The sequence below is a fragment of the Paenibacillus sp. FSL k6-2145 genome (genome assembly GCF_037976585.1).
In the GTDB taxonomy this organism is placed as follows: Bacteria; Bacillota; Bacilli; order Paenibacillales; family Paenibacillaceae; genus Paenibacillus.
The window spans coordinates 1,902,932-1,960,602 of record NZ_CP150267.1 but is presented as its reverse complement, the minus strand read 5'-3'; the positions used below and the strand labels follow the sequence as shown (position 1 = coordinate 1,960,602).

Sequence of the window (57,671 nt, the reverse complement as noted above, 5' to 3'; positions counted from 1 at the left end):
TCTTTTGCGTTAGTTTTGAATACTCTACATACAAGCATTGCACCGTACATTTATCGTATACCTCTTCATTATACTCTATATGCAGGCAGGCTAACGGAGTAAATGCTTTAAGTGTGTAAATTGTTTTCATGATTTCTGATTTGAGGGAGCAACGTTTGTTGCTATTCGTATGTGTATCATAACGTTCCACGTGAAACGAAATGTATCGGCGTAGTTTGCTTGGTGTTAGTGAATGACCATTTTTACAGCCTTGGTTTGGGGAGGGTAAGATTGAGCAATAATTCCATTGACCCACACTTCTGCACTTCGACCAACCATTGTTTCATCCAAAGAGACGGCGACAATCTCTCCTCCAACGATGAGTTCGGCGTCCTTGCTGAGCGAGACCCAAATCGGTCCTGAATCAACACCGCCATCTTCTTTATTGTCGATGAGTACCTGACCTCTTTCTTCCTCAAAATCCGTAATAATTCCTCGTATATGTGGCTTCTCTTTCCCTTGTTCCTCGGATTGCTCTGCGCATCCGAGCCTTAGCAGAAGCAAGATCACTGGTAATAAGGATAACCTTCGTACAATGGACATTGGGGTGCTCACCTCGCATCCTTTTTAATCAATCTATAACTATGGACGTTACCTGAGAGGATGAAGTTCCTGTACATCAATAAAAAACGAAAATCAGTCGATTCAGTCTGGTGCTAGAAATTGGAATATGTTAGCATATAGTTAACTTACTGAACGGAGGGATACGTGTGGTAAATTTTTTTCGATTGAGATAGTAGCGGAACGTTTGCTTGCGCTTGCTGTTTCACTGCCTGTGTGCAGATCATCGGGAGAAGTTTGCCTGTTTACACGTATGCCGTTATTTGTAGTGGACACTCTTGCATAAGAGTGGTTCTTTGATGTACCACTATGGGGATGCGCAAAAATAGGTATAGCCCTATTCCGAGATCGAAAGCACAGGCATGAATGTCTGTGTTTTTATTTTTCCAAGGAAAAGGGGAGGTTTGGATATGACAAAGTCAAATGAACAAGTGGATTTCACACAGGATATATGGTTGCTGGCTGAACAAAATGGGCTTCAAATCCGCAAGGAATCAATGGAAATCAATGAGTCCGGGATGGACTTCCGTGTAGCCTTCGCCACTGATATAAGTGGACAAAAGTGGGTTCTGCGTCAGCCGCGGCGTGAAGACGTATGGGGGCGTGCCGAGAATGAACGTAGAGTACTGGACGTTGTCCGGGGGAGTGTTCCGGCACAGGTACCGGACTGGCGAATCTGCACGCCCGAACTTATCGCTTATCCACTATTGGATGGCGACCCGATTGCAGTGGTAGATCCTGCTGGCGCAGGATATGCGTGGCGTTTCCCGCAGGAGACCTTGTCTGACGAGTTCCTGGATTCACTAGCTGCTACACTTGCCGCATTGCACAACATTGATCCTGAGGAGGCGGCCAGGGGCGGAGTTCGGATCAAGACGCCTATGGAAGCTCGCAAAGAGTTTGCGGCAAATATAGAGGAGATTAAAAAGAATTTTACGGTACCGGACCAACTGGCGGAACGCTGGACGGTGTGGCTGTCTGTGGGTAGCTATTGGCCGAAGCACTCGACGTTTAATCACGGGGATCTGCACCCACCGCATATCATTGTCGATGATACACAGCGGGTAACCGGACTCATCGACTGGACGGAAGCGGAGATCGCTGATCCGGGTAAGGATTTTGTAATCCTTTATGGACTTTTCCAAGATGATGGACTACGCGATCTGCTGAAGCGATACGAGAAGGCAGGGGGAAGGACATGGCCTCAGATGTTTGAACATATTCGGGAACAATGGGCTGCTTACCCGGCACTGGTTGCCAAATTTGCTCTAACCACAGGGGAAGAGTCGACGATGGAAATGGCGAGAGGCATGCTGGCAAACTGGGATGTAAAGAGAGGTTGAGCATCGAAGGTATATCATTCGTTCACTCGCTACGGCACATACTATATTGTCGATGATGACTACGTACTTGCTGCCTATGAGGGTGAATCGGATAAATTACGTGACTTTACGGAACAAACGAATGGAATACAGCTGGATTCTTTTATAGATAAAATCAAGAACCTGCCACAAGGCTAAATGACTTTTTCCCATAGAGCAGTTACAGCGATAATCCTAACGGTTTGTTAACCTAGCAAAAGGCGATCCTCACCATGATATTCATGGGAGAATCGCCCTTTTTTCTTTTTCGTTAAGCGTGGTGCGTAACGATTGTATCTATTTCAAGATACTCACATATTTCCCGTATACAAATGCTACACGTCCATCCAACTTCACTTTTACCCAACCATACTTGTCTGTACTAATTACCTCAAGCAGGGTACCTTTCGGTACGGCAGCAACGACCTTGGCTTTGGATGAAGCGCCAGCGCGTACGTTCAGGTAAGCCGCAGTAACCTTGGCTTGTTTGCCTTTGATGACGGTATCCGGTTTACCAGTGCTTGGTGTTGATGGTTTAACAGGTTTCGACGTGCCTGGAGTCGGTGTTGGTTTTGGTACTGTTGGTGTCGTAGGCTCCTCAGGAGTAGTTTCTCCCTCGCCATTGCCTGCTGCTTTGCGAGCTTTGTTCAGCTGTTGATAGAACGCTCCCTTGGTTTTCACGCCTGCGAATTGTGCCGCACTCACATCTGCTTTGGCAGATAGCGTATCAATCTCTTCCTGAGTCACCGTATCCAAAATGTTAATGGAGGCAATGTTGGTGTACTTGCCATCTTCTGTTGTTGGCACAGACATGATGCCATCGTTAATTAACTCCACCACATCTGCACGCTCCGGTGCAGTCAGGTCTACGCCAGTGATTTTCCAGTTGTGTTGAATCTTCGGTTCGTAGACACCTTTCATGACATCTTTCAGATAGGCGATTGACAGGTTGCGAATTGTGCCTTGAATCTCACCAAATGCCGAAGCATCCTTGGAGGACCAGAGCTGCTTGAACTTGCGCCCTTCCATGGCTCCGCCTTTGGCAATCAGAGCTTCCATTCGATAGGCGTTCATGCCAAGTTTCAACGTATCGTCTTCTTTTACTGTCGTACCGTTGCTGTACTTGAGATTTGTAATCCGACTGCCGTATGGTTTGGTCAGGTCAATCTCATACGTTACGCCGCCGAAGAAATCATCGGTGCTGTATTTGGAAGCACGTCGTTTCGGATCAAAACTGATGGTCACATCACCCGGGCGTGTGGAGTTGAAGTACCCCGCAGACCACTCCATGTAATCCTTCAGATCACGTCCGGTCACTTCATACACGGTTACTTCACCGAAGGTGTATTGGTAGTTGAACGCAATATCCTTTTTCTTGATCGGGCCTACATCCAGCTTGGCCTTGTCGTTATCAATCTGGTGCGCGACCACATCGGCATCGCTGTAGTGCAACATCACTTCGGTGAAAAAGTCAGACAAAGGTGTTTCCTGGATCTGCACCGCAGGGATACCCTTAATCTCATCAGCAGGTACCAGGTTCGTTCCTTTCAGTTCAGCCACTTCAATATTGGCATCGGCACGAGCGAACTCGTGGAATGGGTGCAAAGTCTCTTCCAGCGCAGGATCGGAGACTTCATATGTTCCGTCGGCTGCTTTTACAGCGAGAGCTTGAGCTTCCTTGCTTTTCAGCACAACTTTGTCGCCGTCTTTTTCAAATGTCAGATCGATTCGTGAAATATGTGAGCCATATTTATTCGGTTCGGAGATCAATACGCCGTTAACCGTTTGGGATTCAATCAAGGTATGCATGTGTCCGGCAAAAATGGCAGCCAGCTCCGGGTTGGCGTTGGCGATATCCGTCACTCCGGTGCCCGGATTTCCGTTCTCGTTATCCAATCCCATATGCATGAGTCCAACCATGACATCAACTTTGCCTTTCAACTCAGCAATGGCCTTCTTGGTTTCTTCCACAGGATCTTTGACGATGATACCGTCCAGGTGATCCGTCCCTTTTTCAAACTCGGTAATCATAGGTGTGTTCATTCCAATGACACCCACTTTGATTCCGTCTTTCTCGATAATCGTATAGGCAGGCATGTAGCGGTCGCCGTTTTCTTTGAAAATGTTACCCACGAGAGGCTGTCCATTGAATTGGGAAGAGATCTTCTCCAGTACGTCCAGTCCAAAGTTAAACTCATGGTTACCCATGACCCATGCGTCATATTTCATCTCGTTCATTGCAACCATCATGGGAGATTGAGGTTGATCATTGAACAACTCAGCCGAGTTATCCTGAATCATGTCTCCTGCGTCCAGCAGGATTGTATTGGGATTCTCCGCACGGACTTTTTTCACAATCGTGTAGAGCTGTGTCATGCTACCAGTTGGATTTGGACCGTCCAGAGCATAGTCCCACGGCATGAATCGACCATGTATATCCGATGTACCCAGCAACGTGATCTTGGTTTCCTTGTCTGCCTCAGCAGCCTGAACCGGAGTGGAAGCAAAAGGGGCGAACAAAATGGAGGCACATAAGAGGAATGATAGGGGCCATCCGGCGAAACGTTTTGTTGAAATTTTGCGCATGTTGTAATCTCCCTTGTTATCTAGTGTATGTAAAGATATGTATCATTTTATACTAGATAAACATGTGGTGAATGTAAACTCCAATGTAAGAGTTATGTTGGATTTAAGAGAGTGAATCTATAAATAACTTCAGAAAAAGCACTAAATTCTATTTTTTTACAATAAAATACTATAATTTGACAGGTGTTAAAAACCAAAATTATCCAGTAAAATGATGTTTGTAAGCGCTTAACAAAAAAATAAATCTAAGGAGGAAAATCATTGATTAAGTCTAAGTGGTTTAAAACAGTCGGCTCACTGGCATTGGTAGGGATTCTCGCTGCTTCTGTTGCGGTTGGTAGTGTGAGTGCTGGTTTGGCGAAAGGTAGCAAATTTCTGGGCAATATTATTGCCAACCAGGTTCCTTCGAATTTTAGCCCATATTGGAATCAGGTAACTCCGGAGAACTCTACCAAGTGGGATGCTGTTGAAGGCACACGCAACGTAATGAATTGGGGCCAGGCGGACATGGCCTACAACTATGCTAACAACAACGGATTCCCGTTCAAATTCCATACGCTCGTATGGGGAAATCAACAGCCAAATTGGATTAACAGTCTCTCAGCTGCAGATCAGAAGGCTGAAGTGACACAATGGATTAAAGCCGCAGGACAGCGGTATTCGAAGTCTGCCTTTGTTGATGTGGTAAATGAACCTCTGCATGCGAAACCATCCTATCGCAATGCCATTGGTGGAGATGGGGCAACGGGTTGGGACTGGGTCATCTGGTCATTCCAACAGGCGAGACAAGCCTTCCCTAACTCCAAATTGTTAATTAATGAATATGGTATTATCGGTGATCCCGCTAAAGCGGACCAATACATCCAGATTATCAACCTTTTGAAAAACAGAGGTCTAGTTGATGGTATTGGAATCCAAGGGCATTACTTCAATATGGACAACGTTTCTGTGAGCACGATGAACACGGTATTGAACAAGCTTGCAGCGACAGGGTTGCCAATTTATGTATCCGAGCTGGATATGACAGGTGACGACAATACACAATTGCAACGTTATCAGCAGAAATTCCCTGTGCTGTGGAAACACTCTGCTGTTAAAGGTGTGACGCTGTGGGGTTACAACCAAAATCAAACTTGGCAGGCAGGCTCCCACTTGGTCAATAGCAACGGTACAGAACGTCCGGCTATGCAATGGCTGAGAAATTACCTGGCGAACAATCCTTAAGCTTGCGTTTTGACAAGTCTGAGCATCTCTTGCAAATCCGGTAATCATATAACACCAAATAGCGCCTGTTCTACATGTTAAGCATGGGAATATGGCGCTATTTGTGTTAATGCTTTGTCTCAACAGTGTTCGGCAATTCATGGTGCAGGGAAGCATTTAATTTTAATCCAAACCAATACAAAAGCGATCAGTGCAAAGATCATTCCGCTCCAGATCAGTTGATGTATTCCCAGATTTGCGATGAACCAGCCGCCGATGGCAGTACCCAGGGTAATACCAAGGTTAGAAAAGGATACATACAAACTGTTGCCGAATTCAGGCGCATCCTGCGCTTCAGCGGTTAACCAGGTTTGGCTAACAATCAATCCTCCTGAATGCACGGATGCCCAGAGGATGACTACAATAACCATCCATATGAAGTGAGGACCGGCCCAATAGACGAGTGCGTAAGCTGCTACATACAGCAGGGGGAACATGAGGACAGTTCGGACCACGCTCTTACGCAGAAACTGTCCAAACCCCAAATTTCCGATAATCATGACGACACCAAAGACGGTCAGCATGACACTGATCCATGATCCGCTCATTTGAGTGACTTGCCCAAGATACTCGGCGAAATAGCTGTATACAGAGAACATGGCGGCGAATATAAAAATGACTGCGGCAACATTCAGCCATAACCCGGGTTTGCGCAGAATATCAAGCTGCTTACCATAGGACATCTTTTCCTTCACGGGCATTGAGGGTAACCAGATCCAAATTCCGATAAAGGCGACCACACTGACCATCGCTCCAAACAGAAAGGCGACTTCGAGAGATAGGCGTTCAGCAAGATACGATGTCAGCGGCACGCCAAAGGCAAAGCCCGCGGTAACTCCGGTGAATACTTTGGCGACGGCCTGGCTGCTTTTCTCTGCCGGAACGAGTTGGGCACTGGTGACCAGGGCTACGGAAAAGAAGACGGGATGGAATAACGCGGGAATGATACGGAAGATAAGCATGGTATCAAATGTTGTGGCGTAGGCATAGACGATGTTCGAAATGGCAAACATCAGCACAGCGGTTAAAAGGATGATTTTGCGATTAATTCCGGACGCCAGCAAGGTGAGAAAGGGACCCGCAATGGCTACGACCAGCGCAAATATACTGACCAGCCATCCTGCCTGTGCAGCCGAGATACCGAATTTATGCGCAACCTGAGGCAGTACCCCCACAATTCCCATTTCTGTTGTAATGATCCCGAATACACCGAGTGCCAGAATCAGGATAAGGAGCGGGTTGACCTGTTGTGATTTCATGTAAAGCGTACCTCCAATTAATTTAAATATACAGAAAAGTAGATATAATATTCTAAAATGGGACTGCCTTTCCTCCTATAATATGATGGACATGAGAGTAAGTTCTCTGGATTACATTATATCTAGATTTATAGATTTGTAAATATAAAAGGTGAAACGTCATATCTTTAAGTCGTCTTCGGCTTGTGTTCTACAGGAGTAATCATGGTGACAGTAGGCATGGTCTGGTCCATGAAAAATAGCGCCGGCTCAAGGAATTCCTGAGCCCAACGCTATTGATGTCCGCGTTTTTAACGATGTGTTGGATTAGTTATTTCGGTTGAATAACCATGCTGTTGAAGGAATCAGCCTCCAGCTCAATATGAAGGGTCTGCCCTTCCTCGATGGTTAGATACAGGTCCCGACGGTCCTGGAATGGATTGTTGATGACAATGACTAGACTGTTATCCGGGTTGCGGAAAGCAACGGATTTCCCGCTCCACGCGCCTGACAGACCGACTCTTCGAGCACCAGGAACAATATGATGAGCGAAGTGTTTCATCACATAATACTCCGGGTTCCGAGTAACCTCCTTATTGTCCGGATCTATCGTAATCATGGAGTTCTGCTCCCAGCCCCATGTGCTGCGGCCTTTGGGTTCTAGAACCATGTTCCAGTAGATATACGCGTTCACTCCGTTGCTGAAGTAATGCTGGTAGAGATTATATACATATTTGGCATAGTTCCATGAGTTGTTGCCATCGCCGCATTCGTTCTCGGTCTGCATATAACGTAGCTCCGGATAACTTGCCGAGGTACGTTGAATGGCATTTTTACCAGCCCATTGATACCCAACACCTTTGATATAGGAATAGGCCTTTGGATCACTCAGGACAAGCCCGGCGTACTCATCGAAGTCATTTGTTTTTTTCTTGATTAATTCTTCCCATGGATCAGGGGCGTTGATCGTCCCCAGCCAGATTTCGGTATCCAGACCGTGTTTGTCAAAAGCCGGGCCCAGATAATCAGCGATAAACTCACGAAGCTGCTCACCTGTCCACATGCAAGAAGGGAATTTCTGATCTGCAATCACTTCGTTCTGTACATGCACCTGATGGATGGTAATGCCTGCTTCACGGTAGGCCTGTACAAATTTTACGAAATACAGGGCGTAGGCTTCCAGAATAGCTTTCTCCCAACGAAGCGTGCCATAGTTATAGGCTTTCGGCGATTTCATCCACGTTGGCGGACTCCATGGGGAGGCGAAGAATTGCAGGTTCGGGTTATAACTTAGAGCTTCCTTAATGTAAGGAATCAGATATTTGAAATCACGTTCGATTGAAAAATGTTCCATGGCCACGTCTCCGTCCACCTCGTTGTGGCTGTACCACTGCTCTGCATAGTCACTTGCGCCGATCGGCAGGCGACAGATGTTAAACGTGTGCTCACCCTCCGGATGGAAGAGAGAATGAAATACCTCATGGCGCTGCTCCTCATTCAAGTGGGATAGAGCAATATAACCAAGCTCGTTGAAACATCCGCCAAACCCTTCTACAAGCTGGTGTTGCTCACCCGTCAGTTTTAAGTTAGCGCTTTCATTAGTCAGCACAAAAGATAGCTCTCTCCACGGGTTGTCTTGGGTTGTGGAATAACCAGTGAGCATGAATGTCATGTGAATTTCCTCCTCGATTGAACCTCAGTTGTCATATATATATTACGTTCAGTATAACAACTCCCACGGCAAAAGAAGATAGGCTAAACCGTGTGAAATTTACCCTAATCCAAGATAAAGCATTACGAGTTCGTATCCGCACAGACAGATCGTATGCTGCAATTTGCTTGTGATCGGCGATGTCCATATACCATTATCCAATGTCATTACGCAACTGTCATAACACAACAAAAATCCCCGCTGATTGTTCAGACGGGGACTTTCGCTATGTTTTTCTTAAGGCTGTGCACTCTCACCAAGCTGTTTATTTTCAAAAATCAGAATCGTTTTGCTGCTTCCGATGTAACCAACAGAGGTATTAAATTGCTCTGAAATGAATCGTACCGGTACAAAAGCTTTACCATTTTTCATCAGAAGAGGAGCATCATTGATCGCAAGCGTATCATTCACGACAACTTGTTTGTTACCCACGCTCCAACGGATGGTCTTGTCATTCTGTGTGATCACAGCTTCGCGCGTACCGCTGTTCCAGTTCACACGGGCATTTAACTGCTCCGAGACAAAACGCAGAGGCACATAGGTCCGGCCTTCATCGATAAAAGGTGCAGCATCCAGTGCATAAGCGTGATCTCCTACATAGGCAGTGGTGGACCCTTCAATCAGACGCTGGAAGCTGCCCTGCGGCGTTCGTTTCTGCTCCCGCACATTCATCCGGTTCAGAAGCTGCATCGTCTGACTGCCACTTGCGACATCCAGATAGTTGTTCTGCACCGTAAGCCCCGCAGGCTCAACCTCTGAGACAGAGGTCTGAATACCAGAGGATAACGAGGTGGAGGCCGAGATATCCTGTATAACATTTGTCGCTGACTGATCACGGGTAAACGTAAAACCTGCGATCGGTGTCAGATCCCACACCCGGTTGTTGGATAATTTTAATACGTCCAGGCTGGAAAGCTGCCGTAAAGGTTCCAGATCATAGATCTGATTGGACTCTGCATTCAGCTCCGTCAGCCCAGTCAGTCCCTCAAGCCCCTTGAGGTGCTGTACTTGGTTACCAGAGATATCAAGTGTCCGAAGACGTGTCATGTGCTCCAGTGGTGTCAGATCCGTAATTTGGTTGCCTGCCACATTCAGATTCCGCAGTGTATTAGGCAATTCAGCCAGTACGTCCAGCGTCTGAATCTGGTTGTTTGCTACATTGAGTTGTTGGAGCCGTGTTTTACCCATGAGCGGTGTCAGATCGTTAATCGTATTGTTCGAGATCTCAAGCCACTTCAGTGCATCCGCATCTGAGAGGGCCGCAAGACTGGCAATCTGGTTACCGCTGGCGTGGAACGTATGTAATCGGTTGAACCCACGTACAACCTCTATGGAAGAAATGGAATTGTTGCTGATGTACAGCCGTCCCAAGTCTTTTAATTCAGTAAGTTCGTCTATGGATGTAATGTAATTGTTGCGAACATCGATCTCGCGAAGCTGGGTTAGGTGCTCCAGCGGTGTGAGATCCTCAATCTCATTCCCATATAATCGGAGGTGTGTCAGGTTGGTTGCATATTCGAGACCGGTCAGGCTGTGAATACCTGCATTGCTTAGATCTACCACCTCAAGCTGCTCCAGATCCGTTGAAGTTAATGGTACATCCAGAGGTTTGTTCAGGATTAGCTTCAGTCCGTCCTCCAAAGCGGGATCTTCAATGATTCCCTCGCCCAAGTCTTTGTTGGTGTAAGCCATGGCTTGCCCCGATGCCCCGAGACTCAGGATGAATACTAGAAATAGTAGCGTCATTCTTCTCATTGCATGCATTCCCTCCGATTCCGATGATATTAAAATATAAAATACTCCGAACAGTAGTAATCGTAGGGTTGTTCTGTCAATCGGAGTGCTATGTGTAAATCAATCTGTTTAATTTTTGCAGGTTCGGCTAAAAGCACATCTATAGTTATTAACCCGTCAACCGGAAAAAGGAACAAGAAATTTCGTAAGGGGTATTCCTATACTTCTATTCTATATGAAACAAACCCTGATCTGCACTCTTCAGAGACATGTTTATCAAAAAAAATAAAACATCTCCCGCCGACCCTATTCAATCCACCCTTGAAACGGGTAAAGATGAAGTAAAGATGCCATTTTGGAGGGGAAGATGTGAGTATGCGCCAAGCCATGATCATTAGTAATCCATCGTCAGGTAAGGAAGAGGCCGAGCAGTATGTGTCCCAAGTCAGAGAAATTCTGGAGTCACAGCAGTATGAGGTGGTTGTTAATGAGACGGCCGGGGAAGGTGATGCCACCAACTACTGCCTTAGCGCCTGCAAAGACGGCTGTGATCTGGTCATCTCCATCGGAGGCGACGGTACACTACATGAGACGATTAACGGCATGATGGATCAGGATCATCGTCCCCGATTAGGCGTTATACCGCTAGGTACGGTGAATGATTTTGCACGTGCGCTGAATATTTCGCTTGACCCGGAAGAAGCCATTCGGCAGTTACGTTCGAATCAGACCCATATCGTGGATTTGGGGAAAATCAATGATCGCCTGTTTGCCAACGTTGTGGCTGCAGGTTCTTTGGCAGAATCTCTGTTCTCCGTATCCTCGGAAGAGAAGTCGAAGTTGGGTTCATTCGCATATCTCAAAGAAGGCTTGAAAGACCTGGTGAATACACCAGCCAATCATCTAACCATCGAATATGACGGACAGATCTGGGAGGGGGAATCGCCACTTTTTTTGGCGGCGCTGACCAACTCCGTCGGAGGATTTGAGAAGTTGTCCCCGGATGCTGAGGTGGACGATGGTCTGATACATTGTTTTGTTATTCGCAACATCAGTGTGTTCAACAGCCTCACACTAGGTACTTCCCTGTTTTTTGGCAATCTGAAAGACCATAAGGACGTGGACTATTTTACAGCGAAAGAAGTTTATGTTCGCTCAGACGAAGCCATTCGCACCAATGTAGATGGGGAAGAAGGTCCTGCCCTGCCGATTCATATCCGTGTCCTGCCAAGGCACATTGAGGTTATCATACCGGAAGAAGTATAGTATATTCTTTTGGATCTATAGGCTGGAATGAAGAACCTATCATTTCTCCATATGAAAGTAGGATAAATCTATTGAAACCGATTGCAGATATATGTCACAATCAAAGGTAAGATACACGATAATATTCGAATATGGAGGGAAAACATCTTGAGAACCATTAAATTGGGCAGCAGTGCACTAGAAGTACCTGTAGTCGCGGTGGGCTGCATGCGGATTAATTCACTAGACGGTAAGGAAGCCGAACATTTTGTTCGTTCTGCAATGGAGGTTGGCGCAAATTTCTTTGACCATGCCGACATTTATGGTACAGGAACATGTGAGGAGATCTTCGCCGAAGCGGTACAGATGAATCCCCAAGTTCGTGAAAATATGATTCTTCAATCCAAATGCGGTATTCGCAAAGGCATGTTTGATTTCTCCAAAGAACACATCCTGAACTCAGTCGATGGCATCCTGCAACGTCTGAAAACGGAATATCTTGACGTTCTGCTGTTGCACCGTCCTGATGCATTGGTTGAGCCGGAGGAAGTGGCTGAAGCCTTTGATCAACTGGAGCGCGAAGGTAAAGTGCGTCACTTCGGGGTATCGAACCAGAATCCGAACCAGATCGAATTATTGAAAAAATACGTGAAACAGCCACTGGTAGCCAACCAGTTGCAGATGAGTATTACCAATACGACGATGATTGACAGTGGCATCAACGTGAACATGGAGAACGATGCCGCGGTTAATCGTGACGGTAGCATTCTTGATTACTGTCGTCTGCATGATATCACCATTCAGCCGTGGTCCCCGTTCCAGTACGGATTCTTTGAAGGTGTATTCCTGGGTAGTGACAAGTTCCCGGAATTGAATGCAAAGATTGACGAGATTGCTGCGAAGTATGACGTGAGCAATACAACGATTGCAATCGCATGGTTGCTTCGTCACCCTGCGCAGATGCAACCTGTGACAGGCACGATGAATATCGAACGTCTGCAAGACTGTGTAAAAGCAGGAGATGTTCATCTTACGCGTCCAGAGTGGTATGAAATTTACCGTGCGGCAGGCAATATACTGCCTTAAATCCAAGTTATAGTGAGCATGATGACTGCTGAGTCAGTTGAGAACACGAGCCCGTAGATGGCTCGTGTTTTTTGTCTATTTTCAGGTTTGATGTCAGGCGCGTTTCCGATATAAAATAAGGATAGAGATTTGTGGCTTAATTAAAGGATTAAAATGTAATTAATACAAATTAGTTGAAATTATTATATTGACCGATACTTTTTAATTACATATAATTACTTTTGCATACCGATAATCCCGTTTATGTTTTTTATTTTGGAGGGTGGTGTTCGTTTGGAGTCGACAACCACGATACGCGATCACTTGGAAAGTTATCTGAAGCGTGAACAGATGTCCATTAGTCATTTTTCGGAAACGTCAGGGATTAATTCGGGTACGCTCAGCAATATTTTGAATAAAAATCGGCCTATTGCCATGCAGCAGTTGGATCGCATCACTTCCGCCATGAGACTGGAAGAAGGTTACTTCTATGAGTTATACATAGACGAGTGTTTTGTACACGCGACCCCGGACTGGCGAAGACTGGGACCCTTCCTTCATCGCTGTGCCGAGTTGGACAAGTTGGACTGTATTGAAGAGGTTATTCGTCTGATGATGGATAATCTATCCTATATTCCTTTGTTATTTGATGTGGCTGAAGAATTCTACCAAGCAGGTAAATTCAAACCGGCCATTCTTCTATATGAAAACATTGCTGAAAGCGAGAAAATGCAACATTCCGAGCGGCTGGCACTCTGTCAGTATCGACTGTTCCGGTTGGGACTGACCAATGATCAGCAGCGGAATCTGATTATCGCAGCCCGGTTCGAATATTATGTGGATCGGCTGGATGAGCGCTATCAATTGGATGCGCTTAACGAACTAATTAATGCATTTGCATCACTTCACAGATGGAGCAAAGTTCAGGAACTATCTGAAAAGTTGAAGGTGAAAGCAGCCATCCATTATGAGATGAATGGCCGAAGGAAACAAGAAGAGACCAAACGACCTATCGTTTTTTATATTATGTATGCGTATTTAGCCTGCGGAAGTGCCCACTTCCACTTGAATAACTATGAAATGGCATTGAAGTATGTTGCATTATACTCCGATTACAGTTGGGTGAAAGAGCCTGAACCTGAAGAAAAAGTGGTTATTCATCAGTTTCAGGAATGGGCTGAGGGTAATCGTTATATATATCAATTAATGGCTGGGCAGTTTGAAGTATTACCTGACTACCTCGCGTATATCTCAACGAAGGAAAATGAGATATTTCCAGCGCTTTGTGATATTGTAACGGCTGCTAACCGTTATGATATGAACATAGATCATGTACTCAATCAATATGAGCCATACTTCACTTATCATGAACAGAGAAATCGGATAGGGAAAGTAAGCAAGCAGGTAACCGATGATCGCTACGTTCGTCTTTTAGCTGGATTAGGCACGTATTGTCTTAAAAAAGACAGGTTTGCGGAGGGATTAGATTTTGTACTGAACAGCTTGAGATTTTCTATTGAAATTAGCGATGGACGAGGTATGCTTAGAGGTGTCGGACTGTTTGAGCAATACAGGGAATATGCGTCTGACACAGCTATACAGCAGTACAAAATCTTGATTGGTGAGGTGCAGAAACTCAATGAAGAGAAAGCTGGCTTTGCTGATAGTTACATGTAGTATAGTGGTGAGCATTGTAGCTCCTGTTACTGGACCTGTCCCGACTGTGGAGAATCCAGACCCTTCAATTTACCGAACAAATGATCACGGTTTAGGGACATAAGCCTGAACCAATGGACGCTTCTGAATTCATTTCAGGAGCGTTCTTTTTTTTGTGTATCAAAGTGGAAGAATAAGTATGTCGTATCTCACATGCGCTTATGATTGGCATAATACACTAAAATATGACAAAAAGGAGGGATACTATGGATCGCCTGGATTTGATATCACGGATCGAAGATGCCAGACAGTTGTTATATCGCATGCATATGGAATACGGCAGTCTGCTTCATCCGGAAGTGATCCAGCAATCCGTAGTCCTGGACGGTCTTATTAATCAATACAACAGAGCCAAGGTAGGAAAGGCAATGAGTTAAGTTCGCCTATTTACATTTGCGTTTTTGTATACTATAGTTAGTTACATGAGTAACTAACCGACTAACTGACTAATGAATACGTATGAAAGTTGGAAGCACATGAAATCGACTTTGGATGAATCTCAGCCTATTTTTCATCAGATTGCCACGATGATTATGGACGATATTGTGGAGGGCAGATTGAAGGTGGAAGAACAGGTTCCCTCAACCAATGAACTGTCACGCTTCTACAATATCAATCCGGCTACAGCCCGCAAAGGACTGCAGGAACTCGTGGACAAGGGGATTATATACAAACAGCGAGGTGTTGGAATGTTTGTTGCAAAGGGAGCAAGAGAAGCATTGCTCGTTGAACGGAAGCAAGATTTTTATGAAGAATACATCAAGCCTTTACTTGAAGAAGCCAGACGGATTCACATGAATGAAGACATGATCATTGATCTGATTCGCGGCAAGAAGGATAAGGAGAGTGAGTTATGATTCATATGGAGCAGGTCAACTACAGCTACCAGAAGACGCCCGTTCTGAACCAGGTTACGCTACATGAGAGTGAGCCAATCATTAGTGCAATCTGGGGAAGAAATGGAGCGGGTAAAACAACCATGATGAGTTTACTGGCAGGGCATAACCGCCCCGACAGTGGAACCGTTCAGATCATGGGTCAAGACCCCTATAATAATCTGGCTGCCAAAGAGCATCTGTGCTACATCCAGGAGAATCATCCCCTGGGGAAAAACTGGACGGTTAGTGACATGGTTCAAATGGGGCAATATTTTCATCCGCAGTGGAATCAGGATTTGGCGGAGCGTTTAATGGATGTGTTCGAACTACCGGCGAAGAAAAAGATCATTAAATTTTCGAAAGGCATGAAGACTGCCACCCAGATTATATTAGGTCTTGCCAGTAATGCAAAGATAACCATTCTGGATGAACCCACCAATGGGCTCGATGCTGAGAAGCGTAAATTCTTCTATAATGCGTTACTGGAAAGTTATGAAGATAACCCGCGTCTGATTCTGATATCCAGCCATCATATTGAGGAGATTCAGCCTTTATGTGAGTCCCTTATCGTTTTGCAAGCCGGAGAGGTGTTGTTAAATCAACCGATGGAAGAGATGCGCGAAAAAGGAGTTCTTCTAACAGGGAGAATTGATGATATCAACCAAGTCACAGCAGATGTTAAAGTTATCGAATCTTCCCAGATGGGATCGACTGTAAAAGTGATGATTGATGAGCCCTACTCGAAAATGTGGAAGGATATCGCTCATTCGCAGGGTCTTTCCATTGAGAAAGCGACATTACAAGATTATTTGGTTAACAGGACCCGTAATCAAGAGGGGGTTAAACCATGAACGCAGTAAAAGGTACGAATCGACTGATTCGCGATGATATGCGTTTGTATCTGGGTATATTTTCATCCATCGCTCTAATGCTCACCGTTGTATATCTGGCCATTGGCTTCATATTTGATGTCTCGTATACCACGCAACTGTTTGGTCCCATGTACGGAGGGATATGTACGTTTGCAATCGGGGGAATTATTACACTGTTTCCTGTTGCGATTGGTATGGGTAGTACACGAATTCAATTCATGAAATCCTTCTATATGAACTCGGTATGGATGGTTGCAGGCACCATGGTCATTCTGCATGTGGCGTATTTCCTCATACACCTGCTTCAGGAAAAAGGAATTGTTGACGTAACCCTTTATCAACCAGGCATGTTGTATTCAAGCGAATATCATTTCTTATCCTACCTGTGGATCGATCTGATGTGCGGTTTTCTCGTACTGGGAATCTCTGTCTTCCCAACGGTTTGTTGGATGCGATTGGGGATGCGCGACTTTTTCATTATGTTCTTTGGGGTTGGCTTGGTCATTACGCTGATCATTACATTGGGCAATCTTGGTGAGTTTATGTTGTGGATTGCTAGGATTGATCGCATGACATTGTTCACCGTTCTGGGGTGTATTGGTGGTGCGCTACTTCTATCTACGTACCCGATGATGAAGAATGCGCCGCTTACCATGAAATCCAAAAAAGACTGACAGGAAACAGTTATAAAGGAATCTATATAAGTTGAACTAATCATTTACACGATAACGGAGAGGACAGAAAAAACCTGAAAAAGCGAAGCGTGCGCCTTTATCACCGGATTTTCCCATGAGAAAGGGGATCGAAAAAATCTGGGGATAACAGCGATTGGAAGGTTGTTCTGTCATCGTAGTGTCAGTGTAAATAATCTTTAGTTCAACTTATATAGGCAAGGAATCTAAGCGAAACTTCCTGTAATCTGAAAAACACGAGTGCGAACACGCCTCGTGTTTTTTGTATCATCCTAAATCACTGAATATACCTATTCGGCAATCTTTGTACGCAATTCAAAATGAAGGTGTATCCCTTAAGCCTGAGCTTGCGGTTTGAATCCTTCGTCCTTGAGGTACTCGCCGGCTTCACTACGCGTTTCAAAAGCCATATCCAGATTAACACCGGAATACACATACCACATGTCATCTTCGTATTTTAAAGTCAGCGTATGTCCATCTTCATCAACCCATGTTCCGCCACCCGTAGAGGTTGTAGACAAGGCAGGAGCAACAGCTTTTACTTGTTCTGGCTCTTCGAATTCAACTGCGTTGGGATTGTGAGACATCGCTTGGATCGTTTCATCTAACAATGTGCGCAGATCTGCTTCGGAGTAATCACGAATATTGACGAATCCTTTAGCATCGGTCTCATAGTCAGGCAGCAGCCCTGCATAGATATAACCGTTACCGTTAGGGTGAATATGGAGAGCAACAATTTTTTTATCATACGCACTATCCTCGTAGTGGAAATTAACACGACCGAGAGAAACATCTTTGCGTTGCAGTTGGGGATACGATTGTAGCACTTCAAGCTTTTGTTCCACGTTAAGCATAATTGCCTCCTAGTTAGTGTTCAATAGGGGTGATTATAACATAGGTAATCACTTATGACGATTCGGAACTATTCATCAAAATGCTTCGTCCTAGTTCTTTCAGGTGTTCCATAACTTGCAGATAGGGATATGGCCCATAGCTTACACGTGCTACACCCAGTGCGGCAAGCTGTTTTGGTGAAGGCTCAGGAGACGTAACCATAATGTTAATTGGCAGCGATGAACGCTCACACAATTCCTGAATCAGTTGGTGATCCTGCAAACCGGGTACAAACAGACCACTGGCTCCTGCATCTGCATATTGGCTCGAACGTATAAGTGCTTCCTCTAGGAGGGAGTGGTTATGGTGTTCAGGTGCATGTTGCAGAAAAATATCTGTGCGGGCGTTAATGAACAACGGGATGCCTGCCTGCTCCGCAGCTTCCCGGGCGGCGGACAGTCTCGTGCACTGCTCCTCCACAGAGTACAATCCCAAGCCAGTGGGAAGTTGGTCTTCAATGTTGACTCCTACAGCACCATGATCGATGACTTGCAGGATATTTTGCTTCACTTCTGACACCAACCTCCCATACCCTCCCTCTATATCGATCGTTACAGGTAGATCCACGCTCGCTGTAATCCGTGCCAGATTGGCAAGTACCAGATGGAATGGCATGGCTTCCCCATCTTGCTCACCATGGGCCGCAGCAACGGACCAGCTTCCGGTTGCGATGGCCGTTGCTCCAGCGGATTGAATGGCTTGCGCACTTCCGGCATCCCACACATTAACGAGAACAAGTGGTTTTCCTTTCACATGGTATTGTTGGAACAACGCTGCTTTTTCTTCTAAGGTACTCATATTATGTTGACTCTCCTTTGTTATATCATGCATTCCTTTGGACATTTGATGCGTACTTCATTACTTTATTCTGTTTTTCAGCTACCCTGTTTTTGTTTCTCGTGAGTCAAAAGCCAGTTTTTGCGAGTTAATCCCCCGCCATATCCACCCAGTTCGCCACTGGCATTAATTACACGGTGACATGGAATCACAATCGCAAGCTGATTGGCCCCATTCGCCTGTGCCACAGCTCGGCAAGCAGTCGGTTTTCCCAGTGCATTTGCAATCTCCTGATATGACCTCGTTTCACCAGCCGGAATGGCCAGCAACTCGTCCCACACACGCTTTTGGAATGGTGTTCCTAAACAGAACAACGGTGTGTCGAATGCTGTCCGAATACCTTGAAAGTACTCGTTTAGTTCACGCTCAATGGACTGGATGGGAGCTGTAGTGCCGGGTACAATCGCTGATTTGGTTCGTTTGCGCAGACGCTCAACTTCGCGTTCCAGACCTCTGCGGTCCACAAATTCCAGTAAATATAGCGACTCCTCATCTGCAATGGCCATCATCGGGCCGAGGCGGGTGTCAATCCAGGACGCTTTTAGGATATGTCCTTCATCGACTTGTGTAGGGGCAGCACCCATGATCCGTGAAAAGGCATCGCGGAAGCCGCTGCTTGATTCATATCCGGTAGATAATTGGCTATCAATCACGGTGCGGCCGGAGCGAATATTTTTCAGGGCAAGTCCCATGCGGCGAGCGCGAGCATATTCGACAAAGGTCATGCCGAACCGCTTCTTGAACTGTCGGCGAGCAGTAGATTCGTCGATGGAGAGGGCCTTGAAATCCTGTCCTTTCCAGCGTTTCTCCGGATTTTTCTCCACAGCTTCCACTAATATGCGAACGACATCGGATACTTGGTTAGGGTGAGAAAGTGGACGACAGCGCTGGCAAGGGCGATAAGAGGCCAGAAGTGCTTGCTGTGCCGTCTCATAGAATTCGCAGTTTTCGAATTTTGGCTTTCGCGCAGGGCATGTGGGACGACAGAACACACCTGTGGTTCGGACTCCAACATAGAATAAACCCTCGTATTCCGAATCCTTGGCCACAAGCGCCTCGTAATATTGTTCCTTCAGATCAGCAGAAATCATGGGGGCACGTCCTTACTCATTAGAATCTTTATCTATACCTATTATAGAAAAACGTTGCAACAAGCATCGCCGAAAATCAGGCATGAATATTGGATAGATTAAATCGGATATCACATTGAAATTCGGTTGTTCAGAATTTGTTTAGAGTGAACTGGTAGTATAGACCTATCAGTGTAGGGTTACTTAGGCAAAGATACCTATATAGTGAAAAATATAATTATTGATCATTCATTGTTATAGGAAAAATACATAGGTAAACATGAAATTAAAGATTAGCGGAATGAAAGTCTGGAGGTCGACTAGAATGAGATATTCTACGTACAAAAGTATTTATGAATCCGTTTATACCAAAACTTCCGAGTCTCGCACCATGTATGTTAAAGATCAATTCATACGGCGTGTGAAGACGCCAACCTGGCTAATGAAAATCGTCACTATAACTCTAATTATAATCATAGGGTGTAGTGCTGTATTCACTGCATTTGCCGGAGATGAGCAATTGTTGTCGGGGGACCAGATCGTTGTATCTCAGGGAGATACACTGTGGGGCATTTCATTGGTACATAAACCTCAGCAGATGGACACTCGTGTGTATGTAGAAGCTATCAAGAAAGTGAACAAAATTGAGCATAACGCCATTCAGGTTGGACAAGTGTTGGTCTTGCCTGGGTTTGATCGATAAAATAATACGTGTATGAAGTCATGAACAGAGCTCTTTCTTTATTCATTGAGATGCAGTCACATACTGAATTTATTAATCATTTACATATAATGGAGCTTCATGAGGGACGATATGGTGTAGTGATTAATAAGTGGTGTGCTATATAAGTTGAACTAAAGAATATTTACACTGACACTACGATGACAGAATAACCTTCCAATCGCTGTTATCCCCTGATTTTTTGATTCCCTTTTCTTAAAGGGAAAATCCGGGGATAAAGGCGAAGCGTATGCTTCCGATGCAGCTTTCTTCCAGAAAGCTTTTAGCTTCGCTTTTTCAGGTTTTTTCTGTCCTCTCCGTTATCGTGTAAATGATTAGTTCAACTGATATAGATATATGTGCTGTAAATGGATGAAGGGAGAACTAGATGATGAAAATAAATATAAAGAAATCTGCACTTTGCATGTCTGTGCTCTGTATTTCGCTATTAGTTAGTGCCTGTGGCGCCAAGAATAATAATGAATCGGTTCAGGAGCACGCCTATCCGCAATCGAAGCAACCCGTAGAGGAAGCTGGAGAAAACTCTGTTCCGAATGCGGATGCGAAGAATAACAATGACAAAGGCATTGCCAGTGGTGATGAGGGTAATCCTACGGCTCAATCGGAATCCACTGAACCGTCTGAGCAGATTGATATCGTCATTGACCAGTCGGAGAAACCGAGTGAGGGTAACAGTTTTGATTTTGGAATTAAACAGGTTCCGAAGGGGTATACATTAACGGAGATGCGATGGACGTCTAACACGGTGACGATTGTGAATTCACTACAGGAAGCCATTGAACATGGTGGAAATGGAGAAGATGGCTTTTACTTTAGCGGCAATGGACAATTCTCCGGCTTTATCTATTCGGATGAGATGAAGGGCGAGCGGGGCAAAGCGACATTTGTCTTCACGAATGATGAGGGGAACGAAATCATGTCCGAAAAAGAAATTACGTTGAAGTAGCAGGCACATCATGAAGGCTCAGTCTGGAGCCTGTTGAACAGGAAAAGCAGCCACTTGGGCTGCTTTTTTTGACATACATGATCTAAAGATCGCTAATCTATCTGTTCTGTTGCTACATAAAGTCAAAGAAATAACGGACCACGTGGAACATAACCGGCGAGGTATAGGTCAGGCTGTCGACCCGGCTCAGGTAGCTTTTTTTGAGCGAATCGAACTTGTTGTCATCTCCAATTAACAGATCGCGCTTCAGTACAGACACCGTCAGACTGCCGAAGAATCCGGCCAGACTGATCAACACCCCGATGAACAGCGAGAATTTCCAATCAAATGGCGTCAGGTAGGGATGGATGAAATAAGACGTTGCTGTCGTCACAATGAACGCACACGCGAACCCTTCCCAGGTGACAAAAGGATTGGCGGTAGGCACCACTTTTCGTTTGCCCAGATAAAGAGAGACCAGATAATGCACCACATCATTAAGCTGTGTTAACACGACCAAGAACAGCACCAGCTTGGAGCCGTACTCCGGTGTGGCGAAAGGGAAATAGGCCAGGTGGCTCAGTCCAAACACCATCAGCATTAGTCCCCATTGTGTGGAGCTGACACTGCGCAGGAACCCGACCGTACCTTTGTTAATTAGGCGTGGCAAGGGCAGCACCAGGAACACATATAGTGGAATAAACACGATAAACATGCCATACCATCCAATGTAGATCCAGTAGAACTGAACCGGAATCGCCAGATACGCCCACAGGAACAGCCTGCGGTCGGCTTTACGTGTACTGCGAATCATGGAGAAGTATTCTTTGAGTGAGAAGAATGCAAGCACCATGAGGGAGATCAGGGACACGATGGGGTTAAAAAGGGTAGCGAGGCAGAATATCACAAACATACCCCACCAGGTTTTGATTTTTTGGCCGATGCCTGAATAGTCTTTGCTTGGCTGAAGCTTCGCAATAATTTTGTACACGATATGTATCACAAGTAAAGCTGTGAAGATTAACGTTAGTGTAAAGAGTGAACTGCTCACGTACCGATCACCTGCTTATTCAAAGTAAGATTCCATTATAGGGTACCTATGTTATTATGAAGGAATAGTGCCAACTTGATAAGGGGAAATTTTGTTATGACAGATGAACGCTCCATCTATATCCTACTTACGAATACAGGAACGCTGTTTACCAAGGTTATTCAGAGTTATACCCGAGCGCCATATAATCACGCATCGATCTCATTTGACCGGGAGTTAACCGAGCTATACAGCTTCGGCCGCAAGCATCCGAGCAATCCGCTGAATGGCGGGTTTGTGAAGGAAGATATACAGACAGGTACATACAGCAAGTATCCCAATACCACATGTGTCATATACAAGCTTCAGGTGACCGATCGTGAAGTGGAAAAGATGAAACGTGTGCTGCACATCTTCATCCGCAGCCGTCAGAAATATATGTACAATCTGCTCGGCGTGATTGGCATTACGCTCAAGGAACCGGTGGAGTTCAGCAACTCCTACTTTTGCTCCCAATTTGTAGCCGAGATTCTACAGCGTTCGGGAATCAAATTGTGGAATAAGCTGCCGGCGCTGGTGACACCGGATGATTTTCGCCAGAGTGAACGATTGCAACTGGTTTATGAAGGAAAGCTACGCGAGTATACGCTGGGGAATGCAGAGCAAGAGTAGGGTAGTGCGTATGCTGATGCTTGCCAAGCAAATCCAATCATGAAATAGCCTGCTGCCACGGATGACGAGGCAACAGGCTGTTTGTGTACTTCATATAGATGATGCAGAGGATCGGTCAAAATCAACCTCTTCCAGGAATTCAATCACTTCACCATTGGGGCTGTGGACAAGCGCATTTCTAACCCGAAGTGCAGGTTCGCCAAGCGATATCCAATCCGGTTCAACGTAGGCCTTGGCTCCATGAGCGAGCGCTCGCTGATAGATATCTTCTACATCGTGCACGTAAAAGGCGAAATGTAACAGTGCGCCGTGCCGGACCGCTTCAGGAGAGGTGGCAGGTTCACCCTCGGCGGGAATGACAGCTTTTGGGTCAAATACCTCAATGCAGGTGCGCTGATCCGGAGAGATCAGCATACATGCCTCGGTAATGTGGAAGGAAGGCAAACTCCAGGAGTGACCGACCTTAAATCCCAATACTTTTGTATAAAACGCCAGAGTATCTTTATAATTTCGGGCCTGAATTGCCACATGTGCAAGTCCAATAACACTCAAATTACATCGCTCCTTCTTCAGATTGTAGTTTAAATTATAGGGCTGATATCGCATTGGAACCATACAATATCAAAGGATATAATGAGATGAAATCTAACTATTTTTAGCTAATTTATCAGGATAACCTTATTAAATAAGGTCATGACTCGGAGGTCTTACAAATGGAACACATGATAGATGAGATCGATCAGCAGATTATGCGTTTGCTGCAACATCATGCACGTATCCCCGTTGCACAGATAAGCAAAGAAATTAACATGTCCCAACCTTCGGTTAAGGAAAGAATCCTGAAACTGGAGGAAAGAGGTGTGATAACGGGATATTCAACCATCTATAATCTGGCCCGGTTAAACCGTGGAACCACGACGTTTATTTTGCTCAAAACAGAGCATTGCGACGAGTTGGTCCAGTTCTGTGAACAGGCCATCGAAGTCACGGACGTTTATCGGATTAGCGGTGAGTATAACTATCTGATCAAGGTACAGACGGCGTCCATTGAAGAACTTGCCGAGTTCCAGGATTCACTGGTGAAGATGGGACCCTCGAAATCCCATATCAGCATGAAAAATATTATGGAAAACCGTGTTCTCCTTTACTAAGGAACACAGGACGTCTTATTTGGCCTCTTGGCCCTCTTTTGAAAATGTAAGGAACATTAGACACGTTATTTCCCGCAATCCCTTGATAAAAACGCTGCAAACGGCTATTTATTCAGATATAACGTGTCTCAGGTTCCTTACATTTCTGAGGACGCTTCTAACCGCTCAATAAGACGTCTCAGATTCTTTAGCGCTCGGTTTCACCCTTTGCTCCAATAGTGAGTGAGAGGAAGGATTTGAATCCCGTTCGCTTGGGTTTCAGCTTTGAAAACGTACTCTAGGGTGATGATGAGGATAGTCTGTCCTTCGTGTTGTGCAAATGCACAATGAATTTCGTCCTTTCATCAATATTTATTCTCGCCTCCAGCAACTATAATGAAAGCGTGTTCAACAAGTGCATGGGGGGCAATTGACAATGGAACCATTAACAATTAGCTGGATTGGCGCGCTGGCAGGACTGGCTATTGCCATCATTTTAATTTTGAGGAAGCTGAATCCGGTCTATTCTTTATTTCTGGGTGCAATTGTAGGCGCTTTAATTGGCGGCGCTAACCTGGAAGAGACCGTAAATATACTGGTAGATGGCACACAAAGTGTCATGGGAACCGTACTCCGTGTACTGGCAGCCGGGGTGCTTGCGGGTGTGATGATGGAATCGGGAGCAGCAGAGACGATAGCGCAGGCGATTGTACGGAAATTTGGCGGCAGCAAAGCTATTCTTGCCTTGGCGCTGGCTACGATGATCATTACCGCAGTTGGTGTATTTATCCCCGTAGCCGTGCTGATTGTTGCACCGATTGCATTGTCTGTAGGTAATAAAATGGGTATATCCAAATTGGCATTGCTGCTGGCCTTATCCGGTGGAGGCAAGGCGGGAAACATTATCTCCCCGAATCCCAATACCATTGCAGCAGCGCGAGGATTCGATCTGGATCTGAGCAACGTTATGCTGGCAGGCGTAATTCCAGCCATCTGCGGTTTGATTGTAACTGTTCTTGTAGCTTCAATGCTCAAGAACAAAGGGGTTATGGTTTCTGATCAGGAAGCCGAACAGGGCAATGTAGATACATCGAAGTATCCACCACTTGGCAAAGCCATTGTTGCCCCTTTGGTTGCGATCATCCTATTGATGATTAATCCCATCGGTTCTATTGCGGGCATTGAAGCATTGTCTACTTTTAAAGTGGATGCGATGTACATTCTGCCGATTGCAGGCATCATCGGTATGCTGGCGATGGGGCAAGGCAGAAATATTGTGAAGTATACAACCGCGGGATTAAACAAAATGACCGCAACTGTGCTCATTCTGGTAGGTGCAGGCGGAATAGCAGGGCTCATCTCTGCTTCAGATCTGTCAGGTCAGGTGGTGGGTCTGATTGAAGCCTCTGGAATATCCGGTACCTTCCTCGCACCAATCGCGGGTATTTTGATGGCGGCAGCGACGGCCTCGACGTCAACAGGTGTTATTCTAGCAACGGGCTCCTTCGGTGATGCCATCCTGAACATGGGTACGGCACCGCTTGCAGCGGCAGTTATGGTGCACACGGGTGCGACTGTCATTGATTCCCTGCCACAGGGCAATTACTTCCACGTGTCGGCTGATAGCATGAAGATGACGATTCGTCAGCGGATGGGCGTGATTCCATATGAGGCAATTGTGGGTGGCACGATGGCTATCGTAGCGACGTTACTGTACGGATTTATCCTTTAATCTAACGGATGGAGTGAGAGAGATGAGAGAAACTGTAGGGACTAGAGAGAAGACATTTGTTCTGGCACCGGATTCGTTTAAAGAAAGCATGACAGCGAAAGAAGTATGTATCGCGATGGAAAAAGGATTGCGTAAAATATATCCGACCGCAGGATATATTCATGTACCCATGGCGGATGGTGGGGAAGGCACGGTGCAGTCCCTTGTGGATGCTTCCGGCGGTTCCCTTCACCAGCAAGAGGTAAGCGGACCATTGGGTCAGACAGTGACTGCCCAGTATGGCATTCTGGGTGACGGAACAACGGCGGCCATCGAGATGGCATCGGCCAGTGGCATACATCTGGTAAGCAAGGCAGCTCGAGATCCGCTACGGACGACAACCTACGGAACAGGAGAGTTGATTCGAGCGTGTCTGGACCTTGGCATACGCAAAATCATCATCGGAATTGGTGGCAGTGCAACTAACGATGGTGGTGCCGGCATGGCTGAAGCGCTTGGCGCGAAATTTCTGGATGAACAGGGTCAGCCGCTTGCGCGGGGTGGCGGGGCTTTGGATCAACTGGCTCAGATTGATGTATCCGGTCTGGATGTGCGTTTGCAGGAAGTGGAGTTCATTGTCGCCTGTGATGTGACCAATCCGCTCTGTGGGGAGCATGGCGCATCAAGGGTGTTTGGGCCACAAAAAGGGGCTACCCCAGAGATGGTTGAGCAACTGGATGCGAACCTGTCCCATTATGCAGATGTGGTGAAACAGCAGTTGCACAAAGATATCCGTGATATGCCAGGTGCCGGAGCGGCTGGCGGGCTGGGTGCGGGACTCTTGATTTTTACACAGGCAGTGTTACGTAAAGGGATTGAAATTGTCATTGAATATACTGAGTTGCGTGAAAAATTGATTGCTGCGGATGTGGTATTTACGGGGGAGGGCGGTATTGACTTCCAAACGAAATTTGGCAAGACCCCCTATGGTGTTGCTCAGGCAGCCAAGGAAGCGGGTAAACCTGTAATTGCCCTTGCAGGTTGTGTGGGCGAAGGGATCGAGACCCTTTACGCGGAAGGCATTGACGCCATATTTGGTATTGTGCCTGGGGCAGCAGATCTGGAGCGATTATTGCGAGAAGGCCCTGAGAATGTGGAGCGTACAACTGAGAATATTGCCAGGGTGCTGAAACTGGGTCTACTATCTTAGATCAGTGACGATCGGGATCGTACGAGGTCATATAGGTTTCATACTGGTATGCGATTGAAAAAGACGGGATGCGGATATGCCTGAAATCAGGTGATCTGTGTCTCGTCTTTTGCTATTCTCGAAGCTGTTCTGACGCTATTGGTAGAACGCGAGTAGTCCATGTGTAAGTTCAATGAGTTCCAGCAAATTACGGGGGTCTTTGCCCGTAAGAGTCTGTATGCGTTTGAGCCGATATTGAAGGGTATTGCGGTGAATATTGAGATGGTCTGCTGTCGTGGTCATACTGCCGTTATGTTGGATAAAACTGCGGAGCGTATCCAGCAGGTCAGCTGTATCCTCAAGTTTGCTGACGATATTGGCATGAGCTGTTAGATCAGCTGCACTGAATCGTACCAGAAAGGGTACATCCTCATACCGAATGATCGGTGAGTCTGGCTGAAGCGCCAGCAGAATGTTCATCACAGACCGGGCCTGTTCATAACCGGTGGCGATATTCGCTTCTTTTTGGCTGACGGCGATGAATGCTGTGGGTGTGATCTGTCTCAAACGCTGGATTATCCGATCAACGTCTACTTCATTCTGGATCAGAATAATCTGATCATCACCATCACCTTCAATAGAGAATGAAGGGACTTGGAGCAATATGCGGTTAACCTCCGTCTCAGCGGCCAAGGAGTTTTTGGGGAGACGGACATATAGAAGAATGGTTGGCAATTGCAGATCAATACGGTATTGCAGGGCTTCCTTTTTGACCTTTTGTGAGTATGAACCCGGCTGATTGAGCAGTCGTTCGATAAAGGCTTTTTTACGTGAAGCTTCATGAGCCATACTTTCCATTTGATTACGCTGTTCGATCAAGAGAGATACGGTAGTACGCACGATGTTGCAGAAAGGCCGAACTTCATCCGGATGACCGGATATGCCAATGACTCCGACATGCTGCTGATTGATTAGAATCGGTTCGTTGGTGCCCATCTTCTCAAGTATGCTATCCTGCCAAACCTCGATCATGCTTCCTGTCGTTAATGCGCGGACAGCGCCCTGATGAACTGTGCCCACACGTTCCTTCTGACCACTTCCAATAATAATGCCATGCTCATTCATGATGTTGATGTTGTATGGGATGTCTTGCATCATTTTATCTACGATATCCTGTGCCTGTTTTTCCGAAAGCTGCAACAACGGATTTCCACTCCTTCCATCTCATCGTGCAAAATGTACATCTTCTCTGATGATCATTCCGCCCGATATCCATATTGTGCATCTGAACGAAATTATAGAGGAATGGTAGGGCTTACACAAGCGGGACTATTCAAATTGAAGGTGTTCATGGAATTGTTGGGCATTGCATATATAGTTGTGCGTTCAAGTCGCTTCGTTCACGTTACCCTTATCCGTTATGATGCCTTGTGTACTGTTCAGGTAGTTCAGATGTGCTTTGCCCCAACCACACATGCCGTCCAATAACGTCCCAATGGTCTGACCGTGTTCGGACAGGCTGTATTCCACCTTGGGTGGGACATCCCCATAGAGTGTACGCACAATAATTCGATCCTGCTCCAGCTCGCGTAGTTGTTTCGTTAACGTGCCTTGGGCTACATCAGGAATCATGCGTCGCAGTTCACCGAATCGCTTCGTACCTTCCTTTAATAAAATAAACAAGATAAGGGGTTTCCACTTCCCATTAATGGTCTCCAGTGTTGTCAGTACTCCTTGTAACCTTGGTCTTCTAAATCCACAGTAATCACCTCGATTTATACGTCTATGTGTATCTCTATCATATCGGATTTTCGCAATCTCTGCTTGACCACCTCTGTGAAAAGAGAGGAGAAACCGTTGTGATTCTGTCTCCATAGTACGAATATTCGTACTAGGTACGATGTAAATGCGTACTATTCAACCTTCTTCATTTCATGAATAATGAACACAACGTGAGCGAACATGCACATACATAACCGGAGATGAGAGGATGATCATAGATGAGTCACTATACATTGGAGAATAAACGGGTCGTTGTTATCGGAGGAAGCTCAGGTATCGGACTGGCTACGGCAATTCAGGCAGCAGAGGCAGGTGCGGATGTGATTATTGCAGGCAGATCGGCGTCCAGACTGGAGGAAGCGAGGGAACAGATCACAAAGGTTGGAGGCAAAGGCGCTTCTGGAGAAACGCTGGTGGACGTTCATGTATTGGATAATCAGGATGAGCAGCAGCTTGAAGCATTTTTCGCCCGAATCGGCATGTTTGATCATCTCTTCACGCCAGGAGCAGCCTACACTAGAGGCCCACTGACTTCGGATCGAGAGACGGCAGAGAGCTGTTTCAAAGGCAAATTCTGGCCTCAATACTTTGCGGCTAAATACGCTGCACTGCATCTTTCGGCTTGCGGTTCCATCACGTTAATGTCTGGTGGATTCAGCCAGCGACCACTGGATGGGGGTGCTTCCTATGCTGCATGTAACGGTGCAATTGAGAGTCTGGGTAAGGCACTTGCAGTGGAGTTGGCACCGGTTCGTGTGAATGTTGTATCCCCTGGAACCATCTGGCGGGAGGGTCAAGAAGGGACGCCGCGTGGTGATCATTTTAAAGATTACGAGAAGCTGTCTCTGCTCAAGCGGGTTGGCTACAATGAAGAAATTGCACATACAGTTACGTATCTGATGACCAATACGTTTACGACCGGCAGCACATTGTATGTGGATGGCGGGTACACCTTGATTTAAGAGTCGGAGTTATATAGGTCCAAAAGAATACTTTTTTAAAAATAAAATGATGAAATATGACGAAAAAAGTTGAGATCTATCCTGTTTTTGTACTACAGGGTGGATCTTTTTCCTTTTACTTACTCTTTTTGTTTAGATTCTGTTTATTGCATTGCAATACAATAGGCCTTACGTATCAGAGGGATTGAATTTATATGTAAAAAACATGAGACAGGGAGGATCAAGTACATGAATTACAGAAAAATAATTAGTTTGATGCTCATCTTGGTGCTGGTAGCTCCATGGTTGGCAACAGCAGGGAAGGTTAGTGCAGGTGGCTCAAGCCCTGTGCCAGGCAAAAATGGATTAATTACTGTCAAGCTTACTGATGATAATAACATAGAGGTGCGTTGGGGCGCTGGTTTCTCTGACACCACTGAAACTCGTAACCTAAAATATCAGGTCTTTGTTTCTAATACTTCTAATCTGAACAACATGACAGAGATCAGGGACAATCTAGAGTATGGAGATGAGGATTGGGTGTTGGGTTCAACATCTAATGACGATACGTTCTCCAAAATATTTCAAGGTTTAGATACCAGCGAAACGCTCTATTATAATGTGATGGTTGTAGATCAAGATGATATGGAAGCCTCCTATCAGATGAAATCATTCAATCCGAATACACAGCTGAGTCCGTTGGAGCAATTCAACGATGTTAAAGAGAGAAAAGTTTTGGATAATTACACCGATTTTATACCAGAAGTAATGGAGCTGTTTAGTAACAAAGACTTCTTAGCTGATCCCGATTTTGAATCGTTGTCTGAGGATGAGCAATATGAGATTGCAGAGTACATGTTAAAGGAGTCAAGCCCACCAGCATCTAGTAGATATGAGAGTAAGGAACAAGTCCAATATGTAGTGCAATTAGCCTTGCAAGCTCGGAATCTTCCTCGAGAAATTGGTGGACTTGACTCCAGAGAAGTCCTTGATGCATTTTTTAATAAACAAGCAGAGCGACTACAGCTACAATTTCATAACCAGGAAGAAGATAATGAGTACTATGAACGTATCCACTATTATCTTGATTCCTCTGAAATTGAAAGACGTATGGCAGCTTTCAGATATGAGGGTAAACTCACCAGAAATCTTGATATTTCACAAATACTCGATTATACAAAATCTGCATTGGAAGACACCCCTTTTATTAACAAGGTAACAACAGTAGAAGAGATGGTGAACAAGTTAATAAATATGTTAGAAATTCAAGAAGATATTGAATCGTATAATTCCAAAGAAGAAAACCAAGAAAAACCACTTGGAAAATTCCCTTTGGATGTTAGCAAATTGAATGATCTTACTTCCGAAGAACAAGAAGAATTAGCAGAACATATGCTTAGTGAAAGACCGGTTAATGGGTATGCAAGTTTTGAAGAAATCCAGACTGCATATAATAAATTTTTCCCTGATGATAACGAAAGCGATCCATTGACTGTCTTAAATACTGCAAAAACTAATGTTAATATAGCGGCTATGCGTTTAGCTATGGAAGATCCTGATCTGGGTATTACTTTACCCAATGGATACGGTGCCTTGTCTTTGCAGGTTAGAGATTTCCTTGCAGGATTCCTGATTGAATATGTTAATAAAGATTACAAAAATAAAGAACAGGTCCAATATATGATTGAACTTGGTGTATTGGCACAATCTGTTTGGGAGCAGAGGGAACTCAGTGTTCTTAGGAATAAGCTGGATCTGCTCGCTCAGCAATTAGTAAATGGACCTAATCACTTTAATGACCAACAGACATATGTGTTACGCAGCCTTGGACAACAACATTTGGAACGTAGCAAAGTAGATAAAGGTGTACTGGCATTCAATTACTTGCATCTAGTTGCAATTGAAAGGTTGGAAGGAGTGTCTAAAGGGGATATTGTTGATCCTGATATTGTCCTGAATCTCCTCTCTATGCCTATCGATTCATTTGAGCAAGCTACCTCTATACCGCGAATGAATCAATGGCTTGATTCAGCTATGAATGATTACATTACAGGTGAAGCATTCTTCAACAAATACAAGTTTGATCGTACAGGCGCCCTTGATCTATCCAGAAGAGCAGAGCTGAGTCCTGAAGACCAAAAGGAGTTGGCGGAATGGTTGCTCACTGAGCAAGACAGCTATGAGGATGTTAGTAATCTACAATATGTATTTAACCGATTCTTTACGGCTCCTGATGTGAAGGGGAATGACATCAATAACACCCTGACAGGTCTGGACGACACGATGGAGATCTCCTTTGATAATAAGTTGCACTGGATTGATGTTGCCTTCATTCAAAAAATGGACCTTAGCGGCAACAAAACGGTATGGGTTCGTTACAAAGCAATCAGCGATGAACTGCCAGGCCGCGCTGTGAAGTTTGTCTTTACACAGAATGGTGATAGCAGCACAGATAATGGCAATACGCCAACACCTAACCCGGGTGGAAACACAGGCGGTGGATCGTCCACGACTACACCAGTAACGTCTACACCTGCACCAACAACGAAACAAGAGCAGATCGTGGTTGACGTTAATGGAGCTAACGGCACCAACCTGACCAAAACACCGATTACCCGTACAACTGAAACCAGCGGCATGATTAAAGATCTGGTGAAGATGACCGAAGCGATTGCCAAGGAATCGGTGGAAAAAGCGAAGCAATTAAACATGAATACCGCACGCATTGTCATCCCAGATACCAAAGATTCCGTGTCCGAGACACGTATTGAACTGCCTAGGGCAGCGGTAAAAGAATTGAATGATGGTTCGCTGAAACTTGAAATCTCCACTGAAAATGTAGTGATTTCCGTTCCGACGAATTCCATAGCCGGATTCGATCAAGACTTGTACTTCCGCGTTGTACCTTTGAAAAAGGAATCCGAGCGTAAGGAAGTCGAAGAGCGTGCGAAGAAAGAGCAATTGATTCAACAGATTGCTCCAAACACGAATGTGCGTGTACTGGCTCGCCCAGTAGAGATCGAAACGAATATGCAGAGCCGCGAAGTTACACTCACGTTGCCACTGCGTGATAGTCTGCCAACCGATCCGGCTGCTCGTCAGCAAGCATTGGACAACCTGGCGATCTATATCGAACACAGTGACGGCACAAAAGAATTGATTCAAGGCAAATTGGTGAAACTCGCAGATAACAGCGAAGGCATCGAATTTACCGTAACCAAATTCAGTACGTTCACTCTCGTTGTTGTGGATGGACTGAAAGCTTCACAAAGTGCACATCCGCCGTACATCCAAGGTTTCGGTACAGATTTCCGTCCGGATGCCTTCGTAACACGTGCACAGATGGCAGCTATGCTGGCTCGCAATCTTCCAACTGAAGTAGCAGGTTCAGCGAATAGCGTGAGCTACAAGGATGTATCTGCGACACACTGGGCAACAAGTGACATTCAAAAAGCTCAATCCGCTGGCGTCATGAACGGCATGAGCAACACTCAATTTGCACCGGAAGGTTCGATCACCCGTGCACAGATGGCAACGATTGCGTACCGCTGGATGCAGCAACAAGCGAGCACAGCAACAAGTACAGGTACAGTGGTTTCCTTCACAGATGTATCCGCAGACCTGTGGGCAGCAGATGCCATTGCATACGTGCAAACTGCCGGCCTGATGGTCGGATACAACGATGGTACATTCAAACCGGACAGTAAGCTGACGCGTGCTGAAGCGGTGAAAGTGTTGAACGTATTGTTCAACCGGACACCACTCACTGGCGCAGCTACGCCAACGTTCAGTGATGTACCAGCAACACACTGGGCATATGCAGATATCGAAGCTGCAGCGCAAAAGTAATATCTATGCAAGGTTAAGAGGCTTACAGCAAGTAGTTTAGTTATGAGCAAGCTAACAAAGTAGAAGAAAAGAAGGCCACCCTAAATAGGTGGTCTTCTTTGTTCTACTGAAATTCAGAGAAGTGTATTCTAAGATGTGATTGGACTCGCGTTATGTATTTTTATAGGTCTTAGATAATATATCTCAAAATGAAAATGTTGAATAATGACGAAAAAAATGATATTTCTCACGAATTATATCTATATAGATGGTTATAAACCCTTTTATATGCTCTATTGTTCAGAATCCGTTCAGAGTTGTGTACTACAATAGGCCTATCTTAGAGAAGCGAGATTAGGGAGGAAAGAGAAGATGCAATACAGAAAAATAATGAGCATGTTGCTCATTTTGGTGTTGGTAGCTCCATGGCTGGCACCAGCAGGAAAGGTAAGTGCAGGAGGATATACCGATCCAGGGAACAATGGCCTAATTACAGTGAAAGGTGTAGATGACAACTCGGTTGAAATTAGTTGGACATACGCCTATTCCGATTCTACTTCCCCGCCTGATTTGTATTATCGGGTTTTCTTATCTGACAAACCGAATCTAATAGACGCTGCTACAATTAACGGTCAGACAACCGATTATTCCTATGACCGTTGGATTCAGGGTTCGGAATCTACAGATGGTACTTTTCACCAACAAATTACGGGTTTAAGCGATGGTGAGACCTATTATTTCAATGTAATTGTTCAGGATAGATACAGTATGGAAACTGCTTATCAGATGACATCCATCAAATTTACTACACCGTTGGGTGAGTTTAATAACTCCATTGGTCAAAATTTTGACGCAGCTAAAATAACTGAACTGTTCAAAAATGAAAATTTCATCACTACTACGCCGGAGTTTGAATCTCTACCTCTGGAAGAGCAGAATGCACTGGTAACTTTAGCGGGACAAATGAATGAACCTGCTAATGGGTATCAGAGTAACAGTGAGGTTCAATTTTTGGTAGATTATATTCAAGAAGGTATTTCAGTAATGAAAGTAAATGAGTTGTCCGATGTCCAAGAGAGATTGACTGCTTATTACGAAAAAACTCTTACTTTTGCAGCGTCGGTTAGTCCTGAATATCTGAATATGATTAAACCGATGTTAGATCGATATTTTATGGCTTCTGATTTGGAACGGAACGTGCTGGCATTCAAAATTAAGCTACAACGAATTGCTAATAATTCATCCCTTGAAGAATCAGTTATGAATCTTTCTCTGGCATCGAGCCAAATTATCAATTTCACGAATGCCTCAACACAGAGTGAAATGATTAATGCGCTAATGGAATTATATCAGCTTCAAGAACAAGCAGAGGCTTTTAAAGGCACAGATAAAGAGACCCTCGTTGGTACATTCCCGCTTGATTTTAGTAAAATGAAAAGCATTTCCTCCGACATGACTGAAATGGAAAAGCTTACTGACTGGATGCTGTTGAAAAAGCCGGGTAATGGCTATTTAACATATAAAGCCGCGCAGGAAACATTTGATGAGTTCTTTGGCACTCCTGAGAAGCAATCGCTGAAGCAGCTGAACGCAGCGATAGTTCTCAAGGATAAAGTTACAGTGTTATCCATATTAAAAAATACAGATCTGCTCAATCACCCTGGAGCGTTTAGTGAGCTAACAGATCAAGAACAAAAGACAGTTGCTGCTACGTTAGTCCAAATGACTCCGAGATCGGGATCTTACAATGAAGATCAGGTTCAATTTATTGTAGATATAAGTATCAATATCCTTTTGGGGTATCGGTTAGATTACCGTGATATGGCTTCTGCATTAAATAACATTTACGATCAGGTCATTGTAAAAGGTGCTAATCTGTTTTCTGAAGAAGAGTTTGAACAGTTCAAGAGAGCAGCAGATTTTTATCTGAAATCTAACCAGGCGGATCAGCAGTTAATTGCTTATATTGCGAAGTTCACTTCTGTTGCAATGGACACTGAATCGGCTGTAGGTCTAATGTTTACGCTATCTGAAGAATTCCCTTCAATTAACCAAGCAGAGACAGCGAGTGAGATATTAAATAACTTGAATTTGTACCAAATGCTTCAAATGCAGTACCAAATACTTTTAGCCAACAATCCAGGATTAAGTCTTCAGGAACCCCCTCTGAAGTTTGACCAGATAGTAACATTATCAACGAATGCGGAGCAACAACAACTTGCAGAGTGGATGCTTAGTGAACGACCTGTTGGAGGATATGAAAAAATTAAAGATATTCAAAGAGCATTTGACTTGTTCTTTGCTCCCCCAGCGCCCAATGTTTCTGCTGATGACACAGCCAATGTTGTTATCGGCGCAGATGAAACGATGGAATACTCCAAAGATCATGGGGTGACTTGGAATAAATTTACCAGTACAGATCGATTCGAGGGGAACCAAATAATTGTGGTTCGTGTAAGAGCCAAAGGCAACACACCGCCATGGAAATGGACAACACTTACGTTTACATCCAATACTCCAACGCCTAACCCGGGTGGAAGCACAGGTGGTGGTGCTGGTGGTGGATCGTCCACGACCACACCAGTAACGTCTACACCTGGACCAACAACGAAACAAGAGCAGATCGTGGTTGACGTTAATGGAGCTAATGGCACCAACTTGACCAAGACACCAATCACACGTACAACCGAAACCAACGGCATGATTAAAGATCTGGTGAAGATGACCGAAGCGATTGCCAAGGAATCGGTGGAAAAAGCGAAGCAATTAAACATGAACACCGCACGCATTGTCATCCCAGACACCAAAGATGCCGTGTCCGAGACACGTATTGAACTGCCTAAGGCAGCGGTAAAAGAATTGAATGATGGTTCGCTGAAACTTGAAATCTCCACTGAAAATGTAGTGATTTCCGTTCCGACGAATTCCATCGCTGGATTCGATCAAGACTTGTACTTCCGCGTTGTACCTTTGAAAAAGGAATCCGAGCGTAAGGAAGTCGAAGAGCGTGCGAAGAAAGAGCAATTGATTCAACAGGTTGCTCCGGATGCGAATGTGCGTGTACTGGCTCGCCCAGTAGAGATCGAAACGAATATGCAGAGCCGCGAAGTGACGTTGACTTTGCCACTGCGTGATAGTCTGCCAACCGATCCGGCTGCTCGTCAGCAAGCATTGGACAACCTGGCGATCTATATCGAACACAGTGACGGCACAAAAGAATTGATTCAAGGCAAATTGGTGAAACTCGCAGATAACAGCGAAGGCATCGAATTTACCGTAACCAAATTCAGTACGTTCACTCTCGTTGTTGTGGATGGACTGAAAGCTTCACAAAGTGCACATCCGCCGTACATCCAAGGTTTCGGTACAGATTTCCGTCCGGATGCCTTCGTAACACGTGCACAGATGGCAGCTATGCTGGCTCGCAATCTTCCAACTGAAGTAGCAGGTTCAGCGAATAGCGTGAGTTACAAGGATGTATCTGCGACACACTGGGCAACAAGTGAGATTCAAAAAGCACAATCCGCTGGCGTCATGAACGGCATGAGCAACACTCAATTTGCACCGGAAGGTTCGATTACTCGTGCCCAGATGGCGGCAATTGCGTATCGCTGGATGCAGCAACAGGCGAGTGCAACAACCGTGAATGGTCCAGCAGTTTCCTTCACAGACGTATCCGCAGACCTGTGGGCAGCAGAAGCCATTGCTTATGTGCAATCCGCTGGCCTGATGGTTGGTTACAACGATGGTACATTCAAACCGAATGCCGAGTTGACACGTGCTGAAGCCGTGAAAGTGTTGAATGTATTGTTCAACCGCGCACCAATCACTGGTGCAGTTACGCCAACGTTCAGTGATGTACCAGCAACACACTGGGCATATGCAGATATCGAAGCTGCAGCGCAAAAGTAATATTTATAAAAGAAAAAAAGGGGTCATTAACGCAGTAGCATATGGAAAAGAGAACCCCTAATGACGGATAGGATATGACAATACAATAGATAGAATAAAAAAAGAGCTGTTCCAAAAAGCCATACATTGGCTAGGAACAGCTCCTTTTTGCGCTTTAGTGTGACTCAACAATGGTACGTCAGATCGTCTAGGTTCGTTAGCGCCCCTGGGTCACCTACTAGTTATTCTGTTTACGCAGTTGTACTACTCTTTGTTGGGTGCGTGTGCAGCATTCTCGTAAAATTTCCCGTCTCGCAATTGATCCACGAATCCTTGGAGCCAGACGTAATATTGCTCTGCGTGTTGGAGTTTGTGCAGATCGCGCAGTGCATCATCTCGATCTTCAGAAGAGGTATGCTCCGAAAGAATCATTGCGGACAGGTCAGGAATGACCTCACGAATGCCTTCTAACATGACATCTACTTCCCGCTGGAGCTTGGCTCCGAAGAAATTCTGGAACGTACGATAGAAGTCGGTCTCAGCCAGATATTGATCCTGGCGCTCCTTCTTTTCCTCCAGTTTATAGATCATCTGTGATTCTGTAAGCGAACGAACCGCATAGCTCATGTTGCTCTTGCTCATATTCATCGAGTTTTTCATCTCTTCAAGTGTCATCGGACGATCCTCAAAATACATGATGCCGTACAATTTGCCAAACGTATGATTAACCCCATATAGATCCATCGTATTGGCGATGGCCTCAATAACTCTCTCCCTCAGCGCATGCCGATCAGGTAACGAAGAATGATTCGGGTTCCCGGCGGTTTCTTTTCCCACAATGTCACCTCTGGTTTATGATAGCGTTCCCACTAGCTGCCTCATATTTTACATGACTTGCTCCAATTTTAACATAAGCCGGAATTAGAATTTTCAATACGAGTGTACAATCAATTTTGTACAGAAGAAATATAAAGTCGATTATACTCAAAAATTCCCAATCATTAAAGAAAAATTGGACAGTAAGGAGTGGGGGATTTGCGTTTAAAACTATGGAGGGAGTCTGAGGCGGTACTATTCACGCTGCCAGCTCTTATCCCATTGCTGATCTTCTGGCTGGGACCTCTGGGATATATCGTTTATCTCAGTTTCACCGACTGGGACTTTATGAGCCCGGACAAGCTGTTTGTTGGTTTGGACAATTACAGTTATCTGCTGACAAACTCTGAATTCTATCGATCACTGAAAGTCACCTTGTTATTCGGATTGGGCAGTGTAATCCCAACCATTGTGGGCGGATTGGCGCTTGCGATGCTCATGAATAGCAAAATCAAATCATCCGGCATCTTCCGGACATTACTATTCTCACCTTGGGTCACCCCGACAGTTGCGGTATCCATTGCGTGGTCCTGGATCTTTGAGCCAGAAGTCGGACTCGCTAATCTGATGCTGGGCTGGGTTGGCGTATCTCCGATCGGCTGGTTGCGTGACGCGGACTGGGCGTTGGTTGCTGTTCTGATTGTCACGCTCTGGAAGTCGATAGGATGGGCAATGGTATTTTATCTCGTTGCGCTACGAAATCTACCTTCCGATCTGCTTGAAGCAGCTTCAATCGATGGAGCCAACGGTTGGGACAAGTTCAGAAGTATCACATTGCCGCTGATCTCACCAACAACATTCTTTCTATCGATTATTCTTACAATCCAGTCCTTGCAAGCCTATGACCAGATCAATGTCATGACGCAGGGTGGACCGGCGGGATCAACGAGAACGTTGCTGTACATGTATTACCAGTCTGCATTCGAATCCTTTAATGTAGGTGAGGCTTCGTCCATCGCCGTTGTGATTATTCTGATCTGCGTGTTGCTGTCGGGAGTATCCTTCCTGCTTGGCAGACGCCTGGTGCACTACTAATGACAATGACATTGCCCAACAAAAACTCTAAACGGATGAAGCGCAAGGACTTGCAGAACGTGTCACAACCGAATTTTAAAATAAGTAAATTGATCCGCTACCTTCTGTTAGCCGTTATCGCGCTGGGTACAGCCTTTCCCTTCTATTGGATGGTCATTAGCGGGTTCAAAACCAATGATGAGATCTGGCAGTTCCCGCCGACCTTCTGGCCGGAGACGTTCCTGTGGAGCAACTATGTAGATGCCTGGAACGCGGCACCATTTGCCCGTTACATTCTAAACAGTACCGGGGTAGCATTAGCCATCTGTCTATTTCAGATCGTCAACTCCAGTATGATGGCGTACGCCCTAACACATATGAAATTTCGTCTCAAAGGTGTACTGACATCCCTGATTCTGGTGGGTTATATGATACCGAGTACAGCCGTATATCTGCCTAGTTACCTGGTGCTTAGCGAACTTAATCTGCTTGATTCCTACACAGGATTAATTGTATCCAACTGTGTCAGCGTGTTCTCGATCTTCCTGATCCGGCAGGCGTTCATGCAGGTATCGCATGAATTGGTGGAAGCCGGACAGCTGGACGGTGCATCCCACTTCCGGATTCTCTGGACGATTATCATGCCGCTTGTTCGCTCAAGCTTCGCCGTGATGGTGCTGATTACGTTTATTGAACAGTACAACAACTATTTCTGGCCTATGCTCATCACCAAAGACCCTGATTTACAGCTGGTATCGGCGGGTCTGCGCAGCTTCTTTGTAGAAGGGGGGGCATATGGACTGGCTTGGCCACAGATTATGGCTGCGAGTGCCTTCACCATCGCACCCTTACTTATTCTCTTCCTGTTCACCCAGAAGACGATCATGCAGAGCGTGAATATCACGGCTGGTGTGAACAAGAACTGATATTAACTACCATTCACCTAAAACGGGAGGAACAACAATGAATTGGAGTCAGGCAAGCATGACATGGAAAAAGAGATTGAGGTTGAACTGGAAGGGTGGCATGTCGCTGGTACTCGCGACCAGCTTTGCTCTACTGACCGCTTGTGGAACGCAAGCACCCGCAGAATCAAGCACTACGGCTGCTGCCAGTGGAACCGAAGCTCAGGCGAAAGATCCGGTGGAGATTGAGTTCTGGTATGGTCTGGGTGGTAATCTGGGCGATAACATGAAAAAGACGATTGATGCGTTCAACGCCTCCCAGAACGAAGTCGTTGTAAAAGGAATTGTACAAGCAGATTACACGGAAACGGAACAGAAGCTGCAAGCAGCAATTGCTTCCAAGAAGGTTCCAGCCGCTGTACTCAGCTCCAATATAGACTGGGCACGTAAAGGATATTATGCACCTATGGATGAGATGATTGCCGCTGATCCGAATTTTAAGAAAGACGATTTCATTCAGACATTCCTGAACCAGGGACAGGTGGATGGAAAGCAATACTTTTTGCCAATGTACGGTACAACTCAAATCATGTATTACCGTATGGATACGTTCAAGGAGAACGGAATTGACCCAGCAACTCTGACGACATGGGAGAATCTGGCTGAGGCGGCTGCGAAGATAAGCAAACAAGAAAATGGCAAGACCACCTTCTACGGTTGGGAACCGATGTGGGGTAGAGACAATATGATTGATGCCGTGCTGGGTAAGGGCGGACAGATTCTTAGCGACGATGGCAAAACCGTTATGATCGACTCCCCGGAATGGATCGAGACATGGGACTTGTTCCGTAAATGGATTAACGAAGACAAGATTATGGGCATTCATTATGGAGGTCAGGGCTGGGAGTACTGGTACAAAACGATTGATGATGTGATGAAAAATAAAGCAGCAGGTTACACCGGATCTAGTGGTGACCAAGGTGACTTGGACTTTAGCGTAGTCGCTGCAATGCAACAACCAGGCTGGGAAGGTATTGGTGAAGGAAAACCGGTAGCAAGTGCCATATCGGCAGGTATTCCGTCAGCAGCAAGTCCAGAGCAACAGCAGGCAGCATACAAATGGCTTACGTATTTCTCTGAAACTTCAAACACAGCTTCATGGTCCATGAACACCGGATATATCGCAGTACGTCAATCGGCTCAACAAGATCCAGAGTTCATGAAGTTCAGTGAGGAAAATCCACAGATCACGGTACCATTGCAACAAGCAGCTCACGCCTCGGCTCCATTCCAGGATCCAACGGGTGGCAAGATCAATGATGCATTGAAGGATGCAGCTGATCAGGTACAGATCAATAATATGCCAGCGGAACAAGCACTGAAGGAAGCAAAAGAGAAAGCGCAGAAGGAACTGGATCGTGTAACGAAATAACGATATCGACAAGAACTGTTTCCAAGAGACTCGGTCGTGAACCTGACTGAATTGTAAACATAACGTATCACTAATCACTATAAGTAACTCAAGCGGAAAGGGCGGTACATGCTGTACCGTCCTTTCCGTTCATAAAGATTGCAGACAAGGAGTTTGACCAATGCAAGATGAAACGTATGTGGATGGATTATCAAATCCGATTAAAGCCGTTCTGTTCGATAAGGACGGAACATTACTTGATTTTACGGGCATGTGGGGGTTCTGGACTGATTGTGTGTTGAACGACTTCAGAAAACAGTTAGCGACTAGAGGACTCCGTATCGACACAGATGAATTCCCACAGATCTGGGGTACATTCCACGATGATCAGGGCCGAATGAATGGGTATGACGTACGGGGCCCACTGGCCATGGGCACAATGGATGAAGTGTACGCCGTGCTGACGTGGCATGGATATCGTGCGGGTCTCAGCTGGGCGGAAGCCAAGATCATGGTTCGGGAGTGTTTGGCGCAAGCGGAGGAAGAGATGGAGCAGCATCGTCCGGCACGTCCGTTACCGGGCGTTCAAGAATTCCTTGAAAAGTGCCGTACCGAAGGCGTGGTTATGGGTGTAGTGACGGCAGATGATACACCAAGTGCAATTAAACATTTACAGTGGATGGGACTGGATTCCTTTTTTGACGTGGTGATTGGCACAGATCTGGTGGAACGGGGGAAACCTTTTCCCGATATGCTTCTGTTTGCCTGTGAACGGTTGGGAGTACCTGTACAGCATACTGTGGTTATTGGAGATACGGACGGAGACATGGAGATGGCACGAACCGCTGGTGCGGGGTACAGGATTGGGATTGGAGAACCGGGAAGAATCCGCTTGGCGGACAGAACAATTCAATCCTTCCATGAATTGCTGAATGGTGGGCTGAATCGATGACGAACAGTCACGCCTACTTGGGCTGGGTACTGTTGGCACTGGCCATCGGGCTGGAGCTGAGTGCTACCATTTTGCTAAAAGTATCGGATGGGTTCTCGCGGTTATGGCCTTCGGTGTTGATGTTTGTCTGTTATGGCGCAAGTTTTACCTTTCTTAATTTTGCAGTGAAGTATATGCCGCTGGCTGTGGCCTATGCGATCTGGTCTGGGGTGGGCATTACGCTCATTGGCGTTGTAGGGCATTACTTTTTTGGTGAACGTCTGCGGCTCACGTCGATGGTATGGATCGGTTTTATTTTGATTGGCATTATTGGACTGAAATGGAGTGATTCTTGATGAAAAATGAACATACACCGGAGCAACCTATTGCCAGCTTCCAGGTTATTACGGACACACATGTGCGAGAAGAGGCAGACCATATTCATAACCGGCATCTGGACCAAGCATTAGCCGACATAGCTACATTTAGTCAGGGGAGCAGCGGGATTATGCATGTGGGCGATGTGACGGATCGAGGTCTGCCGAGCGAATATCGTGAGTTGCAACGCATATGGAAGCAACATGCGGAGAGCTTGCCTGACATCAGATACACGGTAGGTAATCATGATATTGGAGCCGTGGTATGGCAAGATCCACCGATCGTTTTGCTTGAGATGAAAGAGGACGAAGTAGCTGAGTTATTGGAGCAGGAAGCAGAAATGGAGCTGGTAACAAAACAAACCGCTGCTGAATCAGCTGCACTGATTGAGCAACTATCCGTCGGGACATATACGTTGTCGGCTGCACCTCCGGAGCAGGAGGGTCAGGATGAGGGACCGATCTCTTCAGGAGTCGACCCCATTACAGTCGCCGGGTTATGGCAACGTCGATTGAGTGATTTTGAAGCAATAACCGGCATGAAGGGCTCTTACCACGATCACTGGATTGATGGTTATCATTATATTTTCCTGGGCACCGAGCAACCTCATCCGAAGGATTGTGATATGTCGGCTGAACAATTGGAGTGGCTGGATGCGAAATTGTCTGAGCATGCAACGCCAGATCATCCCATCTTCCTGTTCTTGCACCAGCCACTCATGGATACGGTAGCAGGATCGCTGAAGGAACAAGGCTGGTATGGTGTGAATCAGGATGCAGAACTTAAGGCCGTTCTGGCTAAATACCCGCAAGCGATCCTTTTCTCGGGACATACCCATTGGCAACTTGAAGCAAAGCATACGATGTACGATGGTGCGGGGCACATGCCAACCATGTTTAATGCGTCCTCTGTAGGTTATCTCTGGACAGATGAGGATGAGCATCTGGAGGGCAGTGAAGGACTTCATGTGGAGATATATAAGGATCGAGTGGTTGTGAAGGGACGGGACTTTGTCGCAGGCGAATGGATTGAAGGTGTTGAGTTTACAGTGTCATATCCTGTAGAAGGGTAGTTATTTGGATAGTCAACGGGAAAGGGTCATGCTAAGGGTCAATGCCATTAAGAAAAGTTAAACTTGATGACTTTGCTCAAAGGGTGGCCTTTTTGGTGTCCATCTTAAAGTTATGTTCAGATCATCCACCCCATAAAGTTCCACGTGAAACGTAGCAGGTGAGGCTAGAGCTGGGTAAAGTTGTAAATGGGTATGATTACAAACTATACTCAAATAAGTACACATGATATGCACATACTCGTTAATTTAACCTATTTACGGAGAGGAAGTAGAACCGGCATGAGAGAACTTCAGGTTCAAACGACATATGGTACCGTTCAAGGCGAACTTTTGCACGATGCAAGCGTATGGAAAGGCATTCCCTATGCGAAACCTCCGGTAGGTGAGCTGCGTTTCAAGGCTCCGGTACAGCCCGAGTCATGGGATGGAATCAGACAGGCCACTCAATTTGGACCTGAGAATATACAACCTCGAAATCATCAACCAGAAGGCCTGACAGAAATTCCGAGTGAGTCAGAAGATAGTCTATATCTGAACATCTGGGCACCTAAGGAAAAAGAAGCAACACCATTGCCGGTCATGGTATGGATTCACGGTGGCTCCTTTGTATCAGGTTCAGGTAGCCAGCCGATGTATGATGGTACACAGTTAGCGGTTCGGGGGGACGTCATCGTTGTGACGATCAACTACCGATTAGGACCTTTGGGTTTCCTGCATATGGCTCCATTAGGTGATTCATATGTATCCAATGCAGGTCTGCTGGATCAGGTTGCGGCATTACAGTGGGTGAAGGATAATATCTCTGCTTTTGGTGGTAACCCGGATCAAGTTACGGTGTTCGGCGAATCAGCGGGCAGTATGAGTATTGCAGCACTGATGGCGATGCCAGCGGCCAAAGGACTGTTCCAACGTGCCATTATGGAGAGCGGTGCATCCCAGTTCATGCCGGCAGAGCAAGCTTCAGCGTTGCGGGAAGGGATGTTAAAGATTCTTGGGGTGGAGCGGGACAACCTGCAGAGGTTAAATACAATTCCTGTAGAGCAGATTATTGCAGCGGGTGAAACGGTCAAACAGCAGAGCGGGGCAGGTATGGCATTATTGTTCCAACCTGTATTGGATGGGCATACATTACCACAGGTGCCACTTCAGGCGGTGAGCGAAGGTTCAGCGCAGGATATTCCGGTGCTGATTGGTACGACATTGCACGAGGGTGCACTGTTCATCCAGCCGCATGTGCCTTTTTCAAAAGAAATCGATATGGTTCAGGGCGTAGACTTTATGACACCAGATCTGGAGAACCGGGTAGCCATCGCGGATAGTTATCCAAAAACGGCAGATGGACAAGCCCAAGTCATGACCGATATGTTCTTCTGGCGGTCAGCGCTGCAATATGCTGCGGCACAGCAGAAGTATGCCCCAGTGTGGATGTATCGTTTTGATTGGGTGATGCCGGAACATCCCTTGTTAAAAAGAGCGATTCACAGCATCGAGATGTTCTTTGTGTTTAATACACTGCATGTCCTCAAATTCATGAATGCGGAGCCGGATGAAGCTGCGGCGGCACTTGCCCTCAAGGTACAGGATGCCTGGATTTCCTTTGCCAAGAATGGCCAACCTGAAGTTGCAGGTGTGAACTGGCCTGAATATGAGCAGGATCGTGCGACACTAATCTTCAACCATGAGATTGAGGTCTTACATGATCCGGATGCAGCCAAGCGAGAGCTGTTAGGGTTATAATCCAAGCCGATTATTTGAATGGATACTCTGAATAACTGCTATACGCTTAATCAAAAGAGGAGGTTCATTCTCAGAATGAACCTCCTCTTTTTGTAATCCGGCTGGAGAGTAAGCAGAACGTAAGTACCAATTAGGGGGATACATTATGCATTGCATTGCATTGTTATACTCCAAACATTATTTACGAGAGGCACGCGTGCGTGACACCTCATCGAAGTAGAAGGAACGTTTTCCACGGGAGAACAGCACAATTAAGACATGAATGAAGAGCACGGCATAGACCAACATATAGACACCGACTGTTCCCAGGGAAAGCAATATTTGATAAGGCTGGAGCATAGCATCCTGTTTACCTGAAAAAGCATAATCGTTGACCAGGCGAATGATCGTAACTAGCAGCCAGGGAACATAGAGTGCGGCAAATCTTTTGAATAACGATTCACTGGTGGGTGTGCCGGTCTGATGATCTACATAGCGGAATCGCAAGATAATTGAGCCTGGAGTTACCCCATTTCTTACCCAAGGGATGAAGAACAGCACAATGACCATAGCAATGGATGTACTTAGCGCATCACTGATCACATCAGATGCTGTGAAGATCGAAATCAGATTCGAGAGGAAGACAACAACAACTCCATCGATAATTAACGCGAGCAATTGAGGCATAACATACACTTGGTTTTGCTCCACGATCTGTTCGCTCTTCGCCTGAATGCTTGCACGTGATGGGAATAAAGCAAGCAGGATGGGCGCTGTGAAGAATCCAATGACCGCTCCTGAAGTATTCAATAACAGATCATCTACATCAAAGAGACGGTAAGGACAATTATAATACCCGTAGAATCCGGTGATCTGGGTGATCTCGAAGAATAAGGAGAGCCCGAATCCACCTAGCAGGGCGTACTTCCAGAAGACTCTTTTTTGAAAAAAATAACGGATATATACACCCAGCGGCATAAGAAGCAGGACGTTAAATAGAACTTGCAAGAAGGCTCTGCCCTGAATCATTCCGATATAACTAGATGGCTGAGACCATACAATGGGTGTTTCTTTCATAATGTCTTTGACAAAAGTGAATGGAACCAGATTGTAGTAGATCGTGTCAGCGGCTTGCTGCGCACAGGTATCTCGCGTAGTCGGAAACGGAAGAATAACGAGGCAATAGGCAGCTAGAATATAAAAGATAAAAGAAAAGCTCACGCCAAACCGTGACCAACTGAAGAAGCCGTCTTTGCGATAACCATAGATCAACCACGGCACCAGCAAAAACATGGCCGCAACAACAAAGATCAAAAAAGCCGTTTGCACAGGGAAAACATATGAGGACATGAGTAGGAACTCCTTTGGTATTAAATATAATAACATTCATAGAAACAGAAAAATTCATGTATGTGTAGTGCGTATCTATTAGTTACATCATAAGTAGTTACCCTTAAAGTGAGGGATGCAAGAACCTTAAATTTGGTTTAAATCCATCCTTGCAGTGAGCAATCGTATGGAATATACCGCCGAAATCCCGTATACTTGCGGGAATGCCAATCGTAGAATGGAGAGTTTAATACATATGTCTAATTTGCCTAACTGCCCCAAATGTAATTCGGAGTACACGTACGAGGATGGTAACCTGCTGGTTTGCCCGGAGTGTGCGCATGAATGGTCTTTGGAAGCAGACAATGATAACGCAGAGGATGCAAAAGTAATCCGTGATGCCAACGGAAATGTGCTAAGTGATGGCGATACCGTTACCGTCATTAAAGATCTGAAGGTAAAAGGTAGCTCGCTTGTAGTTAAACAGGGCACGAAGGTGAAGAATATTCGCCTAATTGATGGGGATCATGATATTGATTGCAAGATCGACAGCTTGGGTGCAATGAAGTTGAAATCTGAGTTTGTGAAAAAGATATAAGATCGAAAAACGTTCAGTTCCGCATTCAATGGAAATTGAACGTTTTTTTGTTGACAGGAAATATTTAGTAGATATATACTGGTTGGAATTTAATTTTGAACATGGTTAGGTGGTCTACATATAAGAAAAGGCAGGTGTCAGAGCGATGAAGAGAGATCATATTATTAAATATTATTCCGGGTTTGATGAGTGGGGCAGACTGGAGCGGGAACCAATTGAATTCATCATTAACATGCATTACATCAGGGAACATCTCCCCCCTACTGGTTGTATTCTGGATAATGGCGCAGGACCAGGAAAGTATGCCATGGAGCTTGCAAAGCTGGGGTACCAAGTCACTTTATCGGATCTGACACCTTCCTCCGTGGATACTGCGAGGCAAAAGGCTCAGGAGTTTGGTTTGACACAGCAATTCGATGGGTTCCATGTTCTCGATGCCACTTCGCTCTCCGGTATGGCTGACGAGACGTACGATGCGTCCCTCATGCTGGGGCCGTTATATCATCTACAGACAGACGAAGAGCGGATGGCTGCTGTACGGGAGTTGTACCGTGTGACCAAGCGAGAAGGCGTGGTGTTTGTAGCGATGCAAAGCCGAATGCGCATGAGTATCAATTCGCTGCAATCTCCGCAGCACTGGAAACCGAATGATAACATGGCAGCAATCCATTCTTTTGTGGAAAAGGGTATATTCGATCATCAGGATCAAGGACGATTTACGGGAGCATACTATTTTAATATTCAGGACGTTGCACCCTTCATGGAGCAACATGGATTTGAAACCGTTGATTTGATTGGTTCATCCAGCCTTAGAGCGATGCTCACGGACGAGCAGCAGCAATACTGGAAAGAGCGTGGCGAGTACGATGAACTCATGCAATATATGATCGAAGCCGCCAAAGACCCTTCCATATTGGGAATCTCGTCGCATCTGCTGTACATCGGGAGGAAGAAATAATAGACTTACAGGCAATGCTCTAAAAATCTATGTATTTTAGAATGTCAGCCCGTGGAATACTGTTTCCACATGATATAATATCTCTATCTAATGGTCTGGAGGTGTCACTATGCAATGGAAGGAAGTTCAGGAGCGATTCCCTAATGAGTGGGTCGTTTTTGAGGCAACCAAGGCGCATTCTAGAGAAGGCCAGCGTTATATTGAAGAGATGGCAGTGATTGATTCATTTGATGATTCTACAAAGGCACTAAAACGTTATGGTGAATTGCATCAGGAAGATCCCAGACGGGAATACTGCTTTTTTCACACTTCACGTCCAGAAGTTGTGGCAAGAGAACGATATGTTGGCATGAGAGGTCCTCGATGAAAATTTCAGAGTTTTATGGTCTACCCTTCATAAGCATAAAACTTGAATTTAGAGGAGAAGTACTACAATTAGAAAAAGTCCTTTTGGATACCGGATCAGCTAGTACATTGTTGAATGCAGATGCAGTTCGGGAAGTAGGAATGGTTCCTGAAGAGGATGATCTCGTTGATATTATAAGAGGTGTAGGCGGTATAGAGTATGTTTACACCAAGTCACTCGATTCTATAACTGTAGATGGAACAACGATTAATGATTTTCAAGTTGAAATAGGAAATATGGATTATGGTTTGGAGATTGACGGAATTCTGGGATTTAATTTTATGAAACAGACCGGTGTTGTAATTAATGCCAACCTGATGGAATTAAGTATAGATAAGCTGTAATCTATAGAAAATAAACATAAATGTGCCCTCTGGAAACAGAGGGTACTTGTGTTTTTTATCAAAATAGTTCAATATTAAGATACATAACAAAAGGTGATCTACTTACAATAGGTTAGATGAACAACGGATCGCTTCATACCAGGGAGGAACAGACAATGGAAATCGGAATTAGTACATTTGTGGAGACGAACCCGGATGTAAAAACAGGAGAACTTATCAGTCATGCGCAGCGCATTCGCGATGTTGTTGAAGAGATTGTTTTGGCAGATCAGGTGGGTCTGGATGTATATGGCGTGGGAGAACATCATCGTGCCGACTACGCCGCTTCATCACCAGCTGTCATTCTGGCGGCCGCAGCTTCACAGACCAAGAATATTCGCTTGACGAGTGCGGTAACCGTGCTGTCATCGCATGACCCGGTACGGGTATATCAAGATTTTGCGACATTAGATGGCATTTCGAACGGACGTGCAGAGATTATGGCAGGGCGGGGATCATTTATCGAATCGTTCCCACTGTTCGGCTATGATCTGAACGACTACGATGAGTTATTCGACGAGAAACTGGATTTGCTGCTCAAGCTGCGTGATTCGGAAAAAGTAACCTGGGAAGGCAAACACCGCCCTTCCTTTAACAATCTGGGCATCTACCCGCGCCCGGTACAGGAAAAACTTCCGGTATGGATTGGCAGTGGCGGTAATCAGGAATCCGTAGTTCGTGCAGGATTGCTCGGTTTGCCATTGGTGCTTGCCATTATCGGTGGCCGCCCGGTACAATTTGCACCACTGGTGGAGCTGTATAAAAAAGCAGCTGCACATGCAGGACATGATGCTTCCAAGCTGACCGTTGCTTCTCACTCTCACGGCTTCATTGCCGATACAACAGACGAAGCCGTGGAGAAATTCTTCCCGCCAGCGCAAGCGGTCATGAACATACTGGGCCGTGAACGTGGATGGGGACACTACAGCCGTGCGACATTTGATGCGGCGCGCAGCCTGGAAGGTGCATTGTATGTAGGTGATGTGGAGACCGTAGCTCAGAAAATTATTTACCTGCGTAAAGAAGTCGGGATCACACGCTTCATGTTGCACACCCCCCTCGGCACAATGCCGCACAACGAGGTTATGAGAGCAATCGAGCTGCTTGGTAAAGAAGTCGCTCCAATTGTGCGCAAAGAAATTGCACGTTGGGAAGCTGAGAACCAAGAGGCACGTTAATCGACTGAAACCGTTACGGAACTAGATAGAGTCAACCAAATAAAGGAGCATGCCCTAGGCGTATTACGCCAATGGGCCTGCTCCTTTTTCGTTTATCTTCTAAAAGTATCTAAAACAGCACAGATTTAATGCTTATCCATTCGCAGATGTACTCACAAGGGAGTGTATAACCATGGATAACGTATGATCATAGAGGGTTTTGGCAGCTTCTTCGCTCTCAATATGGCCTCCCAAATACAGATGAATAACACCGTGTAAGGGAGCCCAGATCATCCGAACTGCAAGCATGGGATCTTGTACCTGAAGCATTCCCTGTTCAATGGCTAACTCCACTAAGGCAGACACTTGCTTCAGTGCAGTCGCTGTTCCCTGTAAGGTTTCTCCATCTGGTTTGAATTCGGAAAAAGATCCTCCAAACATCAGCTGATAGAAGCTGGATTGAGAAATGCCGAAGTCCCAGTAGACGTAGGCCAGATCACGGAAATACTGTTCGAACGATGCCTGCCGGGGTATAGTTTCAAATCGCTGGGCCATGAGGGAGCATCCCTCTAAATACAGATGTTTGGCTAACCCTTCTTTTTTGCCAAAAAGGTTATATATGATTTTGGTGGAGCACTCCATGCGTTCAGCTACACGGCGTACCGTGACGGCTTCTGGTCCATGCTCTTGCAGTAAAGCAGCAGCAGCATGCACAATATTTTGCCGCAGATTATCCGAGTGCTGGAGTCTGGCTTCCTGAAAGGTTGTTACCGTATGTGCAGATTCTGTGGAACCCGAATTAAGATCCTTCATTGATTTCATCCTCGTAACCGTATTGTTGTTGAACAGAAACTACGTTTCCTTTTCTTAAGATTATAGAATTTATACGTTTTCAGCGGAGCTGAAGGATTCGATGATGGCAAGAAAAACTTCAGCTTAAATGCGGTCTGTCTTCTATGAAAGTACGTCGATATATTTTTTTCTTATGGTCATTCTACTGTTTTACGCCGGATGACGTCAATTTAATCCGAATTTAATAAGTAAGCACCACGTTCTAGATTCAAATTTAACAAATGTATTTGACAGCGTCATGGATTTTGGTTACGATGATTCTATACAGAAACAGTGTTTCCTAGTAAAAACAAGTGTTCAAATTATGCATAGAGGATGGATGAGAGATGATAAAAGAACAGCATCAATGGGTACTTATTACAGGTGCTTCTTCAGGTATTGGGGAAGTTTTTGCACTCGAAATGGCTTCCAAGGGTAAAAATATTGTGCTGGTGGCCAGAACAGAATCCAAACTGAATCAATTGGCAGAACGTATAGAACGTACATATCAAGTAAGGGCTGAGGTGATCGTATCGGATTTGTCTCAAGTCGATGCACCTCAGAGGGTATATGAGGAATGTCAGAATCGGGGAATACACATCGATATGCTGATCAACAATGCGGGATTTGCTACCCATGGATGTTTTGAACAGGTGGATGGTTCCCGCCAGCAGGAGGAGATTATGTTGAATGTGCTCGCCTTGACAAACATGACGCATCTTTTCTTGCCAGGCATGTTACAGAAGCGAAATGGTGCTGTCATTAATGTGTCTTCGACGGCTGCCTTCCAACCTGATCCGTATATGGCTGTGTATGGAGCAACGAAGGCATTTGTACTTTCTTTTACCGAGGCATTATATGAAGAAAACAGGAAGCGTGGCGTTCAGTTTTTGGCACTATGCCCAGGCTCAACCGAGACTTCGTTCTTTGATGTAGTGGGCGCTGATGAAGCCTCGGTGGGTAAACGTGATACCCCTGAGCATGTCGTGGCGGTGGCCATGAGAGCACTCGAGTCAGGCAAACCTTATGCTGTGCCGGGGGCCGGTAATTACTGGACAGCGCAGTTCACCCGCCTCGTGCCACGCAAGTTGATGTTGCGAATTGTAGGAAGTATGCTCCGTCCACGTTCCAAGGATGGTAAAGCAGAAAAAGTACAAGCCTGATTAGTGGTATAGGGATAAAGCTTTAGGCCAAAATGCCTTTGGCCCGAGCTTCCTTTATCCAACCTGGAAATTCAGTGAGGAGACGATCGTACAATTCTTCATCGCTGATCTTGGAGATGTCGTCGAGAGCAAAAAAGTCAGCATTATCGATGAAACGTCCAGTCATATCATCAAGATTCTCCAGAATACCGTAATTGGCTTGTCCCAGGCCAACGAATTGCCAGAACAGATTTTTGGTTGAACTTTCGGTAATAAGCCGCATGATTTTCCCTTTTTGACTGACTCCACCATCGCTAAAAAAGATAATATACGTTGGAATGTTCACATCGGGTTCCTCGATCGTATATTTGCGAATGACATCCTGCATCACAGGAGGTTCGTTATTGGTACCACCTTTGCTTCCCAGCGTATATGTGCGTTCAATATAATTCTCGAAATCCCTGGCGGTGACGCTAGGTGCACGCAAGAAGTCTTTGGCGAAGAACCAGACGTCCAACTCCCCGTTATCGTCAAATGCTGATGCAATCGCCAGGATACGTTCGAAGGCTTCTTGCACGATGCCTTTGCGATACAGATGGTACATGGAGCCTGATGCGTCAAATACAACGGCAACACGTGCCTGTATAGGTTCAATCTTTTTCTTTTGCAGAGACAGGGTTACTTTACGTTTGAGGAGATCGATCTTGGTCAGGTTTAGCGGTGCATGATTCGTGTTCGGTGCAGCAACAGGTGCCAGGGCTTCTGGAGAGGCGGCTGCAACTTCAGCTCGTGCCGTGAGAAGAACCTGTTCAGCTTCCGAGGTGTCGTTACTCTCGATCTCAACACCAAATGATTCTGCCAGCGGCTGCAATCCACCAAAGAAACCTCGTCCAATCGCACGAACTTTGAATCCGTCACGATACTTGTAGATTTCAATGAAAATAAGAGCTGTTTCCGCAGTGACCTGCGTGATCTCATAGATAATCTGCTGGGAACCAGCCCGTACAATCGCCTGACATGTCTGAACATTGGCGAAAGTACCTCCCGCATCCAGAGTAGCCGTAAACACACATTTTTCCACAGGGGCCTGCCGTAATTGATTTGTATCCAGTACAAACGAGGATTTCAGTTTCTCTGCCTGTTGCAAAAGAACACTTTGATGGGGATCAGCCTTCTGATTATAAAATACAAAATAGTCGTCAGATGGGACCTTTCCCTCTTCGTTCACCATAAAGCAGCTAACATCCAAGGGAGAAGGAGATGATGTACATTGAATGGTTACCTGAAGTTGGGCGAATTCGTTGATACTGATATTCTGGCCTGTGTTTAAGTGAATGAACGAATCTGTCATAATCGGATGTGCCTCTCTTCTCCAATATAATGGTTGAAAATGAACAGTAACAAGATCGATTCTGAGACAAATGTTTCCATAAGTCAATCTTTTCACCGTTGATCCTACGCCTCATCAGACTCGTACTTTTCCCGATGCTCCTTCTTCATCTTCACATAGTCTGGATCCGTCTTCGCAATCTCCCATTGCGCTTTGAATATGGCCGCCGCTTCTGCCTTCACCTTATCATTCTGATAGGGCAGGATCGAGCCATCCTCCTTCGAGTATTTGCGTCCTCCTTTGTGATTCGTATAACGTCTGGCCCGTGTATAGCCCATCTGGAGAAATTTACGAGCCATATCCATACCCACGAAATCTCCCTTTTTCTTATACTCCAAAAATAGCTCATAGATCTTCTCCGATGACTCTGTCGCAATCTCGGGTGTTTTGAATCGCCAGTGTGGCAGAATCTCGCCTTTGTACGGCTCTACCATCAGAACACCCTGCTCACCTCGGCCTACGGTGTACAGCTCAGGATGTTTGCGCAGATCCAACTCATCATAATTGAGACTGTAATCAAATTTTTTCATGTATACACCCTCCTTGATAGGGATTACCCCGATTCTGAACCAACAAGCACGGTTAATGGGGAACAATAGAAGGAATTACACAGGAGGGATAGCGGTATGGGAATGTCCGGCAGATATCTTGTGGTAACGAAGGAGTTAGTTGAATCCATCAAGTCAGGTGAGATTAGTGTGCATGATTGTGCAGTGGATCTGGATATTGATAAAACGTGGCAGATGCTTCAATTCACGCTGAACGGTAACTTGTTAGAAGGGGAGCCGCCCCTGGGCTATGTGGTGCCTCTCGCAGGTGAGCAATACGTGGGAAACTATTCGGACATGGATCTATTTTTGCTTAGTAACGAGCAGGTGCTGGAAGCCTACATGGCATTGGAGCAGCTCACACCGGAGGAATTGAAGCAACGGTATAGTCTGGACCAGATGATCGCTGAAGGCGTTTACCCTGTTATGGAAGATTGGGATGCGGAAGAGACATTTCAGGAGATCGTTCAGACTGTGGATGATATCCAGGCCTTGTTTCAGGCCACGGCTGCAAGTGGGAACGGGATCATCTTTTATGTTTTCTAAGTGAGCATTGAAATTATGATGGGAATTCTATGGCCGACGTTGAGACAGGTTTGAACTGCTCCTATTCGGGTTATTGATAGACACAAGGCTCAGGTCTTGATGACATGACAATCCGGTAGAAGAGAGGGAATGCGATATGACACAGGATCAGAACGAAGAGAACAAAGCAATTCAAGAGGACGAGCCGGATCAATTCGAGACTCCCGCAACTGCGGAAGATGAAGAAACGGATGAGAAACTCGCTGAAGATCAGGAGCAAGAATAACTCCCAGCATTGCATAATGAAGCAGGATGTTTTATCGAAACATACGATATGCTGAAATATAGATAGACCAGAGGTCGGACATGTTCCGGCCTTTTGGTTTATTTTTTTGCGTATCCGTTTACAAGAATTACCTATACCTTCATAATGGAAATGAACCATATTTTTCTAAGGAGGAGTTCATATTACGAATCGGAAGTTAGTCCAATGGATGGCAGTGCCACTAGTACTTTTAATGGTTGTTCTTACAGGATGTCAGGCTGTGGGTGGAGTAGACGTTGGCAAAGCAATGGCCAATGGCGCGAGTATCAAGTCCGGTGAATCCAGACAATCCATGAATATAAACATAGAACCGGCTAAGGAATTTGCTACAGAAAAAGACCTTGAAATGATCGAACTTATTAACTCCATATCCCTGGATATTGATCAAGCCAAAATGAAAGATGCGAAGACAGCATCGATCAAAGGTACACTGAGCATGGAGGGAACGAAGTTACCTTTCCACCTGTCCATGAATGAGTCCCAATTGGTCATTGATCTGGACGGAGCCCAGAAACCGCTGTACATATCTCTGGATACGCTCCAAGATGCACAGGCTCTTCCAATGGTAGATACGAAGGCTCTGGAGAAACAACTCGAGGAAATTTCCCCGAAACTGTTCTCTTTTGTCCTGAAGCATCTGTCCAATCCGAAGAACATCTCCGTAACACCGGTACAGGAATCCGTGAATGGCGAAGCGCTTAGCCTCTCCAAGCTGCATCTGGAAGTTAGTGGTGAAGAGATGCTTGCTATGGTTAAACCGTTCCTGACGAGTATTTCGAAGGATGAGCAAGGACTGAAAGAGCTGATTGGCGATCTGTACGATGTGTTCTACCCTGTACTGGAAGCTGTGAATGAGGTTGAAGGCGGGGGAGATGAAACGCTGAATTCGATCGTTCCTGAATCGAAAGATGAAGCCGTTGCGTCACTGTATGCCATCATCAAAGTAGGACTGGACAGCATGCTGGTCAATTATGATCAGGAGCTGAACAACCTGTTGAATGAGACCCCTGAATTCAAAACGGTATTTGGCACAGAAACCAAACTGAAATTGGATTTTTATCTCGACAGCAAGCTGGATATTCGCAAGCAAAACTTTGAACTGAAAGTAGCGCTGCCGGCTTCCGAAGATCTGCCGGTGAACTCCGTAACCGTAAGTGGAGACAGTGAACAGTGGAATATCGGTGGCACAGTTGCAGTTGATGAAGTGGATGTATCAGGCGGCGTTATGGATCTGATGAAGGATGATATTACGCCTGGACAGATGCTGCGCAATTTTGATTCCAATTCATTGGCATACCAATTGCTGAAAGATGAAGCTGGGATCACGAGTAAAAGTGTAGTGCTCTTCCCGGATGATGAATACGCTGGGGCGATCACGGTTAAGAATACAACATTTGTTCCGCTTCGCTACGTGTCTGAAGAATTGGATGCTGAAGTGAAATGGACCAAAGGCTCGAACCAGATCGTTGTCATTGACGACATCACTGGTGATGAGATTGTCCTAACCGTAGGTTCCAAGAAGGCAACCGTTGCTGGTAAAGAAGTAACTATGGTGGAATCCGCCTATGTAGGCAAGGACGGCAAGACGTATGTGCCGCTGCGCTTTGTGGCTGAATCCCTTGGAGCTACTGTAGATAAGGAACAAGAAACAGGCTGGATTTACATTGACCGTCCTTAAGTGAGACGTTGAAGTAGTCCTTAGCATGAGAGGGGATTTCAGAGTATGCCAGATTTCTCGTAATGATCGTGAAAAGAACACCGCAAAAATTCCGTTAGACCATGAACGGGATACGTGTGTCCTTTTGACCCATTACGAGGAGCTTCGGCGTTTCTGAAATGATGAAACGGATCGGGGAGTGCCTCTATTGGAGGTGCTCCTCTTTGTTGTGTCATCCTAAATAAATCCCCAGAGGTGTTGTATATGAAAAGTCAATTGTTCATCCATTCCAACTCCGTTACGTTGCGTCCATTTACGCTTGAAGATCAGGCTGCCGTGTATGCATTAACCCAACAACCTGAAATCACAGATGTCCTGCCAGATTGGAAGATGACCGAGGAGCAGTTGCGCGAATTTTTACAATTTGTCGTTGGCAGTTACGAACAGTTCAACCCGGAAGATGTACGCATCCTGCTTGCCGTTGTACACAATAAAGATCAGCGTATCATTGGTTGG

The 57,671-nt window shown here is 45.6% G+C and carries 52 protein-coding genes (1 of these 52 cut by a window edge); 35 read left to right on the top strand and 17 right to left on the bottom strand.

The window, feature by feature from the left end; all coding sequences use genetic code 11:
• Positions 1 to 225: 225 nt before the first annotated feature.
• Entirely contained in the window at positions 226 to 582 is a 357-nt protein-coding gene (locus NZ043_RS08605; RefSeq protein ID WP_339311452.1) for a hypothetical protein, read from the bottom strand.
• A gap of 428 nt (positions 583 to 1,010) precedes the next feature.
• On the opposite strand from NZ043_RS08605, the gene NZ043_RS08600 reads away from it, so the two are divergent.
• Complete coding sequence (locus NZ043_RS08600) at positions 1,011 to 1,943, top strand: macrolide 2'-phosphotransferase (protein ID WP_091035466.1); 933 nt, start codon at positions 1,011 to 1,013, stop codon at positions 1,941 to 1,943.
• Between the two features lie 315 nt (positions 1,944 to 2,258).
• Here the strand turns inward: NZ043_RS08600 and NZ043_RS08595 are convergent, their stop codons facing one another.
• Positions 2,259 to 4,547 (bottom strand): 5'-nucleotidase C-terminal domain-containing protein, encoded by a 2,289-nt coding sequence (locus NZ043_RS08595; RefSeq protein WP_339311450.1) that lies wholly within the window; start codon positions 4,545 to 4,547, stop codon positions 2,259 to 2,261.
• A 261-nt stretch (positions 4,548 to 4,808) separates the two neighbouring features.
• On the opposite strand from NZ043_RS08595, the gene NZ043_RS08590 reads away from it, so the two are divergent.
• Positions 4,809 to 5,771, top strand: coding sequence for an endo-1,4-beta-xylanase (locus NZ043_RS08590; protein ID WP_339311448.1), 963 nt, complete (start codon positions 4,809 to 4,811; stop codon positions 5,769 to 5,771).
• A gap of 137 nt (positions 5,772 to 5,908) precedes the next feature.
• Here NZ043_RS08590 and NZ043_RS08585 read toward each other — a convergent pair whose 3' ends face one another.
• The 3 genes from NZ043_RS08585 to NZ043_RS08575 all read right to left on the bottom strand — a co-directional run bounded on the left by NZ043_RS08585 (position 5,909) and on the right by NZ043_RS08575 (position 10,514).
• Positions 5,909 to 7,069, bottom strand: a complete 1,161-nt coding sequence (locus NZ043_RS08585; protein WP_339311446.1) for an MFS transporter — start codon at positions 7,067 to 7,069, stop codon at positions 5,909 to 5,911.
• A 310-nt stretch (positions 7,070 to 7,379) separates the two neighbouring features.
• The gene (locus tag NZ043_RS08580; protein ID WP_133386334.1) at positions 7,380 to 8,720 is read right to left on the bottom strand and encodes a glycoside hydrolase family 30 protein; all 1,341 of its coding nucleotides are present in this window, start codon (positions 8,718 to 8,720) and stop codon (positions 7,380 to 7,382) included.
• A gap of 276 nt (positions 8,721 to 8,996) precedes the next feature.
• Positions 8,997 to 10,514 (bottom strand): leucine-rich repeat domain-containing protein, encoded by a 1,518-nt coding sequence (locus NZ043_RS08575; protein ID WP_165980324.1) that lies wholly within the window; start codon positions 10,512 to 10,514, stop codon positions 8,997 to 8,999.
• A gap of 354 nt (positions 10,515 to 10,868) precedes the next feature.
• On the opposite strand from NZ043_RS08575, the gene NZ043_RS08570 reads away from it, so the two are divergent.
• From NZ043_RS08570 to NZ043_RS08540, 7 genes are all read left to right on the top strand, one after another.
• Positions 10,869 to 11,759 carry a diacylglycerol kinase family protein gene (locus tag NZ043_RS08570; RefSeq protein WP_133386441.1) on the top strand — a complete coding sequence of 297 codons (891 nt, stop codon included), beginning with the start codon at positions 10,869 to 10,871 and terminating at the stop codon, positions 11,757 to 11,759.
• Positions 11,760 to 11,906: 147 nt separating this feature from the next.
• On the top strand, positions 11,907 to 12,824 hold the full coding sequence (locus tag NZ043_RS08565) for an aldo/keto reductase family oxidoreductase (protein ID WP_076213731.1): 918 nt from the start codon (positions 11,907 to 11,909) through the stop codon (positions 12,822 to 12,824).
• 273 nt (positions 12,825 to 13,097) lie between these two features.
• On the top strand, positions 13,098 to 14,480 hold the full coding sequence (locus NZ043_RS08560) for a transcriptional regulator (protein ID WP_133386332.1): 1,383 nt from the start codon (positions 13,098 to 13,100) through the stop codon (positions 14,478 to 14,480).
• A 245-nt stretch (positions 14,481 to 14,725) separates the two neighbouring features.
• Positions 14,726 to 14,896, top strand: coding sequence for an aspartyl-phosphate phosphatase Spo0E family protein (locus tag NZ043_RS08555; RefSeq protein ID WP_091035488.1), 171 nt, complete (start codon positions 14,726 to 14,728; stop codon positions 14,894 to 14,896).
• Positions 14,897 to 14,995: 99 nt separating this feature from the next.
• Positions 14,996 to 15,376 carry a GntR family transcriptional regulator gene (locus NZ043_RS08550; protein ID WP_036611682.1) on the top strand — a complete coding sequence of 127 codons (381 nt, stop codon included), beginning with the start codon at positions 14,996 to 14,998 and terminating at the stop codon, positions 15,374 to 15,376.
• Positions 15,373 to 16,248, top strand: coding sequence for an ABC transporter ATP-binding protein (locus NZ043_RS08545; protein ID WP_339311444.1), 876 nt, complete (start codon positions 15,373 to 15,375; stop codon positions 16,246 to 16,248). The genes NZ043_RS08550 and NZ043_RS08545 overlap by 4 nt, the downstream gene beginning before the upstream one ends.
• Positions 16,245 to 16,943: a hypothetical protein gene (locus NZ043_RS08540; RefSeq protein WP_339311443.1), complete on the top strand. Its 699-nt coding sequence runs from the start codon at positions 16,245 to 16,247 to the stop codon at positions 16,941 to 16,943. The genes NZ043_RS08545 and NZ043_RS08540 overlap by 4 nt, the downstream gene beginning before the upstream one ends.
• 353 nt (positions 16,944 to 17,296) lie before the next feature.
• Here the strand turns inward: NZ043_RS08540 and NZ043_RS08535 are convergent, their stop codons facing one another.
• From NZ043_RS08535 to NZ043_RS08525, 3 genes are all read right to left on the bottom strand, one after another.
• Positions 17,297 to 17,815: a hypothetical protein gene (locus tag NZ043_RS08535; protein ID WP_133386329.1), complete on the bottom strand. Its 519-nt coding sequence runs from the start codon at positions 17,813 to 17,815 to the stop codon at positions 17,297 to 17,299.
• Positions 17,816 to 17,867: 52 nt separating this feature from the next.
• The gene (locus tag NZ043_RS08530; protein ID WP_133386328.1) at positions 17,868 to 18,653 is read right to left on the bottom strand and encodes an isocitrate lyase/phosphoenolpyruvate mutase family protein; all 786 of its coding nucleotides are present in this window, start codon (positions 18,651 to 18,653) and stop codon (positions 17,868 to 17,870) included.
• A 77-nt stretch (positions 18,654 to 18,730) separates the two neighbouring features.
• The gene (locus tag NZ043_RS08525) at positions 18,731 to 19,783 is read right to left on the bottom strand and encodes a trifunctional transcriptional activator/DNA repair protein Ada/methylated-DNA--[protein]-cysteine S-methyltransferase (protein WP_133386327.1); all 1,053 of its coding nucleotides are present in this window, start codon (positions 19,781 to 19,783) and stop codon (positions 18,731 to 18,733) included.
• 304 nt (positions 19,784 to 20,087) lie between these two features.
• Between NZ043_RS08525 and NZ043_RS08520 the strand changes: the two genes are divergently transcribed.
• Together NZ043_RS08520 and NZ043_RS08515 are read left to right on the top strand one after the other, a co-directional pair.
• Positions 20,088 to 20,465 carry a LysM peptidoglycan-binding domain-containing protein gene (locus NZ043_RS08520; RefSeq protein ID WP_165980323.1) on the top strand — a complete coding sequence of 126 codons (378 nt, stop codon included), beginning with the start codon at positions 20,088 to 20,090 and terminating at the stop codon, positions 20,463 to 20,465.
• 406 nt (positions 20,466 to 20,871) lie between these two features.
• Positions 20,872 to 21,450 (top strand): hypothetical protein, encoded by a 579-nt coding sequence (locus NZ043_RS08515; RefSeq protein ID WP_143023601.1) that lies wholly within the window; start codon positions 20,872 to 20,874, stop codon positions 21,448 to 21,450.
• A 112-nt stretch (positions 21,451 to 21,562) separates the two neighbouring features.
• Here the strand turns inward: NZ043_RS08515 and NZ043_RS08510 are convergent, their stop codons facing one another.
• Complete coding sequence (locus tag NZ043_RS08510; RefSeq protein WP_076213755.1) at positions 21,563 to 22,480, bottom strand: phosphatidate cytidylyltransferase; 918 nt, start codon at positions 22,478 to 22,480, stop codon at positions 21,563 to 21,565.
• Between the two features lie 96 nt (positions 22,481 to 22,576).
• On the opposite strand from NZ043_RS08510, the gene NZ043_RS08505 reads away from it, so the two are divergent.
• A complete protein-coding gene (locus NZ043_RS08505; protein ID WP_133386325.1) occupies positions 22,577 to 23,131 on the top strand; it encodes a hypothetical protein in 555 nt (184 codons plus the stop codon).
• A gap of 90 nt (positions 23,132 to 23,221) precedes the next feature.
• Here the strand turns inward: NZ043_RS08505 and NZ043_RS08500 are convergent, their stop codons facing one another.
• The gene (locus tag NZ043_RS08500) at positions 23,222 to 23,683 is read right to left on the bottom strand and encodes a VOC family protein (RefSeq protein WP_339311442.1); all 462 of its coding nucleotides are present in this window, start codon (positions 23,681 to 23,683) and stop codon (positions 23,222 to 23,224) included.
• A gap of 161 nt (positions 23,684 to 23,844) precedes the next feature.
• Between NZ043_RS08500 and NZ043_RS08495 the strand changes: the two genes are divergently transcribed.
• The 3 genes from NZ043_RS08495 to NZ043_RS08485 all read left to right on the top strand — a co-directional run bounded on the left by NZ043_RS08495 (position 23,845) and on the right by NZ043_RS08485 (position 27,182).
• Positions 23,845 to 24,282, top strand: a complete 438-nt coding sequence (locus NZ043_RS08495; RefSeq protein ID WP_339311440.1) for an Lrp/AsnC family transcriptional regulator — start codon at positions 23,845 to 23,847, stop codon at positions 24,280 to 24,282.
• Between the two features lie 415 nt (positions 24,283 to 24,697).
• The gene (locus tag NZ043_RS08490; RefSeq protein ID WP_133386323.1) at positions 24,698 to 25,993 is read left to right on the top strand and encodes an SLC13 family permease; all 1,296 of its coding nucleotides are present in this window, start codon (positions 24,698 to 24,700) and stop codon (positions 25,991 to 25,993) included.
• A gap of 22 nt (positions 25,994 to 26,015) precedes the next feature.
• On the top strand, positions 26,016 to 27,182 hold the full coding sequence (locus NZ043_RS08485) for a glycerate kinase (protein ID WP_339311438.1): 1,167 nt from the start codon (positions 26,016 to 26,018) through the stop codon (positions 27,180 to 27,182).
• A gap of 135 nt (positions 27,183 to 27,317) precedes the next feature.
• Here the strand turns inward: NZ043_RS08485 and NZ043_RS08480 are convergent, their stop codons facing one another.
• Positions 27,318 to 28,364, bottom strand: coding sequence for a sugar diacid recognition domain-containing protein (locus NZ043_RS08480; RefSeq protein ID WP_339311437.1), 1,047 nt, complete (start codon positions 28,362 to 28,364; stop codon positions 27,318 to 27,320).
• A 183-nt stretch (positions 28,365 to 28,547) separates the two neighbouring features.
• On the bottom strand, positions 28,548 to 28,940 hold the full coding sequence (locus NZ043_RS08475; protein WP_339312700.1) for a winged helix-turn-helix transcriptional regulator: 393 nt from the start codon (positions 28,938 to 28,940) through the stop codon (positions 28,548 to 28,550).
• Between the two features lie 221 nt (positions 28,941 to 29,161).
• Between NZ043_RS08475 and NZ043_RS08470 the strand changes: the two genes are divergently transcribed.
• The 3 genes from NZ043_RS08470 to NZ043_RS08460 all read left to right on the top strand — a co-directional run bounded on the left by NZ043_RS08470 (position 29,162) and on the right by NZ043_RS08460 (position 37,624).
• Entirely contained in the window at positions 29,162 to 29,905 is a 744-nt protein-coding gene (locus tag NZ043_RS08470; RefSeq protein ID WP_339311435.1) for an SDR family oxidoreductase, read from the top strand.
• 228 nt (positions 29,906 to 30,133) lie between these two features.
• On the top strand, positions 30,134 to 33,733 hold the full coding sequence (locus tag NZ043_RS08465) for an S-layer homology domain-containing protein (RefSeq protein WP_339311433.1): 3,600 nt from the start codon (positions 30,134 to 30,136) through the stop codon (positions 33,731 to 33,733).
• Between the two features lie 351 nt (positions 33,734 to 34,084).
• The gene (locus NZ043_RS08460) at positions 34,085 to 37,624 is read left to right on the top strand and encodes an S-layer homology domain-containing protein (RefSeq protein WP_339311431.1); all 3,540 of its coding nucleotides are present in this window, start codon (positions 34,085 to 34,087) and stop codon (positions 37,622 to 37,624) included.
• 243 nt (positions 37,625 to 37,867) lie between these two features.
• Here the strand turns inward: NZ043_RS08460 and NZ043_RS08455 are convergent, their stop codons facing one another.
• Positions 37,868 to 38,440: a transcriptional regulator gene (locus NZ043_RS08455; protein WP_133386318.1), complete on the bottom strand. Its 573-nt coding sequence runs from the start codon at positions 38,438 to 38,440 to the stop codon at positions 37,868 to 37,870.
• A 198-nt stretch (positions 38,441 to 38,638) separates the two neighbouring features.
• Here NZ043_RS08455 and NZ043_RS08450 point away from each other — a divergent pair, with 198 nt between their 5' ends.
• The 7 genes from NZ043_RS08450 to NZ043_RS08420 all read left to right on the top strand — a co-directional run bounded on the left by NZ043_RS08450 (position 38,639) and on the right by NZ043_RS08420 (position 45,927).
• Entirely contained in the window at positions 38,639 to 39,514 is an 876-nt protein-coding gene (locus tag NZ043_RS08450; protein ID WP_036671737.1) for a sugar ABC transporter permease, read from the top strand.
• Between the two features lie 35 nt (positions 39,515 to 39,549).
• Positions 39,550 to 40,419 (top strand): carbohydrate ABC transporter permease, encoded by an 870-nt coding sequence (locus tag NZ043_RS08445; RefSeq protein WP_133386440.1) that lies wholly within the window; start codon positions 39,550 to 39,552, stop codon positions 40,417 to 40,419.
• A gap of 37 nt (positions 40,420 to 40,456) precedes the next feature.
• On the top strand, positions 40,457 to 41,830 hold the full coding sequence (locus tag NZ043_RS08440; protein ID WP_133386317.1) for an ABC transporter substrate-binding protein: 1,374 nt from the start codon (positions 40,457 to 40,459) through the stop codon (positions 41,828 to 41,830).
• 160 nt (positions 41,831 to 41,990) lie between these two features.
• Positions 41,991 to 42,761 carry an HAD family hydrolase gene (locus tag NZ043_RS08435; RefSeq protein ID WP_133386316.1) on the top strand — a complete coding sequence of 257 codons (771 nt, stop codon included), beginning with the start codon at positions 41,991 to 41,993 and terminating at the stop codon, positions 42,759 to 42,761.
• Positions 42,758 to 43,096 carry a multidrug efflux SMR transporter gene (locus NZ043_RS08430; RefSeq protein ID WP_083684565.1) on the top strand — a complete coding sequence of 113 codons (339 nt, stop codon included), beginning with the start codon at positions 42,758 to 42,760 and terminating at the stop codon, positions 43,094 to 43,096. Before NZ043_RS08435 ends, NZ043_RS08430 begins: the two co-directional genes overlap by 4 nt.
• The gene (locus tag NZ043_RS08425; protein WP_091035553.1) at positions 43,096 to 44,190 is read left to right on the top strand and encodes a metallophosphoesterase; all 1,095 of its coding nucleotides are present in this window, start codon (positions 43,096 to 43,098) and stop codon (positions 44,188 to 44,190) included. The genes NZ043_RS08430 and NZ043_RS08425 overlap by 1 nt, the downstream gene beginning before the upstream one ends.
• A gap of 279 nt (positions 44,191 to 44,469) precedes the next feature.
• On the top strand, positions 44,470 to 45,927 hold the full coding sequence (locus tag NZ043_RS08420) for a carboxylesterase/lipase family protein (protein ID WP_091035556.1): 1,458 nt from the start codon (positions 44,470 to 44,472) through the stop codon (positions 45,925 to 45,927).
• 177 nt (positions 45,928 to 46,104) lie between these two features.
• Here NZ043_RS08420 and NZ043_RS08415 read toward each other — a convergent pair whose 3' ends face one another.
• Positions 46,105 to 47,256, bottom strand: a complete 1,152-nt coding sequence (locus NZ043_RS08415; protein ID WP_133386315.1) for a VanZ family protein — start codon at positions 47,254 to 47,256, stop codon at positions 46,105 to 46,107.
• Between the two features lie 235 nt (positions 47,257 to 47,491).
• On the opposite strand from NZ043_RS08415, the gene NZ043_RS08410 reads away from it, so the two are divergent.
• From NZ043_RS08410 to NZ043_RS08390, 5 genes are all read left to right on the top strand, one after another.
• Positions 47,492 to 47,833 (top strand): zinc ribbon domain-containing protein YjdM, encoded by a 342-nt coding sequence (locus NZ043_RS08410; protein WP_017691576.1) that lies wholly within the window; start codon positions 47,492 to 47,494, stop codon positions 47,831 to 47,833.
• Between the two features lie 145 nt (positions 47,834 to 47,978).
• The gene (locus NZ043_RS08405) at positions 47,979 to 48,791 is read left to right on the top strand and encodes a class I SAM-dependent methyltransferase (RefSeq protein ID WP_133386314.1); all 813 of its coding nucleotides are present in this window, start codon (positions 47,979 to 47,981) and stop codon (positions 48,789 to 48,791) included.
• Between the two features lie 109 nt (positions 48,792 to 48,900).
• On the top strand, positions 48,901 to 49,158 hold the full coding sequence (locus NZ043_RS08400) for a hypothetical protein (RefSeq protein ID WP_047840923.1): 258 nt from the start codon (positions 48,901 to 48,903) through the stop codon (positions 49,156 to 49,158).
• Positions 49,155 to 49,541, top strand: coding sequence for a retropepsin-like aspartic protease (locus tag NZ043_RS08395; protein ID WP_091035568.1), 387 nt, complete (start codon positions 49,155 to 49,157; stop codon positions 49,539 to 49,541). The genes NZ043_RS08400 and NZ043_RS08395 overlap by 4 nt, the downstream gene beginning before the upstream one ends.
• A 155-nt stretch (positions 49,542 to 49,696) precedes the next feature.
• Positions 49,697 to 50,758 (top strand): LLM class flavin-dependent oxidoreductase, encoded by a 1,062-nt coding sequence (locus NZ043_RS08390; RefSeq protein ID WP_091035571.1) that lies wholly within the window; start codon positions 49,697 to 49,699, stop codon positions 50,756 to 50,758.
• A gap of 132 nt (positions 50,759 to 50,890) precedes the next feature.
• Here NZ043_RS08390 and NZ043_RS08385 read toward each other — a convergent pair whose 3' ends face one another.
• Positions 50,891 to 51,550 carry a TetR/AcrR family transcriptional regulator gene (locus NZ043_RS08385; protein ID WP_133386313.1) on the bottom strand — a complete coding sequence of 220 codons (660 nt, stop codon included), beginning with the start codon at positions 51,548 to 51,550 and terminating at the stop codon, positions 50,891 to 50,893.
• 365 nt (positions 51,551 to 51,915) lie between these two features.
• Between NZ043_RS08385 and NZ043_RS08380 the strand changes: the two genes are divergently transcribed.
• The gene (locus tag NZ043_RS08380) at positions 51,916 to 52,731 is read left to right on the top strand and encodes an SDR family oxidoreductase (protein ID WP_133386312.1); all 816 of its coding nucleotides are present in this window, start codon (positions 51,916 to 51,918) and stop codon (positions 52,729 to 52,731) included.
• Positions 52,732 to 52,753: 22 nt separating this feature from the next.
• Here NZ043_RS08380 and NZ043_RS08375 read toward each other — a convergent pair whose 3' ends face one another.
• A complete protein-coding gene (locus NZ043_RS08375; RefSeq protein WP_133386311.1) occupies positions 52,754 to 54,061 on the bottom strand; it encodes a VWA domain-containing protein in 1,308 nt (435 codons plus the stop codon).
• 104 nt (positions 54,062 to 54,165) lie between these two features.
• On the bottom strand, positions 54,166 to 54,630 hold the full coding sequence (locus NZ043_RS08370; protein WP_047840920.1) for a DUF4385 domain-containing protein: 465 nt from the start codon (positions 54,628 to 54,630) through the stop codon (positions 54,166 to 54,168).
• A 96-nt stretch (positions 54,631 to 54,726) separates the two neighbouring features.
• Between NZ043_RS08370 and NZ043_RS08365 the strand changes: the two genes are divergently transcribed.
• The 4 genes from NZ043_RS08365 to NZ043_RS08350 all read left to right on the top strand — a co-directional run.
• Positions 54,727 to 55,194 (top strand): YfbM family protein, encoded by a 468-nt coding sequence (locus tag NZ043_RS08365; RefSeq protein ID WP_289390681.1) that lies wholly within the window; start codon positions 54,727 to 54,729, stop codon positions 55,192 to 55,194.
• Between the two features lie 136 nt (positions 55,195 to 55,330).
• Entirely contained in the window at positions 55,331 to 55,459 is a 129-nt protein-coding gene (locus NZ043_RS08360) for a hypothetical protein (RefSeq protein WP_017691584.1), read from the top strand.
• A gap of 259 nt (positions 55,460 to 55,718) precedes the next feature.
• Positions 55,719 to 57,176 carry a copper amine oxidase N-terminal domain-containing protein gene (locus NZ043_RS08355; protein WP_339311422.1) on the top strand — a complete coding sequence of 486 codons (1,458 nt, stop codon included), beginning with the start codon at positions 55,719 to 55,721 and terminating at the stop codon, positions 57,174 to 57,176.
• Between the two features lie 243 nt (positions 57,177 to 57,419).
• On the top strand, positions 57,420 to 57,671 hold the 5' end (the start) of the coding sequence (locus NZ043_RS08350) for a GNAT family N-acetyltransferase (protein ID WP_339311420.1). 1,212 nt of this gene lie beyond the right edge of the window; 252 of the gene's 1,464 nt are visible here — the first part of the coding sequence; the start codon lies at positions 57,420 to 57,422; the stop codon falls past the right edge of the window.

Excerpts from the sequence above, each read along its gene's own strand:
- NZ043_RS08555 (WP_091035488.1), top strand. The coding sequence starts at position 14,726 with ATGGATCGCCTGGATTTGATATCACGGATCGAAGATGCCAGACAGTTG.
- NZ043_RS08540 (WP_339311443.1), top strand. The coding sequence starts at position 16,245 with ATGAACGCAGTAAAAGGTACGAATCGACTGATTCGCGATGATATGCGT.
- NZ043_RS08550 (WP_036611682.1), top strand. The coding sequence starts at position 14,996 with ATGAAATCGACTTTGGATGAATCTCAGCCTATTTTTCATCAGATTGCC.
- NZ043_RS08545 (WP_339311444.1), top strand. The coding sequence starts at position 15,373 with ATGATTCATATGGAGCAGGTCAACTACAGCTACCAGAAGACGCCCGTT.
- NZ043_RS08570 (WP_133386441.1), top strand. The coding sequence starts at position 10,869 with ATGCGCCAAGCCATGATCATTAGTAATCCATCGTCAGGTAAGGAAGAG.
- NZ043_RS08485 (WP_339311438.1), top strand. The coding sequence starts at position 26,016 with ATGAGAGAAACTGTAGGGACTAGAGAGAAGACATTTGTTCTGGCACCG.
- NZ043_RS08530 (WP_133386328.1), bottom strand. The coding sequence starts at position 18,653 with ATGAGTACCTTAGAAGAAAAAGCAGCGTTGTTCCAACAATACCATGTG.
- NZ043_RS08445 (WP_133386440.1), top strand. The coding sequence starts at position 39,550 with ATGAAGCGCAAGGACTTGCAGAACGTGTCACAACCGAATTTTAAAATA.
- NZ043_RS08525 (WP_133386327.1), bottom strand. The coding sequence starts at position 19,783 with ATGATTTCTGCTGATCTGAAGGAACAATATTACGAGGCGCTTGTGGCC.
- NZ043_RS08460 (WP_339311431.1), top strand. The coding sequence starts at position 34,085 with ATGCAATACAGAAAAATAATGAGCATGTTGCTCATTTTGGTGTTGGTA.
- NZ043_RS08505 (WP_133386325.1), top strand. The coding sequence starts at position 22,577 with ATGACAGATGAACGCTCCATCTATATCCTACTTACGAATACAGGAACG.
- NZ043_RS08575 (WP_165980324.1), bottom strand. The coding sequence starts at position 10,514 with ATGAGAAGAATGACGCTACTATTTCTAGTATTCATCCTGAGTCTCGGG.
- NZ043_RS08520 (WP_165980323.1), top strand. The coding sequence starts at position 20,088 with ATGAGATATTCTACGTACAAAAGTATTTATGAATCCGTTTATACCAAA.
- NZ043_RS08515 (WP_143023601.1), top strand. The coding sequence starts at position 20,872 with ATGATGAAAATAAATATAAAGAAATCTGCACTTTGCATGTCTGTGCTC.
- NZ043_RS08495 (WP_339311440.1), top strand. The coding sequence starts at position 23,845 with ATGGAACACATGATAGATGAGATCGATCAGCAGATTATGCGTTTGCTG.
- NZ043_RS08600 (WP_091035466.1), top strand. The coding sequence starts at position 1,011 with ATGACAAAGTCAAATGAACAAGTGGATTTCACACAGGATATATGGTTG.
- NZ043_RS08405 (WP_133386314.1), top strand. The coding sequence starts at position 47,979 with ATGAAGAGAGATCATATTATTAAATATTATTCCGGGTTTGATGAGTGG.
- NZ043_RS08395 (WP_091035568.1), top strand. The coding sequence starts at position 49,155 with ATGAAAATTTCAGAGTTTTATGGTCTACCCTTCATAAGCATAAAACTT.
- NZ043_RS08400 (WP_047840923.1), top strand. The coding sequence starts at position 48,901 with ATGCAATGGAAGGAAGTTCAGGAGCGATTCCCTAATGAGTGGGTCGTT.
- NZ043_RS08385 (WP_133386313.1), bottom strand. The coding sequence starts at position 51,550 with ATGAAGGATCTTAATTCGGGTTCCACAGAATCTGCACATACGGTAACA.
- NZ043_RS08580 (WP_133386334.1), bottom strand. The coding sequence starts at position 8,720 with ATGACATTCATGCTCACTGGTTATTCCACAACCCAAGACAACCCGTGG.
- NZ043_RS08380 (WP_133386312.1), top strand. The coding sequence starts at position 51,916 with ATGATAAAAGAACAGCATCAATGGGTACTTATTACAGGTGCTTCTTCA.
- NZ043_RS08435 (WP_133386316.1), top strand. The coding sequence starts at position 41,991 with ATGCAAGATGAAACGTATGTGGATGGATTATCAAATCCGATTAAAGCC.
- NZ043_RS08425 (WP_091035553.1), top strand. The coding sequence starts at position 43,096 with ATGAAAAATGAACATACACCGGAGCAACCTATTGCCAGCTTCCAGGTT.
- NZ043_RS08465 (WP_339311433.1), top strand. The coding sequence starts at position 30,134 with ATGAATTACAGAAAAATAATTAGTTTGATGCTCATCTTGGTGCTGGTA.
- NZ043_RS08390 (WP_091035571.1), top strand. The coding sequence starts at position 49,697 with ATGGAAATCGGAATTAGTACATTTGTGGAGACGAACCCGGATGTAAAA.
- NZ043_RS08430 (WP_083684565.1), top strand. The coding sequence starts at position 42,758 with ATGACGAACAGTCACGCCTACTTGGGCTGGGTACTGTTGGCACTGGCC.
- NZ043_RS08470 (WP_339311435.1), top strand. The coding sequence starts at position 29,162 with ATGAGTCACTATACATTGGAGAATAAACGGGTCGTTGTTATCGGAGGA.
- NZ043_RS08415 (WP_133386315.1), bottom strand. The coding sequence starts at position 47,256 with ATGTCCTCATATGTTTTCCCTGTGCAAACGGCTTTTTTGATCTTTGTT.
- NZ043_RS08595 (WP_339311450.1), bottom strand. The coding sequence starts at position 4,547 with ATGCGCAAAATTTCAACAAAACGTTTCGCCGGATGGCCCCTATCATTC.
- NZ043_RS08420 (WP_091035556.1), top strand. The coding sequence starts at position 44,470 with ATGAGAGAACTTCAGGTTCAAACGACATATGGTACCGTTCAAGGCGAA.
- NZ043_RS08375 (WP_133386311.1), bottom strand. The coding sequence starts at position 54,061 with ATGACAGATTCGTTCATTCACTTAAACACAGGCCAGAATATCAGTATC.
- NZ043_RS08535 (WP_133386329.1), bottom strand. The coding sequence starts at position 17,815 with ATGCTTAACGTGGAACAAAAGCTTGAAGTGCTACAATCGTATCCCCAA.
- NZ043_RS08365 (WP_289390681.1), top strand. The coding sequence starts at position 54,727 with ATGGGAATGTCCGGCAGATATCTTGTGGTAACGAAGGAGTTAGTTGAA.
- NZ043_RS08440 (WP_133386317.1), top strand. The coding sequence starts at position 40,457 with ATGAATTGGAGTCAGGCAAGCATGACATGGAAAAAGAGATTGAGGTTG.
- NZ043_RS08490 (WP_133386323.1), top strand. The coding sequence starts at position 24,698 with ATGGAACCATTAACAATTAGCTGGATTGGCGCGCTGGCAGGACTGGCT.
- NZ043_RS08605 (WP_339311452.1), bottom strand. The coding sequence starts at position 582 with ATGTCCATTGTACGAAGGTTATCCTTATTACCAGTGATCTTGCTTCTG.
- NZ043_RS08410 (WP_017691576.1), top strand. The coding sequence starts at position 47,492 with ATGTCTAATTTGCCTAACTGCCCCAAATGTAATTCGGAGTACACGTAC.
- NZ043_RS08370 (WP_047840920.1), bottom strand. The coding sequence starts at position 54,630 with ATGAAAAAATTTGATTACAGTCTCAATTATGATGAGTTGGATCTGCGC.
- NZ043_RS08360 (WP_017691584.1), top strand. The coding sequence starts at position 55,331 with ATGACACAGGATCAGAACGAAGAGAACAAAGCAATTCAAGAGGACGAG.
- NZ043_RS08585 (WP_339311446.1), bottom strand. The coding sequence starts at position 7,069 with ATGAAATCACAACAGGTCAACCCGCTCCTTATCCTGATTCTGGCACTC.